The sequence below is a fragment of the Mycolicibacterium iranicum genome (assembly GCF_014190915.1).
Taxonomy (GTDB): Bacteria; Actinomycetota; Actinomycetes; order Mycobacteriales; family Mycobacteriaceae; genus Mycobacterium; species Mycobacterium iranicum_B.
In genome coordinates this window covers 1-45,042 of record NZ_JACHVU010000022.1, presented here as the reverse complement: position 1 = coordinate 45,042, position 45,042 = coordinate 1, and the positions used below count along the sequence as shown (strand labels likewise).

Below are 45,042 nucleotides of genomic sequence, written 5' to 3'. Positions count from 1 at the left end.
GCCAGCTCGTCACCGTCACACCCGGGATTGGGGCAGTTGTTGGCCCGCGGCGGGAACACAAAGGTCCCGCACTGAGAACACTTACCGCCGATCAGATGAGGATCACCAGCGTCATCGAAGGCAAACCACCCCTCGACCGCAGGTTCGGTTGACGAGTCGACTCTCATGTCTTTGCTTTCGGTCTGATGAAGACGCCTTCGGCGTGAACTGTGAGGACGCCGTCAGCGTCCCAGAGTTCGCCTACGGCAATCGTTTTCGATTCAGTTTCGCTGTCGATCCACGCCTCTGCCCGCAGCTTGCCGAGCCGGGTGGGTGCCATGTAGCGCAGGTTCAGTGTGCCGGTGAATGCCGGTCTTCCCGGTCGATGCGCCGTGGCGCCGAGCACGTGGTCGAGGATGAGCGCGCAGACGCCGCCGTGCACGTGCCCGGGTGGGCCCTCGTAGGGCGCTCCGAGTAGCAGATCTGCACTCGCCCTGCCGCTTTCGTCGTGTTCGATCTGCAGCGGGAAAGCGATCGCGTTACGTACACCCATAGCGACGTTTCCCCAGGTGAGGATCCCGCCTTCGGTGGTGGCTCGCACCCCGAACGGTTCGTCATCGAGCCGTGAACCCAGTAGTGCCGCCGCTTGGTCGATCAAACCATGTGCCCGCGTCACGTCGTCGTCACCGGCCTGGCTGCGGATCACGACGTCGATGAGCTTGCGTAGCGATTGCGTCAGTGGACCGTAGAGTTCTTCGATCCGACGGGCGTACTCGGCGCTGATGGGCTCGCTCACTGCACGGTGACCTGCGCAGCCATGTCCAGCGCGGCGAGGTGGCTGAACAGCATCGAGGCGCCGATCGGATTACCGCCGCCGGGGTAGGTCGTGCCCGACACCGCCGCCATCGTGTTGCCGGCCGCATACAGCCCCGGGATGGGCGTACCGTCGGCGTGCACCACCCGTGCGTGGGTGTCGGTCCGCAGCCCGCCCTTGGTCCCCAGATCGGACAGCCCGAACGCGGCCGCGTGGTAGGGCGGGGTATCGATGGCGACCATCGGGGACTCACCCCCGCTGAATGCCCGATCGTAGGCCTCACCGCCACGGCCGAAGTCGTCGTCGACGCCGGTGGCTGCCAGCGTGTTGTATCGCTCAACGGTGGCTTCCAACTCCTCGGCCGGCACGCCGATGGCCTCCGCCAATGCGGCCAGGGTGTCGGCGGTGTGCCACAGGCCCGCCGCGCGGTACTTCTCGGGCTCGACCATCGACACGTTGGTGGCCTTGACCGGCGGAACACCGGCGTCCCGGTTGTCGTAGACCATCCAGAACGGCAAAGTGATGGAGCCGTCCTGCATCTGGCGGATGATGTCGCGGCCGATGCGGTCATAGGGGGCCGATTCGTTGACGAACCGGCGACCCTGCTGGTTGACGAAGATGCCACCGGTGAACCACAGCGCAAACGCCGACCGGCCGTCGGGATGGGTCAATCCGGGCGACCACCACGCCTGATCCATCAGGTCGACGTCCGCGCCGGCGGCGATGCCGGCGCGATGTGCCTCGCCGGTACTGCCCGGCCCGCCCATGGTGTCGGTCGCGCTGCCCGGCACGCCGTACTGGGCGCGCATGACCGCGTTCTGTTCGAATCCGCCGCTGGCCAGCAGCACTCCGCGACGGGCCCCGACCCGCACCGGCGAACCGTCGTGCTCGATGACCGCTCCCACGACCGCGCCGCGCTCGGTGATGAGGTCCGTCAATGGTGCGTTCCGCAGGCAGGTGACGTTCGGCAGCTTGTCGAGTGCGGCGAGGAACCGGCCGACCAAGGCGCGCCCGCCGACCAACAGGTCGGGTGCTTCGGCGCCGAGGCGCTCGGTGTCCAACGGTCCGCGCACCTGCCCGGCGTAGCGGCCGAGGGCGGAGTCGGGGACCGGCAGCGGGACGGTATGCCGGTAGCCGTCGTTGCGGGCCTCCGGCACCGAGCCGTAATAGTCCGGCCACGGCAGCACCGTGAACTCGAACGCCGGATCCCGTTCCAGATATTCGATCAACTTGGCACCACCGCGGACATAGGTTTCCTGCAGTTCGCGCGGTGTGCGGTCGCCGACGACAGCGTGAAAATAGGTGAGTGCTTCGTCCAAAGTGTCGTCGGTGCCTGCGCGCTGCAGGACCGGGTTGCAGGGGTACCACACACCACCACCACCGGAGTAGGCGGTGGTGCCGCCGAACATGTCGGTCGCCTCCACCAACAGCACCGAAAGTCCCTCGCGGGCAGCGGTATACGCGCCGGTGATGCCACCGCCGGATCCGGCGACGATGACGTCGAACTCGGCATCGAACTCAGGCATGGGCTACCCCTTGGAATGCTCCGTAACCGCCGCGGTAGAAAAGCAGCGGACGTCGTTCCTCGTGCGCCCAAAGTCCGGTGACCCGGGCGACGACGATGGTGTGATCACCGGCGGCATGCTCGAACTCGATATCGGCCTCCACCGACGCCAGCGCGCCGTCCAGGGCTGGGGCTCCGTTCACGCCGGGATTCCAGGTGACACCGGCGAACTTGTCATCACCGCGGGTGGCGAACTGCACGCAGACATCGCGTTGTTCGGCAGCAAGGATGTTGACGCACAGGGAGCCGACGTCGCGGATCGAGGGCCAGCTGATCGACGCGCTGGACGGGCAGAACGAAATGTAGGGCGGATCCAGTGATACCGAGGTGACCGACTGGCAGGTGAAGCCGATGGGGCGGTCGCCGTCGTGCGCGGTGATGACGGCAATACCGGTGCAGAAGTGCCCGAGCACGCGGCGCATCTCCGGGCCCGCGGGTGTGATGACATCGCCACCGGGTTGAGCAGTCATACATCTCCCAAGCTGTTCACGCCGACCTTCACGTCGGGTGCCACGATCCATGTCGGGTGCGGATGGACGCAACGCGTCCTCCCGGTGAGCGGTAGTAGCAGGCCTTCGGGCCGGTCACATTGCTAGCCTTGGCCGGTGACGGAACACGCCGCAGGTGAGCCCGATGGGTTGAATGTGTCACCCACCGGATGGGCCCTGCTGGGCCTGTTGACCAGCGGCGATGAGCTCTCGGGCTACGACATCAAGAAGTGGATCAACTGGGCTATCCGGTTCTTCTATTCCAGTCCTGCCTACAGTCAGATCTACTCCGAACTGAAGCGTTTGGAGCGGTTGGGTCTGGTGAGTTCACGCGTCGACGCCGGAGTTCGGAGTCGTCGGATGTACAAGATCACCGACGACGGCCAGGCCGCCGTCAGCCGCTGGATCAATGACGAACCGGTCGAACCGCCCAGCCTGAAGCACAACCCGATGCTGCGAGTGATGCTCGGGCACTTGCTGAAGCCGGGGCGGCTCCGTGAGATCCTCGCTGAGCATGCGGCCTACGCGGAGCAACTCCAGCAGTCTGCGGCGACCGAGGTTCGTTGGACCAGCGAGCAACCTGCATGGGCCTATGCGCGGCTGGCGCTGAAGTGGTCCGAGCAGTATTACGCGGCGGAACGCGAACTCGCCCTCCAGATGATCAAGGATCTCGACGCCGTCGAGGAGACGTTCGGCGAGAACGGACCCGAAGGTGTCCAGTTCCCGGTGCGTGAATACTGGTACGAGGTCGAACGCCGAATCGCCGCCGAAGACGCCGAGGGCATCCGCGACGGCGGGCATTCGCAGGGCTGATCCGAAGTCGGCTCAGGAGATTCGGCCTGCGGCGTGTCGCGCCGCGATGTAGCCGTAGACCAAGCCCTGCGCGATGGTGGCACCCGCACCCGGATAGGTCTTGCCGAAGGTATTGGCCGCCGTGTTGCCGATCGCGTACAGGCCGTCGATGACAGATCCATCCTCGCGAAGCACCTGTCCGTGGACGTCGGCGCGCACCCCGCCGCACGTGCCCAGGTCGCTGAGCACGACCTTGACGGCGTAGAACGGACCGGACCCCAGCGGGCGCAGATTCGGATTGGGCACAATTGTCGGATCGCCGTAGTAGCGGTCGTAGGCGCTGGCGCCGCGCTGGAAGTCGGCATCCACGCCGGCGTCCGCGAGCCCGTTGAACCGGTCCATCGTCGTCACGAGAGTCGCGGGATCGACGCCGATCAGACGAGCAAGCGCTTCCAGATCCTCACTGCGGTGCGCGATTCCCGCGTCATACCAGCTTTGCGGGATCGGCATCCGCGGAAAGAGCTCGGCGGCCATCAGGTAGCTGTTGCGATACTTCTGGTCGAAGATCATCCACATTGCTTCGACCGGGTTGCCCGCCTGCTCGCGCGCCAGCAGCCGCTGGCCGAACGACATGTAGTCGGTGGCCTCGTTGATGAACCGTTCACCGTTCTGGTCGACGAGCAGGCACCCGGGCAGGGAGCGCTCGGCCAGCATCACCGTCGGGTCACCGCCCGGCAGCGGCGCGAACGCCGGGAACCACCATGCCTGGTCCATCAATGCCGTACCGGCGCCCAGGTCTTGCGCGAACCGGATGCCATCCCCGGTGTTGCCCTCCGCTCCGAGGCTGTGGTGTTCGCCGAGGCGCTCGGACTGAAATTTGTGTCGCCAGCTCATCTGGTGGTCGAAACCGCCGGTGGCCAGCACGACGCCGCGACTGACCGTCACGGTCACCGGGGTGCCATCGCGTTGCACCAGCGCGCCGCTCACCCGCTGACCGTCGGTGATCAGTTCTGTCACCGTCGAGTCGGTCCACACCGGGATTCCGGCTCGGAGCACGCCGGCGAACATCCCGGCAGCCAGCGCCTGCCCACCGGCGGCATAGCGCCGGCGCACCATGAGCCCGCCGATACCCTGAGCGGCGCGCAGCATGATGCGCGGCCAGGACTTACGCGGTGTCCGCGCCATCAGGTTCAACCAGCGGTAATCGGCGCCGGTGACTGGCATCGGGAACGACGACTTCATCACGCCGGGACGAAGCCGGGCGAGTTCGGGCCCCAGCACTGCCGTGTTGAACGGCCGGCACTCGCAGGTGCGGCCCACCGCGCTGCCGCCGCTCTTCTCCGGGTGGTAGTCCGAATACCCCTTGGCCCACATGAACTTCATCGGCGTCGTGCGGCGCAGCATGTCGATGGTGGCCGGGATGTGGTCCACGAACGCGTGGGTCCGTTCGGCCGGAGCGTCCTGACCGACCAGCGTCTCGAGGTAGAGGCGTGCACTGTCGGGAGTGTCCGCGGAACCGGCATCGGTGAGGACGGAGCTGCCGGGCAGCCAGAAGGCGCCCCCGGAGCGGGCCGTCGACCCGCCGACGTACTGGGTCTTCTCCACAATGAGTGTCGAGAGACCCAGCTCGTGCGCGGCCAGTGCCGCGGCCATGCCGGTACCTGAGCCGACGACCAGCAGATCGACGGTGATGTTCTGGGGATCGGTCACCGTTCGATTCTGGGGCCGCTCGGTGATCCCGGCCGCAACGGTGACCGGTCAGTGGAACACGAGGCAGTCAGGCCGAGAGTGCCGGTGTTACAACGGATTCATCCACCCAACCAACGAACAGGATGGTCGGAAATGACATCGTTGCAGCCCGACGGTGCCGGAGACGTTCGTCAGATCGAGGCGCAGGCAACTCCTACCAGGTTCGCGCGTGGGTGGCACTGCCTGGGGCTCATCCGTGAACTCGGCGACGGCACCCCGCACTCCATCAATGCTTTCGGCACCAAGCTCGTCGTGTTCCGAGGCGGGGACGGCACGCTCAACGTCCTGGACGCGTACTGCCGGCATATGGGCGGTGACCTGTCCGACGGTGAAGTGAAGGGAAACGAGATCGCGTGTCCGTTTCACGACTGGCGCTGGGGCGGAGACGGTCGTTGCAAGCAGATCCCGTACAGCCGTCGGGTGCCCAAGCTCGCGCGCACCGCGGCGTGGCCGACGCTCGAGCAGGACGGCATGCTCTTCGTGTGGAACGATCCGGAGAAGAAGGCGCCGCCGGCCGACGTCACCATCCCGCTGATCGAGGGTGTGGGCAGCGACAACTGGACTGACTGGCATTGGTACACCACGGTTGTCGACACCAACTGCCGCGAAATCATCGACAACGTCGTCGATATGGCTCACTTCTTCTACATCCACGGCGGCCTGCCGACCGGCTTCAAGAACATCTTCGAGGGACATACCGCGACGCAGTACTACGAAAGTGTCGGCAGGCCCGACCTCGGGTCCGGGGAGGGCGCCAAGATCCTCGGAACGACCTCTGTCGCTTCGTATCATGGACCGTCGTTCATGATCGATGATCTGACGTATCACTACGAGCACGGCGATCAACGGACGGTCTTGCTCAACTGCCACTATCCCATCGACCAGAATTCGTTCGTCTTGCAGTACGGCATCACGGTCGAGAAGTCGGAATCTGTGCCGGACGATGTCGCCACGCAAATGGCGGTGGCTCTTGGTGACTTCGTCAAGATGGGGTTCGAACAGGACGTGCACATCTGGCGTCGCAAAGCGCGCATCGACAATCCGCTGCTGTGCGAGGAGGACGGTCCGGTCTACCAATTGCGACGTTGGTACGAACAGTTTTATGTGGACATCGCCGATGTCACCCCGGACATGGTCAACCGCTTCGAGTTCGAGATCGACACGACGCGTCCGCGCGAGGCGTGGATGAAAGAGGTGGAGGAGAACCTGGCCGCCAACCGGATGCCCAGGTTGGTAGGTATCACCAAATGAGTGTCCGGCCGGACGACCGGCTGCGCGACGCGCCGATGACGCCGGTCGTCTGCGGATCATGCGGCGCGCAGGTGCTGGCCCGCAAGAGCAGCTGGGAACAGACCAGTGTGCAATGGGATGCGGAGTCTGTCGCGCGCTGTGCCCGACGCCGCGATGCGCCACGGGATCGTCATGCGCTCGTGTCGGCGCGGGACGCACGCTTTGCGCTGTGTCCGGACCTGCGCCAGTCCATCGAGGCGGGAGTGCGCCAGGGCGCACTACGGGTTCTCGACGGCGAATCCGTCCTGTGAGTTCGGTCTCCGAACCATTTCCGACGACCGTGGGGGAGCAGATGCCGACAGGTTTTGAGTATGACGTCATCGTGGTCGGGTTCGGGGCCGCGGGCGCCGCTGCGGCGATAGAAGCCGCCGACCGTGGCGCGCGGGTGCTGGTGCTGGACCGCGGCTACGGGGGCGGAGCGACGGCGTACTCGGGAGGGATCATCTATGCCGGTGCCGGCACCGCCGAACAACAGGCGGGTGGATATCCGGACAGCGCGCAGAACATGCAGGCTTACCTCACGCAGGAAGTGGCCGGTGCCGTCTCAGCCGAAACGCTGACCCGCTTCTGCGAACAGAGCCCGGCGATGATCGATTGGCTCAAGGCGCAGGGCGTCGAGTTCCGGGGCGGTCAGGTGCCCGAATACAAGACCTCGTACCCCACAGACAGCCACTATTTGTACTTCTCGGGCAACGAGAAGGCCTATCCGTACTCAGCGCACGCGCAACCCGCCCCGCGCGGTCACCGCGTGCTTGCTCCGGGTATGAGTTCCGGGCGAGTTCTTTTCGAACGCCTGCGGGATTCGGCGCTGGCGAAGGGCGTGGACTTCATCCCGCTCGCGCAGGTGCACAGCCTGGTCCAGGCCGACGACGGCCGGGTCACCGGAGTCCGTTACCGGGTGCTGGACCCCGCTCACCGCAGTGCGCGACAACACCGGACCGTCGCCAAAGCCACTGGGAAACTGGGCACCTGGATGCCGGGTCTGATCGAGGGCGTCGTCAACCGCGCCGAACGGTTGCGCGCGCGGCACAGCATCGACACCCACGCTCGGGCCGGGGCCGTGATTCTGGCGGCGGGCGGATTCGTCCACAACCGTCAGTGGATGTCCGCCTATGCGCCGGACTTCCTCAAGATCTCCCCGCTGGGCACCGCCGGTGACGACGGCACCGGAATCCAACTCGGGCTGGACGCGGGAGGAGTGACCGACAAGATGGGCAACGTCACCGCGTGGCGATTCCTGTCCCCGCCCAGCGCTTTCCTGGAAGGCCTCACCGTCGGCGCGAACGGGCGGCGCATCGCCAACGAAGACCTCTACGGCGCCACCCACGGTGACGTGCTGATGCGTGACTTCGGCGGTACCGGCTGGGCGATCTACGACGCCGCTACCTGGCGGAAGATCAGAACGCAGATCAAGGATCAGACCCAGATATTCCAACGACTGCAGTTGTGGTATCTGCTGACAATCGGACACAAGAAGGCGGCCACGGTCGAGGGTATCGCCGCCAAGAACGGTATCGACGCCGTCGGACTGCGTCACACCATCGACGCCTACAATCGCGGGATCGGAAGTGGAACAGGCGATCCGGGGCACAAGGACGCGGCGCTGTGCCGGCCGATGGAGCGAGGACCGTTCTACTCGATCAATATCTCCGCCGGCTCGTCGATGTTCTACCCCATTCCCGGGTTGACCCTGGGCGGGCTGGTTGTGGATGAGAACACGGGTGCGGTTGTCCATCGTGACGGCGGCACCGTGACGGGCTTGTATGCCGCCGGCCGCAATGCCGTCGGCGTGTGTTCCAACGGCTACGTCAGTGGCCTGTCGATATCGGATTGCGTGTTCAGCGGACGACGTGCCGGAGCGGACGCCGCGCTGGCAACGGGCGCCGATCCAGATTTCCGGCGGACTCCCGGGCGCGCGTAGGTACCCGCACCTGCTGACCCAGTGGCGTTCACCGGTCAGCCGGTGATCACATCCGAAGCCGCGAAATAGCTACGCAGGGAGGCGATTGCGCCGGTGTCGTCGAACACCACGGTGTCGATCGGTTGCAGAGACATCGGGGTGTCTCCGACGGTGAACGTGATGGTGAAGACGAACGCGGCTTCATCGCCGATGACCCGAAGGTGGGTCAGCTCTGTTCGGCGGTCCAGGTTTTCCAACGTGGCGAAGAACTCACGGATGGCCTTCCGGCCGGAGCGGACGTCGCTTCCGACGGGATCCTCCACCGTGGCATCGTCGGCGAACAGCGCGACGAGGTCATCCGCGCTGCCGGACTGAAGCAGCTCCACGTACCTCGTGATCGTGTCCGCCGCCGTGGTGTTCGCCTGTGTCGGCACGTGCCATCCCTTCCCGCGGTGAGCGTCTGATCACGCAAGTGTGATGATGACCTTGTCGGCTGCGCCTGCAGTGGAGACACAGCGCAATGCCTCGTCGAGATCGTCGAAGTCGAAGGTGTGGCTGATGATCAGCTGGTATGTCTCCCAGTTATCGACGATGTCCTCGGTCACTTCGAAGATCTCGGTGGGGTAACCCATCGACCCGACGACAGTCAGCTCGTTGCTCATCACGTTCATCAGGTCGAGGGTGACTGGTTCCTTGTGCACCGCGACCACACCGATTCTGGCGCCTCGTCGGGCGAGACCGAAAGCGGAGTTGATCGCTGCCGGAACACCAGCGGCATCGAGATATATGTCCGTTCCCGCCCGGTCGGGCCAGAGGGAATCACCTGCACCGTGCAGCTCGATCAGTCGCGTCGGCAGATCTTCGACGGCGGAGTTGATGACGGCGTCGGCGCCGACTTGCAACGCCTTGTCCAGCCGCTCGGGCAGAATATCGGCGACCGCGACATGCTTCACGCCGGCCGATTTCAACGAGATCACGATGCCCAGACCGATCGGGCCCGCGCCGAACACCAGCACCTGGTCGGTGGGAAGAGGTGCCACCTGATTGACCGCGTGCCGGGCCACCGCCATCGGCTCGTTGAGCGCAGCGACCTCGAAGGGGATGTGCTCGGGGATGACGCAGAGGCTGTGCCCGCGGACTGCGTTTCTGATCAACAGGAAGTCGGCGAGGGCGCCGGTTGACCCGCCGTTGCCGATGATGTCGTCAGGGATGGCCATGGGATTGATGACCACACGGTCGCCGGCGGCGATGTCGCGGACATTCTGGCCGACTTCGACGACCTCGCCGGCCGGTTCGTGCCCGATCGGCATGCTGCCTTGATGCGGCGGCAATCCGCCGATGGAGATGTAGAGGCTGTCTGACCCGCAGATGCCGCAGGCGCGGATCTTGACCAGCACGTCGTCAGGACCTGCCACCGGGGTGGGCACTTCCACGATTTCGGTCTTCTCGGGCGCAGTGATGATGGCGGCTCTCACGGTGATGCTTTCCTTCTCGTCGATGGCCTGGTCAGGAGTACTTACCGGTGGTACTCACAGCACGCTGTAACCGCCGTCGACGACAAGCGCGGATCCGGTGGTGTAGGACGCATTGGCACTGCACAGGTAGAGGATCGGGCTGGCAACCTCCTCTGGCGCGGCGAACCGGCCGAGCGGGATGTGATCGATCTGCTCCTGCTTGATGTCGGGCACGTAGTCCATCGGCGCGGTCATGCGGGTGGCGACGAGCCCGGGCACCACGGCGTTGACCCGGATACCGTCGCTTGCCCACTGTGCCGCGAGGTTTCGGGTGAGCGACAGTATCCCGGCCTTCGCGGACCCGTATCCGGGAACGACTGGGACGGCCCGTATCGCGGCCATCGAGGCGAACATCACCACGCTTGCGCCCCCGTCGGCGTTCGAGGCCGCGAGTGCACCGTGCAAACGTTCGGTCAACCGGAACGGTGCCAGCAGGTTGACCTCCACCGAGGCGGTGAACCCTTCTGCGGTGGATTCGTCGAGACCCCCGGGAAAGTTGGCGCCTGCGTTGTTGACCAGGATGTCCAGCTCGGTGAACGAATCGGCGAGTGCGTCGATGCCGGCCGGGTCCGTCAACGACAGTTGGCGATACTGCAGCCCCGACAAGTCGACGGCGTCGTAGTCGTCGGGTTCGGCTCTGGTCCCCGTGATGGTGACGTGCGCGCCGCTGTCCCGCAGCAGCGTTGCCGTCGCATGGCCGATGCCGCTCGTGCCGCCGGTGACCAGTGCTGTGGCGCCGGTGAAGTCGAAAGCCAAGCGGTTGGTCATGCCAGTTCCTCGATTCGTTTGCGCAGCCATGCGGCTTCCCAGAAGTTGGCGCTCTCGCGCAGCAGCGTCTCGTGTGCGGTGATCAACACCTGTGCGGCCTGCGCATTGTCGGGTTCGGCGTGGTACACGAAGTCGGCGAGTCGAATCGCTCGTACGGGTTCGCCCGCGTCCAGCAGCAATCGCGCGCGCTCGAGAACTGCGGGCGTTCCGGCGATGTCGAGCAGGTCAGATTCGGTACGGCGAGGTGACTCGGCATACAGTTCCGCGGTGGATTGGTGGTGGAACCAGCCGGCGTAGTTCTCCCAGATTGCGCGGATGTTCCAGCGGACCATGCCGTAGCCTTCGCCGACCTGGAGGTCGGGCGGGAGCATGACCTCGCGCATGAGGGTGTGGACGTCCTTGCCGGCATTCATGCCTTCCACGGTGCGGTCGTGGATGTAGCTCACGGCATCCCGGAGCCGCGTCAGCTCCCATTCGATGCGGTCTCCGCCGGTGATCGGGCCGAAGTGTCCGGTGAGAAGCGTTTCTGCTCCGAGCGCGCGTACCCGGTCGATGGATTCGATGACCGTCAGCGCATCGCGGTAGCGGTCGCCACGCATCGTGACGAGATTCGGAATGTGGCCGAAGAGTGCTCCGAAAACGTTGCCGCACAGACAGACACCCTCGTCGGGGAGCCACGCCACCAGGCTGTCGGTGGTTTCGCCACCGGGTGTGGCGTACAGCTCGAGGACGCGGCCACCCAATTCGATGACGAAGTTGTCGTCGAAGGTGATCGTCGGGGTCGGGACACTCTGTGGCGGAACCGTTCCGAATCGCGCCGACGTGAACTCGACCGCCGCCATCACCTTGTCGAGCCAGGCGAAGGACGAGTTCTGCGCGCGGAACGCCGCCAACAGGTCATTGTCGCGACGCCAGGTCTTCCAATTCGCCTGGGCGACGATCTCACTGTCCGGGTCGGTCAAGGAATCGAGGCCCCCGACGTGGTCGACATGTCCCTGCGTCAGGATGACGTAGCGAATCGGTGCGGGGTCGACGGCGTCGTAGTTGGCTCGGTGCACCGGACCTTCGAAGCCCATTCCGGTGTTCAGCACGATCCGTCCGGCGTCGGTCGTCAGCATGAACGAGTTGGACAGCCCCGGCGACATCCAGATGCCGGGGCTGACCTCTTGCGCGGGAGCGCCGGCGCCGACGATGTCGCCGGCCCCGGGGCGACTGAGATAGACGGGTTGGTAGGCGCTCACACCTCCTCCCGCACGTCGAAGCGGTCGAAGTAGAAGCCGAAACGCTCGCGAACCTGCGCCGGCGATCGTCGGAAATGTCCCTGGAGGTCGTAGCGCAGACTGCCGTGCTTGCCCCGCGGGTTGTCGTCGAGGTAGCTCTGAAAGCCGGCTTTCGCCTCTGCGGTCAGCGCGGTGCCGTTCATCGCATACAGCGTGCTCAGGATGTCCATCTCACTGCCGTTGAGGTGATGAAACGAGATGTCCATGCTCTGGTCGGGGGGAACCGAGTCCCGGTCGCGCACGCATGCTCGCAGTAGCTGCTCGATGCGGTCGATCCAGTAGTCGACGAGTCCATCCGGGTCGATCTCTTTGCGGCGGATGCGATCTCCATAGGCCAGCATGGTCACGGCAGACTGGATGACTGCGACCGGATCCCGATGTGTGAAGGCGACAGTCGCATCTGGGAAGGTATGCATCAACGGCCTGAGTTGCTCACAATGTTGTGGCGACTTCAGTACCCATTGCCGGGGGCCCCGCAGGAAAGTCAGCGCCTTCAGAACTGTCTTCAGGTAGGCGTAGTGGGCATGCTGGTTCAGCGTGAGATAGAAGTCCCGCCACCGCGGCACCCGCGCGTGCCATTCCACGACGTAGCTGGCGAAGTCCAGGTCGAGGAGTTCGACTTCCTCTTCGATCGCCTGAGGGAAGCGGTCATGCATGGCCTGGACGAGCGGTGTCATCGTCATCGCTGCTTCATGTTCGGCCATGCTGCGGGCGAACCGGGGGTCGATACCGTTGATGTCCGGGCCTTCGCCTGGGTGTGGGAAGGGTTCTTGACTTTCCCAATACGGCAATGCTCGTCGCCTGGTGTCGGCTGCGATCAGGTTCACCAGATGGGTTGTGCCCGAACGGGGAAGTCCGACAACGATGATGGGTCTATCAATCTCGATGTCGTGGATCTCGGGGTTCCGGCGAAGGAGGTCGGTGAGCAGCAACCGCTGTGAGAGCAGTCGCACGATGCGATTCCGCAGGATCAGGCGATTCAGGTTGGTGTTCCCACTGTCGGAATCTGCGGTGCTCGCATAGACATTCAAGCGCTCCCGGAAGCCGTCGTCTCCGAAGTCGGAAAGGCCGGTGTTGCCCGTTGCCTCGCGGATCAATAATTCGGGATCCAGATCGACCGTGACGCTGTCCAACTGAGTGAGAATGTTCTGTTGTTCCACCGTCAGCATCGGATTCACCAGATCATCGATGAGCAACGCGCCTGCCGGCATGGATCCCTCCGGGGATAGAAAGTGTCGAATATTCGTTATAGGCTCCGAATATATGAACACCAACGTAGATCTGGACACGCCCCGCGGTCAAGAGCCGTCGCCGCCGACGCGACGCGTAGTCGACGTCGTGGAACTGTTGGCCGAGCATGTCGGAACCCCGTTGTCACTGGCCGAAATATGCCGTCAACTGCGGATCAGTAGATCGACAGGGCACGCCATCATGGCCACGTTGTGCGCCTGCGATTGGGCGACGCGTGACCCACTGAATGGGACATTCTCGATCGGTACCGGCTTTCCGAGGATTCAAATGTCGTCCCTACCAGTCACTTCCAAGCTTCGTGGCCCGCTGCGTGAGTTGTGCGGGGAACTGGATATGGCCGCGTGTATCTCCGAGGTACGGGGCCGTCACATCGCCGTCATCGATTCGGCGAGTCCCGACGAGATACGTCCGCACGTTCAAGCCGGCCAGCGGCTGCCCTTTGTCGCACCGTTCGGACGCGAGTTCATAGCATGGGCGCCGCCGGCCGCTATCACGCAGTGGATGGAAGGGGCCGGACCCGTCAACGACGTGTATCGTGCGCGAATGCCGAAGGTCCTCAAGGAAATTCAGGACCGCGGATATGGCATCGAACGGCTCAGCGATCCATTGCTGAAGGTTTATGCGGCGTTACTCGCGGTGGAGGACGGCGGCGAGCCCGGCCCGGTAGCCGTGAGGCTGGCGGGTGCCGTCGGCGATCTGACGGTCGTCGACTTTCTTCCTGGCGAGTTCGCGACCATCGGACAGTTTCCCCTCGCCACGATCTCGGCACCCGTTTTCGACCACACCGGCAAGGTCATGCTCACGGTGTCGGCGCAGCCATACAGGGAGCTGCCCCCCGAGGGGGTGAGGGCCATCGGCGACCGAGTGTGCGAGTTCGCTCGACGTGTTGAATCGATCATCGGAGGTGACAGGACATCTGCGGTCGGTGAGCCGTCCGGTCGGCAGACCTGACCGCGCGGGTCGGAGCATCGACTGGCCCCGAGTTCCCTACGGACTCCGGGGCCAGTGTGTCCGATGCGACGTCAACTGAGCTGAAAGGCGCTCAGCGGAGCTTCTTCCGGGTAGATGGCCGGGCCGCCGAGGTCGTAGCCGGCGTTGAGCGCACCGATGAAGGCGGCGTCGTGCAGGGGAGCGCTCGGAATGTCGAGCTTGATGCCCTTCTTGCTCAGATCGTCGACCATCATGTCGATGGCCTTGTCGATCGTCAGGTCATCGGAATGGTCCATGTTCTTCTTGAGCTCGTCGTAGTCCTCGAACACCTCGGCAGACCAATGAACGAGGAACCGCAGCTCGTCAGTGTGGTGCCGGGCGATCACCGTGTCATCGTTGCGCAGCACCCAGTGCTCGCTCGACTCCGGGTCACCGGCGAAGACGGTGTGGAAGTCCAGACCGGCCGGGACCTGCTGATCCAGAGGACCGTTGGCCTCACCACGATGCACCAGCATCTCGTTCTGCACCACGACACCGCGGTTGTACACCGGGGGCACAATCCGACGAGGCTCCTTGAGCGGCCCGTCGGGCCAGTAGGTGAAACCGCTACCGGGGTCGTGCGAGAACCACGTGATCACCTGTGCCATCTTGATGAGGTAATCCTGGAACAGGCCGGACTTGCCCATCACGCTCGGCAACCACGTCGGCGCATTCTCGTACCGCACACCGCGGAAGCTGGGGGAGTCCAGGTGGCCCGGGTCGCGGTTGGCGCAGGGGCCGTTGATGTTGAAGAGCATCATCTGCGGTTTGGCGTACTCGGCGCCCCAGTACGACTTGGCCTGCTCCAAGAACTGGGCGTTGTAGAAGCAGTCGTGCAGCTCCGGGTAGAGCACGGTGCCGTAGTTGGCCAGGAACCCGCGGAAGGTCGGGGTGAGGAACAGGTCCAGCGTCGGGGTGAACCCCTCGGGGAACTTTCCGCTCATCGTCGCAATCAGTTCCTCGGGTGACGAGAAGTGCTGCGCGATGATCAGATTCCACGGCGCGTTCTCGCGTACCACATTCAGCAGCCGGTCCCGCTGGTCCTCGGTGTACACATTGTCGACCTCGCGGGGCGGCGATGCGGGCCGCAGAATGTCGGACAGCTCCATCCGCCGCTCGTCGGTGAGCATCACAGGCACTCCTTCTTGATAGATCCGGCGAACTACACGCCGTTGCTGTGCCCAATTGTGGGCGGCATCAGCGATGCTCGAACCCGCAGTGTCCGGCCATCGGGACGTTGGTCAGCCTTGTCTTCGCTGCGTTGCAGGGGCGGCGAGTAACGGGTTGGCGAACTTCGCGCGCAACAGTGCGCCGGTCTCGGCCATCGCCAGCCGACCGCGGGCGGTGGCCTCCGACCGCATCAGGAAACCGTGATAGATACCCGGGTACCGGGTGAGAGTGGTCTGCACACCGGCTTCGCGCAGCCGACCGGCATAGCGTTCACCCCAGTCGTAGATGGGATCGAGTTCGGCGGTGACCACGATTGCCTGCGGCAGGCCGGTCAGATCGGTCGCATAGGCCGGTACCCGCCGGATATCGTGCGGTGGCCCCGCGCCCATATCGGCGAGCTCGTGCAGATAGACGATGTCATCGTGCACCAGCATGGGTGCATCGTGGTTGTTCACCACCGACGGCGCGGCCATATCGCGGTCTACGCCCGGATACAGCAGCACCTGGGCGAACAGCCGAGGTCCGCCCCCACCGCGCGCCGCCAGCGCGACCGCGGCGGCGACACCGCCGCCGGCACTGTCGCCGCAGATGACGATCTTGTCGTGATCGAGTTCCAAAGAGTCATGCTCAGCGGCAACCCAGTTGATGACAGACAAGGCATCATCGAACTGTGCGGGCGGCGGGTTCTCCGGAGCCAGCCGGTAGTCGACGGCGACGACGGCGGCCCCGCTGGCCGCCGCCAGCGCCCGCGCCATCGGCTCGAACGAATGGTTCGAACCCATCACCAGGCCGCCGCCGTGGAGATGAACGATCACCGGCTGCGGGTCGGCAGCGGCGACCGGGCGGTAGATCCGTACCGGGATCGGGCCACCCGGCCCGGTCACCTCGGTATCGGAGATGTCGGCCATCTCCGGTATGTCCTCCGGTGGCGGGGCGGATTCGAGGGAGTCACGGACCGCTTGCAGTCCACGCTTCCGAATCGGCGTCGGCGGTCCGAAGGCCGCGACACGGGCCGCAGCGTCGGGGTCGAGCGTGGGTCGGTACGGAGTGGGCATCTGGCGCGGGCTCAGTGCTGGGCCGGATCGAAGCGACGCGTGGTGCGCAGCTTCGGGGCGGTCAGCGTGGTCAAGGTGTGGGCACGCTCGGCCATCGCCGATCCGACGTATTCGGGTTGGGTCAGCAGATAGAACGCATCCTGTGCGGACTGCTCGAAGACCACCTCGGCCGCCTCGTCGGGATCCATTGCCGCAGCTTTGATGTCGAGCATCGCTGCGCGCTGGGACTCGGCCGCCGCGACCGCGGTGCCCGCCGCGGCGGAGTCCACCCCGCCGGCGGCTTCGAAGATGTTCGACTTCACCGCGCCCGGCAGCACCGCCTGCACGCGGATGAAGTCGCTGTGCCCGGCCAACTCCACCTCCAGTCGCAGGCACTCGGTGAGCGCCAGCACCGCGTGCTTGCTCACGATGTAGGGCGCCTGCAACGGGACGGCGGCGACCCCGCCGATGGAGGACAGGTTCCACACCCAGGCGGGGGTGGCGGCGCCGATCATCTTGGGCAGGAACGCCCGCACACCGTGGAACACCCCGCTGACATTGATCTCCATCACCCGATTCCAATTGGCTACCGGGGTGTCCCACAGGTAACCGAATTGTTCGATGCCGGCGTTGTTCACCAGCAGTCGCACCGGGCCGATATCGCAATAGACCTGTTCGGCCAACTGGACCATCGCCTCGGCGTCGCGTACATCGCACACCGTGACGTGTGCCGTCCCGCCGTCGGCGACCAACTCGTCACGCAACGCCGTGGCCGCGGTCTCGTCGACGTCGACCAGCACGACGGACATGCCGAGACGGTGGGCGTGTCGTGCCAGCCCGGCGCCGATACCGGCGCCGGCCCCGGTGATGACGGCCAGGCCGCCGCCGAAGATGTCGCGTGCGTCAGCAGCCACGATCAGGCGTTCGTGGCGGCGAGCTTGGCCCGGTGCTCGGCGAACGGGATCGAATCCTCGGCATCGAGCACGACCGTCATCGAGCTGAGCACCAACGCGTCACCAACTCGGCGAACGGCGACATCCACGACGCCGGAGGACACGTCGAACGGCACGTTGTTGGTGACCTGGTTGACGTAAAGGTAGAACCGCACCAGGGTCGCCCCGCCGTCGGTGCCGGTGCGGAAGATGTTGGTGGCGTGATGCCGTAGCGGGTACGGGTTCTCGTCGCGGTGCTGGGTCAGCCAGGCGAGCACCTCGGAGCCGCCGTTGAGTTCGGCGGCCAGCAGTTCCTCGAACGGGCACTGCCCGGAATCGGACCGGCTCAGGTACTGCATATCGTCGGCGATGTAGGTGGCGAGCACATCGAACCGGCCCTGGTCGTAGTGGTACCAGAAACTGGCGATGAACTCGTGAATCTCCGGCAGCGTGATCTGGGGGGTCATGCCATGGAGTCAACCGTTGCCGGGTGAGCGCTGACACGGTCGTGCCCGGTCAGTGGAACACCGAACAGTCTCGGCTCAGTCAGCGATCAGCGGCCAGAGTCCCGCGGTGCCGGCAGCGACGGCAGCCCTGGTCACCGCCTCGTCCCAGTGGGCCACCGAACCGTACTCCGAACGCCACGCCAGTGCCGCCCTGGTGTATTCGTGCAGCCGGTGTTCGACGGTGGTGCCGATGGCGCCGTGCGCCTGATGGGCGTTGCGCACCACCACCGACGCGGCATGCCCGGCGCAGGATCGTGCCACCGCGACCAGGAATCCGAGATTGGCCGCCGTCCAGCGGCTGGTGATCGCGACGTTGAGGGCGGCGTCGGTGGCCGCTCGCGCCAACGCCGCCTCGGCGGCGATATCGGCGACCATGTGCTGGATCGCCTGGAACTTCGACAGCGACCGCCCGAACTGCACCCGCGAGCAGGTGTGCTCGATGGTGAGCTCGAGCGCGGCGTCCAGCGCAGCGCAGACCTGGATCGCGCGCACAAGAGCGGATTTCAACCGCAACTGCTCGACAAGCGCGTCATCGATGGCACGGCTGTCGGCCTGCAGCACCGCGATATCGACTGTGACGGTGTCGCGCGGCTCGCCGATCATGTTGGTCGCGGCGGTGATGGTCAGCGCCGCCGCGTCGACATCGGCGACGCGGTGCCCGTGCCCGTCACCGACGGGAAAGATTATGACAACGCGGCCGGCGGCCTGCGCCCACGGCACCCCCGTCGCGGTGCCGGCCGCGTCGAGCACGCAGACCGTGCGCAGCGTGTCGTCGACGGGCAGTCCGGCCGCCGCGAGCAGCGAGCAGGCCAACAGGTCGTGTTCGGCGAGCGGTACGCGCACCCCGTGGCGGGCGGCCGCGGCGAGCAGCTCGGCGGCCTCCGCCCAGCCGGCGCCGCTGCCGCCGTGATCCGACGATCCGGTCAGTCGAACCAGACCCAGTTCGCCGAGGGTGGACCACAATTCAGTGTCGAGACCCACCGCGCCGGGGGCACCATGGTCCTTGCGGTGCGCCGCGAACACCGCATCCATCATCTCGATCAGATCGGGGTCGACGGTGTCGGTCCCGATACTGACCTCGCTGCTGATCTCAGAGCCGGGTTCCGAGACAGTCATCGCATCCCCAATTCACGCGCGATCACACCGCGCAATACCTCGGTCGTTCCGCCACGCAGGGTGAAGCCGGGTCGCTGGTCGACCGCGACGGCCACCAGTTCACGCAGCCGCGGGTCGACGGCCGTGTCGTCGCCCACGCGCAGATCGGCGAAATCGGCGATGTCACCCTCGGTGGAGGTGCCCAGCAGTTTGACCACTGCGGCGGCTACGTCGGCGGGTTCGTGACGTTCCAGTGCCCCGGCCACCGCGGTCGACATCTGATGCAGCCCGGCCACCCGCGCCACCAGCCGGCCCAATTCCGCATCGGGCGAGATATTCTGCTGCACAATGTTTTCGGTGACAGCGCTCAGTGCGGGAAACGTGGACAACACACGTTCGGGTCCGCTGCGCTCGAAGGCCAGCTCCGAGGTGACCTGTCGCCACCCGTCGCCGATCTCACCGAACACCATGTCCTCGGCGACGAAAGCCTCATCGAGGATCACCTCGTTGAAGTGGTGCCCACCGTTCATCGAGACGATGGGGCGCACCTGCACACCGGGTCCGTCGAAGCGAACAATGAACTGACTCAAGCCGGCGTGCCGGTGGGCGGGGTCGACGGGGGCGGTGCGGGCCAGCACGATGAAGGCATGTCCGCGATGGGCCCCCGACGTCCACACCTTGGTGCCTGACAGCGACCAGCCGCCGTCGACGCGGGTGGCCTTGGTGCGCACGCTGGCCAGGTCGGATCCCGAGTCCGGTTCGCTCATCCCGATACCGAAGAAGCATTCGCCCGCAGCGATTTTCGGGAGGAACTCCCGTTTCTGGGCCTCAGTACCGTCCTTGAGGAGCGCAGGCACGATCTGGCGGTCGGCGATCCAGTGCGCGGCCACCGGGGCGCCGGCGGCCAGCAGCTCCTCGGTGACGGCGAACCGTTCGATGTGCGAACGGCCATGGCCGCCATATTCTTCGGGGGCGGTCATGCCGAGGTAGCCGCGCGCGGCCAGCGCAGTGGTGAAGGCTTCGTCCCAGCCGCACAACCAGGCGTCGACCGAGGGGATGAAGGTCCCGGCGGCCAGTTGCTCGGCCAGGAAGTCGCGGACCTCGGCCCGCAGCGCCGCGGTATCGGCGAGGTCGGTGGTTGCCGGCGGGACCAGTCGTGATCGGGCCATCAGACAGTCCGCCAGCGTGCGATGCGCTGCTGATGTTCGGTGTCGGCGTGCGCCAGCGGCTGCATGGCGGCGGCCATCGCCAACGTGGACTCCAGCGAGCCGGTGCGGGATTCCTGCAGCAGCCGCTTGGCCATCCGCAGCGAATGCGGCGGATTCTTGGCGATGCGGTCGGCGAGCTCGTTGGCGGCGGTCAGCAGATCGTTATGGGTGACAACGCGACTCACCATGCCCCAGTCCAGCGCGGTGACGGCGTCGATGCGGTCACCGGTGAAGGTCAGCTCGGCCGCCCGCTCATAACCGATGGCGCGCTGCAGGAACCAACTGCCGCCGTCGCCCGGGATCAGGCCCAGTTGCACGAAACTCTCAGCGAACGAGGCGCGTTCGGAGGCGACCCGGATATCGCACATCATCGCCAGATCGCAGCCCGCACCGATGGCGGCACCGTTGACGGCGGCGATCAGCGGGACCTCGAGCCGGCCCAGCGCACGCGGGATGCGCTGGATTCCGTCGACGTAGGCGTACCGCTGCTCGATCGGCGCGAGACCGAACATGCCCTGGCCGTCGGCCATCTCCTTGACATTGCCGCCCGCGGAGAAGATTCTGCCCTCCGCGGTGAGGATGACGGCGCGCAGTCCGGTGTCGGCGTTGGCCTGCTCGGCCGCGGCCTCGAACGCCGCGATGACGTCTTTGCCGGTGATCGCGTTGCCCTGCTCGGGGCGATTGATGGTCCAGGTCTGCACCGAACCGGTGGTGGTGATGCGGAGCGGCTCGGTGGCTATCGACATGACGGGTCTCCAGGCTTTCGAGGGGACGGGTTCACGGCAGCTGCAGCGATTTGATCTGCAGGAATTCCTCGAACCCGATCCGGCCGAGTTCGCGGCCGATGCCGGACTTCTTGTAGCCGCCGAACGGTGCGGCGGGGTTGTACTTGCCGCCGTTGATGTCCAGCTGACCGGTCTGAACCTGCCGGGCGAACGCCACCGCGGTGTCCTCATCGGTTGCCCAGACGGCACCGGACAGCCCGTACGGCGTGCCGTTGGCGATCTCCAGCGCCTCATCGGTGTCGCCGAACGGGATGACGGCCAGCACCGGGCCGAACACTTCCTCCTGGCCCAGTTCGGATTCCGGGTCGACGTCGGCGAACACCGTCGGAGCCACGTAGTAACCCACGTCGCGAATCTTCTGTGCGCCGCCGGTCAGCAGTCGGGCGCCCTCGCCGGGCGCGCGTTCGATGAAGCCGAGCACGGTCTGCTGCTGCGCTGCCGAGGCCGACGGGCCCAATCGGGTGCCCGGATCGGTCGGATCGCCCACCGTGTACTTGGCGACGGCCGATTCGACGATCTCGAGCGCCTCGGCGTAGCGCGATTGCGGCACCAGCATGCGGGTCCAGGCCATGCAGGTCTGGCCGCCGTTGAGGAACGCGTTGCCGACACCGACCTTCACCGCGGTCGTCAGGTCGGCGCCGTCGAGGATGACGTTGGCGGACTTGCCGCCCAATTCCAGGGCCACCTTCTTGATGGTCTTGCCGGCCAATTCACCCACCCGGCTGCCGACACCGGTGGAACCGGTGAACGAGACGAAGTCGACGTCTGCGTGCTCGGAGAGCCGCTCACCGATGACACGGCCGGCGCCGGACACCAGGTTCACCACGCCAGGGGGCAGGCCGGAATCGTGCAGCGACTCGACGAACTCGAACACCGACAGCGGGGCCTCGTTGCTGGGCTTGAGCACCACCGTGCAACCCGCCGCGATCGCCGGGATCACCTTAGCCACCACCTGGTACAGCGGGTAGTTCCAGGGTGTGATGGCCGCGACCACGCCGTAGGGCTCGCGGGTGACCAGCGAGTTGCCGATGCGCTCTTCGAACTCGAAAGTCGCCAGCGCGTCGGCGAATCCGCGTGCCACTGCCAGTGGCACCTGGGTCTGCACGGACTGCGCGATGCGGATCGGCGCACCCATCTCGGAGGTGATGGTCTCGGCGATGTCGGGCAGCCGCTTCTCCATGGAGGTGATCACCGCGTCGAGGCGTTCGCGTCGCTCGGCGACGCCGATGTTCGGATCGAAGGCCTTACGGGCGGCGGCGACGGCGGCATCGACATCGGCGTCGGTGCCGCTGGGCACCACGCCGAGCACCCGCTCGGTGGCCGGGTTGATCACCTCGATGGCATCGGTCCCGGTGGGGGCGACCCATTCACCGTCGATGTAGAGCTCGGTGCGGTGGTAGTCGTGGTTGCTCATCAATCGATCTCCGGGATTCGCTGTCTGGGCACGTGGCGTATCAGGGCAGGATGCTGGCGCGGACGTCCCGCTTGTCTTCGGCTGCGGCGAACGCATCGTTGATGTCGTCGAGGGAGTAGCAGGCCGCCGCCAGCCGTTCGAAGGGCAGCTCGTCCTGATAAGCCGCCAGGAAGTCCAGCGCACGGGACAGCACCGCCGGGTCGTACAGCGACACCCCGACCATCGTCTTGTTGCCGAACACGAAACGCGACGGGTCGAACTCGAAGGTCTTGCCGATGTTGATGTTGCCGATTTCGACGTACCGGCCGAACTGCCCGAGCAGTTTGAGACCCTCGTCGATGGCCGAGGGATGCCCGACCACCTCGACCACCACGTCGGCGCCCTGCCCGTCGGTGAGCGCGCGGACGATCTTGGCCCGTTCCTTCTCGGTGGTGACCTCGGTGATGTCGATGACCGCGTCGGCGCCGAACGCCGTGGCCAGTTCGAGACGCTCGGGAACGCCATCGATCACGATGACCTTCGCCGCGCCGCGGGCCTTGGCCACCGCCGCCGCGTACAACCCGAGTGCGCCGGCGCCCTGCACCACGACGTACTCACCGAGCTGCTGGTCGATCCGCTCCAGGCCGTACATCACCTGCGACAGTGCGCAGTTCGCACCGGCGGCGACGGCATCGGACACCGAGTCGGGGACGGTGTAGACCACCGCACCGGCGGGCAACACGAAGTAGTCCCCGTATCCGCCGACGAAGTAGGGTGGCTCATCGGCGCGGCCCAGCATGGCCATCTTCAGGTTCAGGCAGGCGTTGCGACGCCCGGCCAGGCAGTTGCGGCAGGTGTGGCAGCAGAAGAAGTAGGGGAACACCACCCGCGTTCCGCTCGCCAGCGGTTTGCCGTTGGAGTCGGCGTTCACACCGTCACCCAGAGCCGCGACGACACCGACCATCTCGTGACCCAGCACGGTGGGCAGCTGCCCGCCGAGGCCGCGGGTGGCGAAGGTGCCGTGCCAGGCGTGCACGTCCGAGCCGCAGATGTTGGCCCGGGTGACCCTGATCAGAATCTCGCCGGGGTTGATGTCGGGCAGTGTGACCGTCTCGATCGCGAACGGTTTGCCGGGCTCGTCGAAACGGGCGATGCGGCCCGTGAACGGGGCTGAACTCACGGGCTTGTATCCCCTCGGTCATCGTCGTCATCGGCACGCAAGGCCGGCGCGGATCGGGCGGCATCGACGTCTACGCGCACGGTAGCGAGGCAGGCACCCACTCGGATGTGCCGATCCCGCCCAGCGGGCAACAATCGGTGCGCTCCGCTGTTACCCCAACGAAAGGGGAATCGAGTTGAATGCGCGGGCCCAGACGGACGTGATCCGTTCGGGTTCATCGGCCAATTCACAGGCGGGGAAGCGTTGGAACCACTCAGTGAAGGCCAGCCGTGCCTCCAGGCGGGCCAACCCGGATCCCATGCAGAAGTGAACGCCGTGCCCGAACGAGGCGTGACGTTGTACCGGTCGCGTCACATCGAATCGCTCCGGATCCGGATACTCACGGTCGTCGTGGTTGGCCGCACCCCACACCAACATCACCCGGGCACCCGCCGGGATCAGGACACCGTGCAGGCTCACGTCGCGGGTGGCCGTCCGAGGCAATGCCTGAGTGGGCGCTTCGATCCGGAGCATCTCCTCGATGGCCGATGGCCACAGTGAAGGGTCCTTCAGCACCAGATCGCGCTGCTCGGGGTGCCGCAGCAGAAGTACGGTGCCCGAACCGATCAGGCTCGCCGTCGTGTCGTTGCCGCCCAGAACCAGCAGCAGGCAGAATCCAAGCAGCTCTTGGTCGTTAAGCCGTTCACCGTCGATCTCGGCGTCCAGCAGCGCGGTCATCAGATCTTCGCGCGGGCTGCGGCGTCGCTCCTGTAGCAATTCGGCGAACATGGCGTAGATGTTCATCGCGGCTTCGAGAGGTTCGCCGGTGTCTGCCGGGCCGATGAACGCCTCGGTCCACCTGCGCATCGGCTCGGGGTACTGGTCGTCGAGCCCGATCATGCCACCGACCACGACGCTGGGAATCACCGCGGCGTAGTCATGCTGGAATTCGCAGTTGTCATCGGCGCCGATGCCGTCGAGCAGGCGCCCGATGCACTTGCGCATATCGTCTTCCATGGCGGCCACCCGTCGCGCGGTGAAGGCCCGGGAGACGAGTTTGCGTAGCGCCGCGTGCCGGGGTGGGTCGATGTAAATGAGTTGGGGCAGCAGATCGTTCGCTTCGGCGACCTGACTGGAGAACGTCGCGTGGTCGGCAGACGCGGCCCAGACATCGGAAAATCGGGTGAGTGCGTAGAACTGGCCGTGCGGGTCCTGGTACACCGGATGGTCGTCTCGCATGTTGCGGTAGACATCCCACAGTTGGGTCTGAAACTCGGGCACGGAGGGGTCATAGAGAAGTCGGGAGCCGGTCATGTCTCCACCTTCGGATAGATGCCCGGATCGGTGAACGGCTTTGTCCCGGTGGGCATGCAGCGCAGCCTAGGTTGTGCCGATTCACGCGCCCACCAGTCCGCCCGCTGACCGGGAATGTCACACGCTGGCAGGTGTTACGCGGGTACGGGGCGGTGTGCACCTCGATAGGCGGATCCGCAGGTGGGCGCCAAAGGTGATCCATTGTGCCGTGTGCTCGTCAGTACCGTGTGATGGACAATCACACATTTGATTTCGACGACCTGGAGGACCGCTACGGGTGCCCACACCCAGGGAGCCCCCAACGAGGTCGTCATCACCCTCGGTTGTCAAACTGGTCACGTAGCACGCGTTTGAGCAACTTGCCGCTGGGATTCTTGGGCAGTGCATCCACGAAGAACACCTGTTTGGGCGTCTTGAATCCGGCCAGAAGTGTGCGGCAGTGGGTCACCACATCGTCCTCGGTGAGCTCACTGCCGTCACGGGGGACCACCGCGGCCACCACGGCCTCCACCCACGTCGGATGCGGCACACCGAACACGGCCACCTCCTCCACACCGGAGTGTCGGTAGATGGCCTCTTCGACCTCGCGGCTGGCCACATTCTCTCCGCCGGTCTTGATCATGTCCTTCTTGCGATCCACCACGTGCAGCAGGCCGTGCTCGTCGTAGTAGCCGAGGTCCCCGGAATGGAACCACCCGCCCCGGAACGAGTCAGCGGTCTTGGCCGGATCATCGAGGTAGCCGAGCATCAGATGTGGGCTGCGGTGCACGATCTCGCCGACCATACCGGGTTCGACCGGTGCATTGTCGTCGTCGAGGATGGCGGTCTCCACATTGATGACCGGCCGACCCGCGGAGCCGGCATGCGCGTCCTGCTCATCGGGCCCCAAGGCTGAGGCCAGCGGCGCCATCTCGGTCTGACCGTAGAAATTCCACAGCCGCAGATTCGGCAGCCGCTCGCGCATCTCGGCCAGGATCTCCACCGGCATGGCGGAGGCACCGTAATAGCCCTTGCGCAGGCTGGACAGGTCCACCTGGTCGAACACCGGCGACCGCAGCAGGGAGATCCACACCGTCGGCGGCGCGAAGTAGTTTGTCACCCCGTACTTTTCGATGGTGCGCAGCACCAGCTCGGGGTCGGCTGTGGGCAGGATGATGCTGGTGGCGCCGAGGTAGATGTCGGTGATCAGGAAGTTGTCGAGCTGCGCGCAGTGGTACAGCGGCAGCGAGTGGATCTCCACATCGGCGCCTTCCATCGAGCCGGCGATGATCGAGCTGATGTAGTTGCCCATCAGGCTGCGCGTCGAGTGCATGGCGCCCTTGGGGTGCGACTCGGTGCCGCTGGTGTACATCAGGCGGATCATCTGGTCGTCATCGATGTGCGGGCTCGGGGCGACCGAATCGGTCTGGAGCCACTGATCGAAGTCCGACCAGCCCGTGGGCAGTGTCTGCCCGGGCAGCACCAGCGCGGCCGTCGCCGCAGCGGTCCCGCTCGCGCGCATCGCCGCCTCGGCGGTCGGGGTCAGGTCGGCCTCGACCAGGAACCCGGTCACCTTGCTGTGTGCAAGGATGAAGGAGATCTCCTCGGCGGTGAGCATGAAGTTGATCGGGACCAGCACCACGCCGGCGCGCGCCGTGGCGAATGCCAGCACCGCGTATTGCCAGCAGTTGTGAGCCAGCACTGCAACCCGATCACCGACACCGAATCCGTTGTCTCCCAGCGCAGCCGTCGCCCTGTCGACGAGCCGCTCGAACTCGGCGAAGGTCAGGCTGACGTCACCGTCGATGATCGCGGTCTTGGTGGGCTGTCTGCGGGCCGACCGCCGCGGGATATCGCCGAGGGCGTGGCTTCGGGCCGAGGCGAGAACGGCCTGCAGATCATCCATGACCGGACTGTAGGGGCCGCCGGACCGGTGTGATCGCGCGACGTCCCGCTCAGTAGAAAACGCCGGCTCGTACGAGCCCTGACGCTCACATACTCGATCCAGGACAAGGAGGATCGATGACGATGGCTGTGACCGTGGCAGCAGACCCGAAGTCACTGGACGCCCAGGAACTGCAGGCCCATCTCGCGAAGGCCGATGCCGGCATCTTGGTGGCGGTGTTGGCGCAGTTGACCGGTGACGCGAATGTCGTGGAGCGGTATACGAGCAAGATCTCGTTCACGCCGGATCCGCCCGAGCAGACGGGCAGCACCGATCCGCAGACCCATGCCGAACTGGTCGAGGCGGTGGTGGCTGCGCTGGGAACCCCGCGCCCGGCGAATGCGGTGCCGTTCGACGATCCGGAGCTGTTCGCCGCCGTCGCGCCGCTGGCGCTGGGCGCCGAGGTGGGACCCGAGTATGTCGGTCTGCTGTTGGAGCAGGGCGGTTTTCATCCCTCCCAGCCGGTGCTGCCGCGGACCGCGACGCTGCCCACCGGTTTCAAGGTCGTGATCATCGGGGCGGGCATCGCCGGCATGGCCGCGGCGCTCGAGTGCGCCGACGCCGGTATCGACTATGAGATCTTCGACCGTAACGACGAGGTGGGCGGCACCTGGTACACCGCCGTATACCCGGGCATCGGGGTGGACACCCCATCGGCCTACTACTCGCTGTCGCGCGATATCAACGGCGACTGGTCGAGCTACTATCCGCAGGGCCCCGAGTACCAGCGCTACCTCCAGTCGGTCGCCGACAAGAACGGGCTGCGTGAGCACACCCGATTCAGTACCGAGGTGACCGCGTTGCGCTGGGTCGCCGACCGCAAGATGTGGGAGGTACACGCCATCGGCGTCGACGGCGCCGTCGACGTCTCCTACGCGAATGTCGTTGTTCCCGCAGTGGGTTACTTGAATCGACCGCGCTGGCCCGAGCTGCCCGGCAAAGAGACCTTCGCCGGGGTGAGCATCCACTCGGCCGAGTGGGATCCGGAGTTGTCGCTACGCGGCAGGAGGGTGGCGATCATCGGTGCCGGCTGCACCGCGGTGCAGATCGTGGACGCCTCGGTCGACGAGGTCGAGCACCTGACGGTCTTTCAGCGTCAGCCGCACTGGGTCGCGCCGCGCAAGCGTCTGACCGACGACGTTCCCGAACACCGCCGCTGGCTCAATGCCCATGTGCCGTTTTACGCCAACTGGAACCGGCTGAAGTCTTTCTGGGGCACTGCTGACAACAACTATCCAGTCATCGTGCGCGACCCTGAATGGGCCGCCGACCACCTGTCCATCTCGCCGGCCAATGACGTTCTGTTGCAGATGTGCCTGGAATACATCGACCGCACCTTCGGCGCCGGTTCGGAACTGGCGAAGAAGGTGACACCGGACTTCGCGCCGTACGGCAAGCGCATCATCCGCGATCCGGGCGGCTATTACGCGGCGCTGACGCGCGACCACGTCGACGTCGAGGCCAGCGAGCCCGCACGTGTGAACGAGCGCGGCATCGTCACCCAGGACGGCCGCCAGATCGACCTGGACGTCATCATCTACGCCACCGGTTACCACCTGGACTTCCTGTCCACGGTGGACATCGTCGGCCGTGACGGGGTCAAACTGGCCGACGTCTGGGGTGACAGCCCCAGCGCCTACCGCGGTGGCCTCGTGCCGGGATTCCCGAACATGTTCATCTCCTCTGCCCCCAACTACAGCCCGGGCCACGGCGCCGGCCACAACTTCGGTGTCGAGGTCATGGTGCACTACGTGATGGAGTGCCTACAGCTGATGGCCGAACGGGGTGCCCAGACCCTGGAGGTCACGCGGGAGGCGTTCGAAACCTATGTGCGCTCCATCGATGACGCGATGGCGCAGACGGTGTGGTGCCACACCCCGACCGCGCACACCTACTATCGGTCCGGCGGTGGCCGGATCGTCACGGCGTTCCCGTTCCGCCTGATCGAGGTGTGGCAAAGTCATCGCGTCCCCAACGAAGAGGATCTCGTCGTCCAGTGAGTGGAATTCTCTGCGGTAGAACGGCATTGGTGACCGGTAGCAGCCGGGGCATCGGGCGCGCCATCGCCCAGCGGCTGGCCGCGGAGGGCGCGACCGTGGCGGTGACCGCGCGGTCGCATCGACCATCGGCGTCGACCAGAGCCGGCACCACGGCCGAGCTGCCCGGAACCATCGGTGAGACCATCGCGTTGATCGAGGCCGCCGGCGGCACGGCGTTCGGCATCGCTTGTGATCTGGAGGACGCCGACCAACGGGCGCGCCTGGTTGATCAAGTGGTCGAGCGCACCGGACGGCTGGACATCCTGGTGAACAATGCCGGATACGCCGACTACTCGATCATCGAAGACATGCCGATGGCGACCTTCGAACGGACCGTGGAGCACTATGTCCGCACCCCGTTCGTGTTGACCCAGCAGGCCGTTCCGCACATGCGCACGCAGGGTGCCGGCTGGATCGTCAACATCGGCTCGGTCACCGGACTGGCGCCCGCGCGGCCCTACCGGGAGTACAACAAGAGCTCCGGCGACGTCATCTACGCCGCGATGAAGGCGGCGCTACACCGCTTCACCCAGGGTGTCGCCGCCGAGTTGCTCGACTCGAACATCGCGGTCAACGTGGTCGGACCGTCCAGCGCCGTGCGCACGCCCGGTGCGGCCAGCCTGATACCGGACACCTTCCCGACCGAACCCGTCGAGTACCTGGCCGAGACGGTGCTGGCGATGTGTCACTTACCGGCGGCTGAGCGCACCGGTCTGGTCGCGTTCAGCCTGCACTACCCGTGGTCGAAGAAGTTGACGGTGCACAGCCTCGACGGCGCTACGGAGCTACCTCCGCTGGAGCCGCCGGCCGCCGCGAACCCGAACATCCTGCCGCAGGGGCTCTGAGCCCCGCGGCTCGGGCCGTCAGCGCAGCACGTGACCATGGTCGGTGCAGAAGCTGTGGCAGACCCGTTCACGGACAAGCGCACTCGGGCATTCAGGATCGAACCACTGGTCGACCACCGCCCAGTGGATCGGGTGCATCAGGTAGGCGCCCATGATGCCGTCGGCATCGCTGAACTCCTGCTCGAAGACGTGGGTCCAGGCGTTCCCGACGGTTTGCTCGGGCCGGCTGAGCTGCCACGCGCTGATGGTGGACACGTACCCGGGCAACAGCCGAAGGTCGGCCTCGAAGCGGGCCATCGTGTCGGGATCGGTGCCGTCGGCGACCCGCAACAGCAGTGCGCGGTAGACACTGCCGGTCGGGCGGCCCACGATGCCGGTAGGTGAGCCGTGATAGTCCGCACCATTGATGCGAGTGACCGCGGGGTCGGCCAGTACGGCCTCGACGTCCGGGGCCGCCCCAGCCCAGAGGGCGCGGTCGGCAAATCGCAGGTGCAGCAGAAGATCACCGCCGTTGCGGCTGCCGGCCAGGGTAGGGGAGACCAGCGACCGGTCGGCACCGCTGCGCCGCGCTGCGTCGGTGAGCGCGTCCCGGATACGTTCGCGGTCGGCCTCTGCGACGTCGATGAGCCGGGTGACATTAAACATCGCAGAGCATTTCGACGTCATCGTATGCGGCCGCCGCACTGCGCTCCCGTTTCACGACGAGGTCGTCGACGCTGGCCCACCAGGCACCGAGAGCGGGGTCGGGCCTGCCCTTCCAGGTCATCTCCCACCACGCCTGCGCGCTGGGCAAGGTCCAGGTGGCGGTGACCGTGTTGGGCTGCGTGTCATACCAGATAGGAGGGGACACAAGCACATTGACCAGTGTCATGCCGCGTTCGCGGGCGCCCGGGGCGTACCCGGACAGATAACTGTCGATGAACCGCCGGGCGCATCCGGGCCGGGTGATCACCCGGTCGATGACGAAGACCGCACCATCTGCCATGACAGCGACAATAGGGACGAGGCAGTAGCCGGTGCGGCGCCAATCCCGGCCATCGGGAGTAACCGTTGACGGCGGTGGTCCCCGAGTCGACGGTATTCAGATGACCGATCGCAGGCCAGATCCATTCAGTCCGGTGCAACTCGGGCCCGTCCGGCTCCGCAACAGAATCATCAAGGCCGCCACCTCCGAGGGGCGATCGCCCAAGGGGCTGGTCACCGACGATCTCATCGATTTCCACCGAAGTTTCGCCGAAGGTGGTGTCGGAATGACCACCGTCGCGTACTGCTGTGTCTCACCGCAGGCGGCCAGCGCCCCCGGGCAGATCGTGATGAACAGCGACGCCCTGCCCGGCCTGCGCACGCTGACCGACGCCGTACACGCCTCCGGCGCAGGCATCTCGGCGCAACTCGGCCACGCCGGGGTGGTCGCGCCGAAGAAGTTGACCGGCGTCACGGCGTTGGCACCCAGCCGCTTCATCAACCCGACATCGTTCGCCTATTGCCGTGAGATCAGCCGTGACGGGATTGCAGGTGTCATCGACCAGTTCGGTGAGGCGGCGCGGGTGGCGGTCGACGCCGGATTCGACGCCGTGGAGCTGCATTTCGGCCACCTCTACCTGCCGAGCTCGTTCCTGAGCCCGCTGATCAACCGCCGCAGGGACGAGTACGGTGGCGATATCGACAACCGGTCCCGGCTGGTCCGGGAAATCGCGCAGCGGGTGCGTGATGTCGTCGGCAACAGCATCGCGGTGATCGCCAAGTTGGATATGGACGACGGCCTGCCGGGCAGCATCTGGATCGCCGAGGCTCTGCGCACAGTGCAACTGCTCGATGCCGACGCCACCCTGGACGCCATCGAGCTGACCCAGGGCTCCTCGGTCTACCGGCCGATGTACCTGTTCCGCGGGGACGTGCCAGTGCGCGAGTTCGCCGAGGTCATGCCGCCCATGTTGCGCCCCGGCGTGCGCATCCTGGGAAAGGGCGTGATGGGGAGCTACCCGTACGAGGACATGTACATGCTGCCCGCCGCACGGCAGTTCGTGCCGATCATGAAGAACACCAAGCTGATCCTGCTCGGCGGCATCACCAACCGTCAGCACGTCGAGACGGGCATCGCAGAGGGTTTCGACTTCGTCGCGATGGGCCGGGCGCTACTGCGCGAACCGGACCTGGTCGACAAGATGGTCGCCGACCCCGGCACGCGGAGTCGCTGTAACCACAACAACAAGTGCATGGTGACGGTGTTCGGTCGCACGCATTGCGTGCTTGACCCGCTACAGCGCTACGGGGCGGCTGAGCGGGCGGACGGCCCGGTGAGCCAAGCCACCCCCCCGGCGGAACCGGCTACTTCGTGACCCGTCGGCTGATCACGCCGGTGAGGTCGGCGCACGCCTGGGCGCGTGCCTTCTCGCAGATCCCCAGGCTCGGCATGGTCATGAAACCGTGCACACCGCCCTCGAAATAGCACTGCGCCACCGGAACCCCGGCCCGCTGTAGCGCTTCGACGTAGGCGATGCCCTCGTCACGCAGCGGATCGTGACCGGCCACCACGGCTACCGCCGGCGGCAGGCCGGACAGGTCCTCGGCGTGCAACGGCGACGCGTAGGGATTGGTCCGGTCGGCTTCATTCGGGACGTACTGGTCCCAGTACCACCGCAGCGCGGGCAGCGGGTTGTAGTAACCCCGACCGAACCGACGATACGACGGGGTGTCGAAGTCCGCGGCGATGACCGGATACAGCAGTAGCTGACCGGCCAGCCGGGGACCATTGCGGTCGCGAGCCATCAGCGCGCTGACCGCGGCGAGATTCCCGCCGGCGCTGTCACCGCCGACCATCAGCGCGTCCGCATCGCCGCCTAGTTCGGCTATACGATCCGCTGCCCAGATCGTCGCGGCGTATACATCCTCGGCCGCCGCGGGCCACTGGCCCTCCTCCGCGGCACGACGGTAGTGCACCGAAACAACCACGGCGGGAAGCCGATTGGCGAAGTCGCGACACAAGCCGTCGTGGCTGTCCAGATCGCAGAACACCCAACCGCCGCCATGGGCGTACACCAGTGTCGGCACCGCCTTGCCGGCCGCAGCCTCGGGCCGGTAGATACGCACGGTCACCGGAGCATCCGGGCCGGGGATGTCGCGGTCCTCGACCGAGGCCACCGGCTCGGGATCGGCCACCGTCACCATCCGCGACCGGATGGCGGCGCGTGCCTGGTCACCGGTCATCGTGTGCACCGGCGGGAACCCGCCATCGAGTGCCGCGATCATGGTGGCGATCTGCGGGTCGAGGGTATCGCTGTCACTCATGCAGGCTGCAGGGTCGAGTTGCGCACCGCCGCATGGCCGATCGGGCCACCGCGCAACGGACGCACCTGCTGCAGGGTGGGCGCCACCCGCATCGGGCCGCCCTCGACGGCGCGCCAGATACCCATGGCGGCCATGCGCACCGGCGCCACGAGGTGCTGGTCGAACTTCATCTGACTCATGGGTCCGCACACCGACACTGCAGCGACAGCCTCGCCGGGGTCGCCGATCGGGGCTGCGACACAGCCGAATCCCGGCACCGACTCCTCGCGATCGAAGGCGACTCCGTGTGAGCGGACCTTGGCCAGCTCGGCGCGCAGCTGGGCAGGCGTGGAGATCGAGTACTTGGTCCGTCGGGGGAGGGCGGAGGGGGCCAACGTGTCGAAATCCGGCTCGCCGGCGAAGGCCAGCATCGCTTTGCCGACGGCGGCGCAATGGGCAGGCTGGCGTCCGCCGACCCGGGTCGGGATGGCGGCGGTCATCCGGTTGCCGACCTTTTCCATGTACACCACGTCCGAGCCCTCCAGGACGGCCAGGTGGACGACCAAGCCGGTTGCCGCGTGCAATTCGTGCAGCATCGGGATCGCGGCCTTGTGCAGCCGGTCCTGATGAACGGCGAGCGAACCGAGCTCGACCAGACGCATCCCCAGCTCATAGTCCCGGCCGGAGCGGCGCAGCCAGCGCAGCTGAACCAACCGCTCCAGCATCCGGTGCGCGGAAGAGCGCGGCAGGCCGGTGCGCCGGACGATCTGGGCCAGCGTCAGCCGGCCGGGGCCGTCGAATGCGTCCAGCACGAGAGAGACCCGGTCGATGACGGCACTCGGGGTCTCGGCGGCTGCCTTGGTGGCGGGTGCGAGCGGGCTTTCGACGGTCACGGTCATCGTGGTCCTCCGGCATTCATATATCTAATAGGCATATGCCTAATGCTCATATAGAGGTACCACATCGCTGTGGCTGCTGTCACATAGATCCGCCGATTCTCAGTGGGCAACAACGACAGGAGCCGGGCGTGCTGACGCACAACCCGGCTCGACCTGGGCCAACATGAACCCTGATGGATGCGACTCGACTGTCCCTGCGGGCCGCCCCCCGTCAGGCCCGCGCCGCGCCGGCGCCGGCCCGCCGGCCGTAGAAGCTCCCGTCCCCGAGCGATACGCCGCTGGCATAGCCCCATGCGGCGAGGCCGGCGGCCGACCGCCCGGCGGCGAACAGTCCAGGGATGGCTTCGCCGCTGACGTGCAGCACCTCGGCATCCAGCGTGGTGGCCAGACCGCCCAGGGTGAACCCGCCGGTGCTCTCCCGTAGATCGATGGCGCCGACGGGGGAGCCGATCGGCGTGATCCACTGCGGCTTCTTGTGCAGCAGCGGATCCTCGCCGCGCGCCGCGCCCTCGTTGTATGCCGCGACGGTGGCTTGCAGCGACCCCGGCGGCAATCCGATCTCCGATTCGAGCTCGGCGACGGTGTCGCCGACCCAGGTCGGCGGCCGCATCATCAGCTGTGGTGACAGCGAAGCCACCGCCTCTTCCTGGGCGTCGGCGTCGATGATCAGGTACGCCGTGTTGTCCTGGTGATACAGCGTCAACTGGCCGATGCGGCCCGGGTAGGTGTCCTCGGCGACGTAGCGCTGACCCCTGGCGTTGACCAGGATGCCGCGCACCACCTGCTGCGGGTCGGCGAAGATGGCGACCTCGGTGGCGTCCATGTGGGCCAGGTCTGCCCCGAGTGCCTGAGCCATCTGGATGGCACGGCCGTCGTGCTGCTCGATCGAGGCCGCCGGTCGGCCCGCGATCCGCGGTGCATACTGTGCGACCATTGCCTCGTTGTAGGCGAAGCTTCCGGTGGCCAACACCACGCCGCGGCGGGCCCGGATGGTGACCTCACCGCCGTACCGGCGCGCGACCACTCCGGTGACCCGACCGTCGGCTGAGACGACAAGCCGTTGCGCCCGAACGTCATACACAGCGCGGGCGCCGGCCGCGGTCGCGGTTTCGACGAGCGGCTTCATCAGCATGTAACCGGCGGACGCCTCGCCCTGCTTCTTGTTCGACATCTGCGGCACGTGACCGCGGGGCGCGGGGGTGGCGATGGTGTTGAACGGGAACGAATTCTCGCCACCGGAGTACATCAACCCCTGGTCGCCCATCGGCTCCCAGCCGGGCTCGCCATAGAACTCTTCCTTGAACGTCACCCCGCAGTCGACGAGCCAGTCGAAGTGCGCGACGCTGCCCGCGCAGTAGTCGTCGATGCGCTTGTCGTCGGCGCCGGGGCCCATGGCCGCCTTGAGGAAGGCAGCCATGTTGTCGACCGAATCCTCGAATCCGCAAGCCTTCTGCAGCGGGGTGCCGCCGCCCAGATAGATGAACCCACCGGCCATGGACGCCGCACCGCCCCACGAGCCGGTGCGCTCCAGCACGAGCACATCGGCACCGGCGCGCGCGGCCTCCACCGCCGCAGACGCCCCCGCCACGCCGTAGCCGGCGATGACGACATCGGCCTCGTGGTCCCAGCGGGAGATCTCGGCTTCGGCGATCGGGACGATATCTCTCGTCATGGGCGCATCGCGGCGGGCAGATCGTCGACCCACTGGTGGCCCCAGTAGCTGTCGGCGGTGATTTCCTCAGCGGTGTAATAGTTCTCGTCGACCCGCATGCCCTCGGTGCCGAACTCGATGTCCCAGTCGCCGGGGGCCCGGACGTAGAAGGACACCATTTTGTCGTTGGTGTGCCGGCCCAACGTCGAGGACAGCTGGAAGCCGTCCTTGGCGATGCGGTCCAGCGCCTGGCCGACCGCGTCGAGCGTGTCGACCTCGACCATCAGATGGATCAGACCCGGATCGCGCAACGTCGCGGCGGGGCACAGCGCCAGGCTGTGATGGCGCTGGTTGATGCCAAGGAAGCGCACCCGGACCGGGCCGAACTCCGGCGGCACCGGCACCCGGAACGCGCCCCGCGACGTGAATCCCAGTACCTCGGTGTAGAAGTCGAACATTCCCGGTACGTCCAGCGCGGGCAGCACCACGTGGCCCAGGCCCTGCTCGCCCGTCACGAACCGGGCACCGAACGGCGTGACGACGGGGCTGTGGTCGAGCACCGCGCCGTGGAAGACCTCCAGCGAGGTACCGGCCGGATCTTCGAAGGCGATGACCTCTTCGACCCGGCGACTGTCGGCTTCGGCAAGCGACAGCTCCTTGTAGGGAGTACCGGCGGCTTGCAACTTCTGCTTGACCTCGTCGAGAGCTGCAGAGTCACGCACCTCCCAGCCGACGGTGACGATCTTGTCGGTGTCACCGGGGGAGACGATGATGCGTGCGGCCCGTTCGTCCATCCGTAGATAGAGTGCATCCGGATCGGGCCCGCTGCCAGCGGCGAAACCGAGTCCCTCGAAGGCGAATTGGCGCCACCGCGGCATGTCCGTGGCCTGCACGGTGACATAGCCGAGGCTCTTGATCAGACTCATGTGTCGACCTGTCCTAGATCATCGCCCGCAGCGGACCCTGGGGGTCCACTCCGAGCGAACTCAGCGCCGAAGCGTGATAGACGGTGCTCGGCACGTGGATCGCGTGTGCCTGTCCGACGTGGACGTCGCGCCAGTACCGTTGCAGCGGTTTGTCCATGCGGGTGGCGTTGCCGCCGCAGCGGGCGAAGATCTCGTCCACCGCCGAGACCGCTCGCCATACCGCGCGGACCTGGGTGCGGCGACCCGCCGCGCGGTCCTCGAAGGACACCTCCTTGCCGGCGTCGACCATGTCGTAGATGCGGTCGACATTGGCCAGCAGTTCTTGGCGGGCGGCGTTGATGTCCGCGGCCGCCTCGCCGATGGCGTACATGACGTAGGGGTCGTCCTTGATGGCCACACCGCTGGAGTTCACCCGCTGACGCTGGTAATCCAGTGCGGCGGCCAGCGCGCCCTCGGCGATGCCGATGGTGGCCGAGGAGATACCCAGGGGGAACATCGTCGACCACGGCATCAGGTACAGCGTCTCGGTCATGCCGGCCTCGCGCTGGGCGGTGCCGTCCATCACCTTCATCGCGTCCATGGTGCGGTAGGACGGCACATAGGCGTCCTTGACGATGACGTCCTTGGAACCGGTGCCGCGTAAGCCGACGACGTCCCAGGAATCCTCGACGATCTCGTAATCCTTGCGGGGCAGGATCATGTGCAGCATCTGCGGCGGCATCAGCGGCTTGCCCTCGTCGTCGCCGATCATCGCGCCGAGGAAGATCCAGTCGCAATGGTCGGTCCCGGAGCTGAATTGCCAACGGCCAGTGAAGATGTACCCGCCGTCCACCGGTCTGGCGACACCCTGCGGCGCGTACGGCGAGGCGACCCACGTGTCCACGTCCTCGGCCCAGATCTCGGCGCCGACCCGCGGATCGGCGTACGCCAGCTGGTATGGGTGCACACCGACCACGCCGTTGATCCACCCTGCGGCCGGGTCGAGGGCGGCGGTGGCCATCACCGTCTCGGCGAACTCGCGCGGATGAACCTCCAACCCACCGTGCTGCCTCGGTTGCAGCTGACGGATGTTGCCGAGCTGCTTCATCGTCTTGACCGTGTCATCGGTCAACTTGCCGATCTTCTCGGCTTCCTCAGCCTGTCCACGCAGTTGCTCTGCGACGTCGGCCAGGCTGTCGATCACCCGTTGTGTCATGCCTGCGATGGTGGCGCTTACCGACCGGCGGCCGCACGTTCCGTCCCGGTGAGCGGAAGCGAAACGCGCATGTTCCCGGTGGCAGTGGGTCTAGAACTCGACCTTGACACTGTCCGAGAGCGGGCAGGCCTGGCACGCCAGGAACAGCCCGGTGGCGATGTCCTCCTCTTCGAGAATCCCCGCGTTACCGAGATCGACCTGACCTTCGATCACGGTGGCCGCGCAGGAGCCGCAGTTGCCTTCCCGGCACGAGTAGGGGACCTCGATGCCTGCGGCCATCATGGTGTCGACGAGGTTGCGTCCCACCGGCCACTTGAGCTGGTGCACCTCGCCGTCGATCGAGATCTCGGCGTCGGCCGTCTGACCGTCGACCGGAGGATCCTCCACCGACACTTCGGCGAAGGGATCACCGTCCAACGACTGGAACACCTCCACATGGATGTGATCGCGGGGGGTTCCGGCCTCGGTGAGGGTTTCCTTGACCACCGACATGAACGCTGCCGGACCGCAGATGAACGACTGGTATCCCGAGTAGATCCTGGCGAAGTTGCTCAACTGGGCGAGACTGGGCAGGCCCTGAATCGATTCCAGCCAGTGCAACACGGTGAGCCGACCGGCATATCGTGCCCCGAGTTCGCGCAACTCGGCGGCGAAGATGACCGAGGCTTCATCGCGGTTGGCGTAGCACAACACGACCCGGCCGGCGCCGGCGACCAGCACGGACTTCAGGATTGACATCACGGGCGTGATACCGCTGCCTGCGGCCCACAGCAGAAAGTCACCATCCAGGTCGCCCGGGGTGAAGAGGCCCGACGGCGGAAGTGCCTCGATGGTGTCCCCGACGGACACGTTGTCGCACAACCAGTTCGATCCGTAGCCGCCGTCGGTGCGCTTGACGGTCACCTTCGGCGCGTCGTCGGTGTGCGGAGAACTGGCCAACGAATAGCACCGCGCGACAGAACCGGTCAGATCACTCGGGATGCGCAACGTCAGGAACTGACCCGGACGGTATTCGAACCGCGTCTGGTGCTCGCCGGGCACGGCGAACACAAGGGATCTGGCATCGCGGCTCTCCTCGATCACGTCGGTGACGGTGAGGGTCACTGCGCGGGGGGCGGCCGGGGCGCGGCTGCCGGTATCGACGTCGCTCATGGCCCGCAGTCTGCAGTACCTCCCGATTCGGCTGCGGGGCCGCTACCGGTAGACGGGACGAAACTCAGATCTCGATGACCATTGACCGGGAGACGATCGGAACTGGCGTTCGCTCAGGTCCTAGCGTTCACCAGGTGAGTGGGAGTGCAGACCATGTCGACATTGTTGTGGTTGGTGCCGGTTTCGGCGGTCTCTATGCCCTACACAAGTTCCGTCAGCAGGGCTGGTCGGTACGAGTCTTCGAGGCGGCGCCCGAGGTCGGCGGCACTTGGTACTTCAACAGGTACCCCGGCGCGCGATGTGATGTGGAGAGTCTGGACTACTGCTACTCATTCTCCGACGAACTGCAGCAGGAGTGGACCTGGACGGAGAAGTACGCCACTCAGAGCGAGATCCTCGAGTACATCAAGTGGGTCGCCGACACGTTGAACCTGCGGTCCGGCGTCACGTTCAACACGCGCGTGATCTCGGCGGTCTTCGATGAGGATGCGCTGCGCTGGGTCGTGACGACCGATACCGGTGAGACCGTGACGGCACGCTTCGTGGTGATGGCCACCGGTCCGCTGTCCTCGCCGTTGACGCCGAACATCAACGGGCTGGATGATTTTGGTGGCGAGGTGTACCACACGGCGCACTGGCCACATGAGGGTGTCGACTTCACGGGCAAAAAAGTCGCCGTGATCGGCACGGGCTCCTCGGGCATCCAGTCGATCCCGATCATCGCCGAGCAGGCGTCGCAGCTGTACGTCTTTCAGCGCACCCCGAACTACAGCGTGCCCGCGGGCAACCGGCCGCTCGGCGCCGACGAGATCACCCAGGCCAAGGCCACCTACGGAGAACGCCGACGGATGTCGTGGCGAAGCGGCGGCGGATCCCCGCACGTGGCACATCCGAAGAAGACCATGGAGGCCAGCCCCGAAGAGCGCCGGGATGCGTTCGAGAAACGTTGGCAGCTGGGCGGTGTGCTGTTCTCGAAAACCTTCGCCGACCAGATGATCGACATGGAAGCCAACGACGAGGCGCGCAAGTTCTACGAGGAGAAGATCCGTGCGGTGATCGACGACCCCGAAGTCGCCGAACTGCTCATCCCGAACGATCATCCGATCGGCACCAAGCGGATCTGCACCGACACCAACTACTTTCAGACCTTCAACCGGTCTAACGTCAAACTGGTCAGTGTCCGACAGACGCCGATCGAATCGATCGATGCCACCGGCATCACCACCACCGCTGACCATTTCGACGTCGACGCGATTGTGCTGGCAACAGGTTTCGACGCCATGACCGGCACTCTGGCCAAGATCGACATCATCGGCCGCAACGGCCAGAAGCTCGTCGACGATTGGGACGACGGCCCGCGCACGTACCTCGGCCTGGGCGTCGACGGCTTCCCGAACCTGTTCCTGGTCTCTGGCCCTGGTGCGCCCGCGGTGCTGGCCAACATGGTGCTGCACGCCGAAGCGCACGTCAATTGGATCGCCGACGCGATCGGCTATCTCGAAGAGCACGACCTGGATGCCATCGAGGCAACCACCGACGCGGTCGACGACTGGGTCGCCGAATGCAACAAACGCGCCGACGCGACGCTGTTCCCGAAGGCCAACTCCTGGTACATGGGTGCCAATGTGCCTGGCAAGCCCAGGGTGTTCATGCTCTTCATCGGCGGGTTCGCGACCTACCTGGATATCTGCGCCGACGTCGCGAACGCCGGCTACAAGGGGTTCGAACTGCTGAAGGGTTTCTGACTGCGGCGAACGAGGCTTGTGTCGAGGCGCGTCACATCACCGGTATCTCGTTGCTTGTCGACACGGATAGCGTTCAGCGATAGGAGTAGGTATGGCCGATCTGTCCAAGTACGGACCATGGGCGGTGATCGCCGGCGGGTCTGAGGGCGTGGGTGCGGAGTTCGCCCGCCAACTCGCAGCAGATGGGTTCAACCTCGTTCTCATCGCACGTAAGCCCGACGCGCTCGAGGCCACAGCTCAGCGTTGTCGCGAGGCCGGAGTGCACGTGGCCACGGTGGCGGTCGACTTGCTGGAAGCCGCGGCGGTGGATCAGATCGTCGAAGCTACCGGCGGTCTCGAGGTCGGCCTCTTCGTCTACAACGCTGGTGCGAGTACCTGCAACGAGCTTTTCCTGGACGCTCCGCTGGCCGACTTCCAGAAAGTGATCGACCTCAACGTGACCCGGATGCTCGACCTTGTTCAGCATTACGCCCGGCCGATGGTGGACCGTGGTCACGGCGGCATTCTGCTGGTCGGATCGCTGGCCGGATACATGGGAGCCTGGCGGCACACTGCCTACGCCGGTGCCAAAGCGTTCTCCCGGGTGTTCGCCGAGAGCCTGTGGCTGGAATTGCGGGGACACAATGTGGATGTACTCGAACTTGTCCTGGGAGTGACGCGGACCCCGGCGATGGAGCGCGTCGGCCTGAACTTCGACGTCCCGGGCATGCTGGTCAGCGAGCCCGCGCAGGTCGCCGCTGAGGGGCTGGCGCATCTGGCCGACGGTCCGATCTTCATCGCGGGTGGCAACGACGCCACGGCCGAGTTGAACAGCGCGCCCGACCGTGCCCGAGTCGTGCTGGAATCTCACGAGAAGATTCTCGAGTTGGTCACGCCGAAGGAATGAGCATTCGAATCGGACTCTCGAGTCCAATCGTGGTGCAGGTGCCGGGCGTGTCCTCGCCGTGGGAAGCCGGCGGGACACCGGAGGATCTGGCCGCCATCGCCCATACCGCCGACGTGTGCGGTCTGGAATTCCTGACATGTTCCGAACACATCGCCGTGCCCACGGGGGAGGCCGCGACACGCGGAATGGTCTACTGGGATCCACTGTCGACGCTGGGTTATCTTGCGGCACACACCCGACGGATCCGCTTGACCACCGCGGTGCTGGTACTTGGTTACCACCATCCGCTGGAGATCGCGAAACGCTACGGGACGTTGGATCTTCTCGCTGCCGGACGCGTGATCCTCGGGGTCGGAATCGGCTCGCTGAGCGAGGAATTCGATCTCATCGGGGCGAGCTGGTCGCAGCGCGCAGCCCGCGCCGATGACGCCCTCGGCGCGTTGCGCGCTGCGCTGGGTTCGGCTGAACCCGAGTACTCGGGCCGGTTCTACTCCTTCGGAGGTATGACTGTTCAGCCGCACGCGCCGCGAACACAACTACCGATGTGGATAGGTGGGCGGAGCGAGGCTTCGCTGCGCCGAGCGATCCGGCTGGCCGACGGATGGATGCCGTACGGTCTCGCTCCCGATCGGATCCGGTCGATGTTGAATGAGCACGCTCCCGCAGGAGCTTTCGAGATCGTGCTGGGGACTGGTCGACCGTTGAACCCTTCGGACGATCCGGACGGCACCCGCCGGGCTCTCGCGAATCTGACCGCCGCGGGTGCGACCGTCGTGTCGTGCCACCTCGCCGCCCGGTCCGCCGAGGACTATTGCGCGCAGATCGCCCGGTTGGCGGAAATCGCCTCGGATATGGAGACACCGGGCGATGGCTGAGGAACCCGACATCACTGTTCTGTTGCAGCGGTTGCAGCGGTTGGAAGATGAGCGTGACATCGCCGCGTTGATCGCCAGCTACGGCCCGGCGGTCGACTCTGCCGACGCGGACATCGCAGCCGAGCTATGGGTACAGGACGGAATCTACGACGTCGAGGGCTGGCGAATGGGCAGCGCGGCGGATGTACGAGCGATGGTGAGTTCAGAATCGCATCGGGAACTGGTTGCATCGGGTTGCTGCCATTTCCTCGGACCCGTGGTGGTGACCGTTACCGGCAGTGATGCGGTCGCGTTGTGCGAGTCACTGGTACTGCTTCGGCGCGAGGCACCTCTTCCCGACAGCACATTCGACCACCAGGCATGGAAGGTATCGGCGCAGGAGTACCTGGTGTGGCGTGCAACGGCCAACACCTTCGAATTGGCTCGAACCGACTGCGGCTGGCGAATCGTACGGCGCATCAGTCGAATGTTGAACGGGGACCCGGCTGCGCATCGACTCCTGCGCTCGGGATTGGCCGGCCTGCGTGCTGCAGATCCGGAGGGGCAACAAAATGGACGTTGACGGTGCCGATTCAGTCGGCGTGTCGGTGATCGCTGCTGTTCCAACACCTTGTGGGACGCGGACCGATCTGCATCCTGGCGACCGATGAACCGAAAGGCAGCGGTTCGTGGGCACGTATGTGGTGAGTGGCTCGGCGTCGGGAATGGGGCGTGCCGCTGCGGAAAGGCTCTGTACGGCAGGTCATGTCGTGATCGGTGTCGACATCAAGGACGCCGATGTGGTCGCCGACCTGTCCATCAGAACCGGCCGCCGCGAGGCCGTGGACGCCATCCTGCATCGCTGTGGCGGCGTCCTCGACGGCGCCGTGCTGGCCGCCGGTCTGGGACCGATCGCGGGACGCGACAAGATGATCGCCGAGGTCAACTACTTCGGTGTGACCGACCTGCTGATCGGCCTGCGGCAGGCGTTCGCCCGCTCCGGACGGGCCAAGATCGTGGTCGTAGCGAGCAACTCGACCACCGTCACCCCGCTGGTGCCGCGGCGCGCGGTGCGCGCGCTGCTGACCGGCGATGGGGAGCGTGCGCTACGTGCGGTACGCGTCTTCGGGAAACGGTCAGCGCCGATGATCTACGCCGCATCGAAGATCGCACTCTCGCGTTGGGTGCGACGACATGCGGTGACCCCGGCTTGGGCGGGTGCGGGAATACGGCTCAACGCGATCGCCCCGGGCGCCGTCATGACCCCGCTACTTGCCGAGCAATTGGCCAATCCGGATGAAGCCAAGGCGATCGGTGCGTTCCCGGTGCCGATCGGTGATTTCGGCACCGCTGCCCACCTGGCGGACTGGATGCTGTTCATGCTCTCCGATGCCGCTGATTTCTTGTGCGGCAGCATCATTTTCGTCGACGGTGGCTCCGACGCCTACTTCCGGGCCGACTCGTGGCCGGCGCGGTTGCCGGCAATGATGTTGCCGCACTACGCCGCACGATTCCTCGGCTATCGGCGCTTCATGCGCGATCGTCGCTGAGAAACGCCAGGACCGTCCGCTCGAACGCCGCCTTCGCCTCGATCATCACCCAGTGGCCGCAGTTGGGGAACACGTGCAGTTCGGCGTTGGGAATGGTCCGCATCGGCACCAGCGACATGTCGAGCGGGCTGACGCGGTCGTCGCGACCCCAGGTCAGCAGCGTGGGCGCGGTGATCTTGTGCATCGTCGCCCACGGCAGCGGGAAGTCGGCGTTGCGCATCATCTGCATCATCGCCGCGAACGCCGCCTTGCCGTACATGCGTCGGGCCGCGGCGAGCGTCTCCGGATCGGTAGCGAGCGCCCACCGTTCCTCGATGAGCTCCTCGGTCACCAGCGACTCGCTATAGACCATCGAGCGCAACCAGTCGACGAGCCGCTGCCGGGTGGGGTCTTCGGTGAATTCCTGCAGCAGTCGAATGCCCTCGCTGGGGCCGGGGCTGTAGATATTGGTGCCGATGCCGCCGATGGTCACCAGCTTGCCGATTCGGCTGGGATGGTTGGTGGCGAAGTTGATTCCGACGCCACCGCCCATCGAGTTGCCGATCACGTCGACCCTGTCCAGGCCCAGGGCATCCACGAACTGCACGGCGGCTCCCTGCGCGTCCAGCATCGGGTGGCCGCCGAAATCGTCGCTGATCCCGAATCCGGGGAACTCCAAGACCAGGCACCGGAAATGCTTGGCGAACACTGCCAGGTTGCCGCGGTAGTTGCGCCAACCGGTGACTCCCGGGCCGGATCCGTGCAGCAACAGCAGCGGGGGACCGTCGCCGGCTTCGTGGTAACGCAAGATTCCTTTCGGGGTGCTGATCTCACGCTGGCTCTCGCGGTAGTCGACTGTCATGGTCTGATTCCACACGATCGGCAACGGAAGGACACCCCGGATGCCGTAGAGCGGGATGCTCCACACAACCTGTGAGCCAGAGAACTTCCGTTGAGTGGACTTATCACTTCTCTGGCTTTTCAGGCATCGCACAATGGTGCCGCGCGCCAAGCGGAGCGTTGACGACCGATCGGGCTCAGAGAAGCTGCCGGGCAGGGTTTCTCGAAGAACCGACCGACACCGGCGACATCGTTCTTCCGGGTTCGTGTACTCGTGCGATAGATGCACCGCCGGGGAGCCGTTTTGTTGCTGAGTTCGGCGGGTTAGGTTCAGTA

Annotated in this window: 43 protein-coding genes and 1 pseudogene; 14 read left to right on the top strand and 30 right to left on the bottom strand. The window is 65.8% G+C overall.

The features are described from left to right. The 4 genes from FHR72_RS26035 to FHR72_RS26020 form a co-directional block, all read right to left on the bottom strand. On the bottom strand, window positions 1–167 hold a 167-nt coding region (locus FHR72_RS26035), incomplete at its 3' end, for a zinc ribbon domain-containing protein (RefSeq protein ID WP_221194451.1). Next, window positions 164–775: a PaaI family thioesterase gene (locus tag FHR72_RS26030; protein WP_183474405.1), complete on the bottom strand. Its 612-nt coding sequence runs from the start codon at window positions 773–775 to the stop codon at window positions 164–166. The genes FHR72_RS26030 and FHR72_RS26035, both read right to left, overlap by 4 nt. Beyond that, complete coding sequence (locus tag FHR72_RS26025; protein ID WP_183474402.1) at window positions 772–2,319, bottom strand: FAD-binding protein; 1,548 nt, start codon at window positions 2,317–2,319, stop codon at window positions 772–774. The genes FHR72_RS26030 and FHR72_RS26025 overlap by 4 nt, the downstream gene beginning before the upstream one ends. Then, complete coding sequence (locus FHR72_RS26020) at window positions 2,312–2,827, bottom strand: flavin reductase family protein (protein ID WP_183474399.1); 516 nt, start codon at window positions 2,825–2,827, stop codon at window positions 2,312–2,314. The genes FHR72_RS26025 and FHR72_RS26020 overlap by 8 nt, the downstream gene beginning before the upstream one ends. 174 nt (window positions 2,828–3,001) lie before the next feature. Here FHR72_RS26020 and FHR72_RS26015 point away from each other — a divergent pair, with 174 nt between their 5' ends. Beyond that, on the top strand, window positions 3,002–3,658 hold the full coding sequence (locus FHR72_RS26015) for a PadR family transcriptional regulator (RefSeq protein ID WP_183474426.1): 657 nt from the start codon (window positions 3,002–3,004) through the stop codon (window positions 3,656–3,658). Between the two features lie 12 nt (window positions 3,659–3,670). Here the strand turns inward: FHR72_RS26015 and FHR72_RS26010 are convergent, their stop codons facing one another. Further along, window positions 3,671–5,347, bottom strand: a complete 1,677-nt coding sequence (locus FHR72_RS26010) for a 3-ketosteroid-delta-1-dehydrogenase (protein WP_183474396.1) — start codon at window positions 5,345–5,347, stop codon at window positions 3,671–3,673. A gap of 132 nt (window positions 5,348–5,479) precedes the next feature. Between FHR72_RS26010 and FHR72_RS26005 the strand changes: the two genes are divergently transcribed. Genes FHR72_RS26005 through FHR72_RS25995 form a run of 3 tightly spaced genes read left to right on the top strand, consistent with a single transcriptional unit; the run spans window position 5,480 to window position 8,597 of the window. Then, entirely contained in the window at window positions 5,480–6,637 is a 1,158-nt protein-coding gene (locus tag FHR72_RS26005) for a 3-ketosteroid-9-alpha-monooxygenase, oxygenase component (protein WP_183474423.1), read from the top strand. After that, window positions 6,634–6,927: a hypothetical protein gene (locus tag FHR72_RS26000; protein WP_183474381.1), complete on the top strand. Its 294-nt coding sequence runs from the start codon at window positions 6,634–6,636 to the stop codon at window positions 6,925–6,927. The genes FHR72_RS26005 and FHR72_RS26000 overlap by 4 nt, the downstream gene beginning before the upstream one ends. Further along, window positions 6,846–8,597 (top strand): FAD-binding protein, encoded by a 1,752-nt coding sequence (locus tag FHR72_RS25995; protein ID WP_311736261.1) that lies wholly within the window; start codon window positions 6,846–6,848, stop codon window positions 8,595–8,597. The genes FHR72_RS26000 and FHR72_RS25995 overlap by 82 nt, the downstream gene beginning before the upstream one ends. A 35-nt stretch (window positions 8,598–8,632) precedes the next feature. On the opposite strand, the gene FHR72_RS25990 is transcribed toward FHR72_RS25995, so the two are convergent. The 5 genes from FHR72_RS25990 to FHR72_RS25970 are packed head-to-tail and all read right to left on the bottom strand — an operon-like array spanning window position 8,633 to window position 13,349. Beyond that, window positions 8,633–9,010 carry a nuclear transport factor 2 family protein gene (locus FHR72_RS25990; RefSeq protein ID WP_183474375.1) on the bottom strand — a complete coding sequence of 126 codons (378 nt, stop codon included), beginning with the start codon at window positions 9,008–9,010 and terminating at the stop codon, window positions 8,633–8,635. Window positions 9,011–9,040: 30 nt separating this feature from the next. Beyond that, window positions 9,041–10,051: a zinc-dependent alcohol dehydrogenase gene (locus FHR72_RS25985; protein ID WP_183474372.1), complete on the bottom strand. Its 1,011-nt coding sequence runs from the start codon at window positions 10,049–10,051 to the stop codon at window positions 9,041–9,043. A gap of 54 nt (window positions 10,052–10,105) precedes the next feature. Beyond that, the gene (locus tag FHR72_RS25980) at window positions 10,106–10,858 is read right to left on the bottom strand and encodes an SDR family NAD(P)-dependent oxidoreductase (protein WP_183474369.1); all 753 of its coding nucleotides are present in this window, start codon (window positions 10,856–10,858) and stop codon (window positions 10,106–10,108) included. Then, a complete protein-coding gene (locus tag FHR72_RS25975; RefSeq protein WP_183474366.1) occupies window positions 10,855–12,099 on the bottom strand; it encodes an alkyl sulfatase dimerization domain-containing protein in 1,245 nt (414 codons plus the stop codon). Before FHR72_RS25975 ends, FHR72_RS25980 begins: the two co-directional genes overlap by 4 nt. Next, on the bottom strand, window positions 12,096–13,349 hold the full coding sequence (locus FHR72_RS25970) for a sulfotransferase family protein (RefSeq protein WP_183474363.1): 1,254 nt from the start codon (window positions 13,347–13,349) through the stop codon (window positions 12,096–12,098). Before FHR72_RS25970 ends, FHR72_RS25975 begins: the two co-directional genes overlap by 4 nt. A gap of 52 nt (window positions 13,350–13,401) precedes the next feature. Here FHR72_RS25970 and FHR72_RS25965 point away from each other — a divergent pair, with 52 nt between their 5' ends. Further along, window positions 13,402–14,340 (top strand): IclR family transcriptional regulator, encoded by a 939-nt coding sequence (locus FHR72_RS25965; protein ID WP_183474361.1) that lies wholly within the window; start codon window positions 13,402–13,404, stop codon window positions 14,338–14,340. Window positions 14,341–14,411: 71 nt separating this feature from the next. Here FHR72_RS25965 and FHR72_RS25960 read toward each other — a convergent pair whose 3' ends face one another. From FHR72_RS25960 to FHR72_RS25910, 11 genes are all read right to left on the bottom strand, one after another. Further along, on the bottom strand, window positions 14,412–15,488 hold the full coding sequence (locus FHR72_RS25960; protein WP_183474419.1) for a hypothetical protein: 1,077 nt from the start codon (window positions 15,486–15,488) through the stop codon (window positions 14,412–14,414). 111 nt (window positions 15,489–15,599) lie between these two features. Further along, on the bottom strand, window positions 15,600–16,583 hold the full coding sequence (locus tag FHR72_RS25955) for an alpha/beta fold hydrolase (protein ID WP_183474358.1): 984 nt from the start codon (window positions 16,581–16,583) through the stop codon (window positions 15,600–15,602). A gap of 11 nt (window positions 16,584–16,594) precedes the next feature. Then, entirely contained in the window at window positions 16,595–17,476 is an 882-nt protein-coding gene (locus FHR72_RS25950; protein WP_311736260.1) for an SDR family oxidoreductase, read from the bottom strand. A 2-nt stretch (window positions 17,477–17,478) separates the two neighbouring features. After that, window positions 17,479–17,961 (bottom strand): nuclear transport factor 2 family protein, encoded by a 483-nt coding sequence (locus FHR72_RS25945; protein ID WP_183474355.1) that lies wholly within the window; start codon window positions 17,959–17,961, stop codon window positions 17,479–17,481. Between the two features lie 75 nt (window positions 17,962–18,036). Further along, window positions 18,037–19,116, bottom strand: coding sequence for an acyl-CoA dehydrogenase family protein (locus FHR72_RS25940; RefSeq protein WP_260156270.1), 1,080 nt, complete (start codon window positions 19,114–19,116; stop codon window positions 18,037–18,039). Further along, entirely contained in the window at window positions 19,113–20,264 is a 1,152-nt protein-coding gene (locus FHR72_RS25935; RefSeq protein ID WP_183474352.1) for an acyl-CoA dehydrogenase family protein, read from the bottom strand. The genes FHR72_RS25940 and FHR72_RS25935 overlap by 4 nt, the downstream gene beginning before the upstream one ends. After that, on the bottom strand, window positions 20,264–21,049 hold the full coding sequence (locus FHR72_RS25930) for a crotonase/enoyl-CoA hydratase family protein (protein WP_183474349.1): 786 nt from the start codon (window positions 21,047–21,049) through the stop codon (window positions 20,264–20,266). Before FHR72_RS25930 ends, FHR72_RS25935 begins: the two co-directional genes overlap by 1 nt. A 31-nt stretch (window positions 21,050–21,080) precedes the next feature. Beyond that, the gene (locus tag FHR72_RS25925; RefSeq protein ID WP_183474346.1) at window positions 21,081–22,502 is read right to left on the bottom strand and encodes an aldehyde dehydrogenase family protein; all 1,422 of its coding nucleotides are present in this window, start codon (window positions 22,500–22,502) and stop codon (window positions 21,081–21,083) included. A 40-nt stretch (window positions 22,503–22,542) separates the two neighbouring features. Next, window positions 22,543–23,661 (bottom strand): zinc-binding dehydrogenase, encoded by a 1,119-nt coding sequence (locus FHR72_RS25920; RefSeq protein ID WP_183474343.1) that lies wholly within the window; start codon window positions 23,659–23,661, stop codon window positions 22,543–22,545. A gap of 150 nt (window positions 23,662–23,811) precedes the next feature. After that, complete coding sequence (locus FHR72_RS25915; RefSeq protein WP_183474340.1) at window positions 23,812–24,954, bottom strand: cytochrome P450; 1,143 nt, start codon at window positions 24,952–24,954, stop codon at window positions 23,812–23,814. Between the two features lie 313 nt (window positions 24,955–25,267). Then, window positions 25,268–26,839 carry an acyl-CoA synthetase gene (locus FHR72_RS25910; RefSeq protein ID WP_183474337.1) on the bottom strand — a complete coding sequence of 524 codons (1,572 nt, stop codon included), beginning with the start codon at window positions 26,837–26,839 and terminating at the stop codon, window positions 25,268–25,270. A gap of 122 nt (window positions 26,840–26,961) precedes the next feature. On the opposite strand from FHR72_RS25910, the gene FHR72_RS25905 reads away from it, so the two are divergent. Both FHR72_RS25905 and FHR72_RS25900 read left to right on the top strand, forming a co-directional pair. Then, window positions 26,962–28,878: a flavin-containing monooxygenase gene (locus tag FHR72_RS25905; protein ID WP_183474410.1), complete on the top strand. Its 1,917-nt coding sequence runs from the start codon at window positions 26,962–26,964 to the stop codon at window positions 28,876–28,878. After that, a complete protein-coding gene (locus FHR72_RS25900) occupies window positions 28,875–29,762 on the top strand; it encodes an SDR family NAD(P)-dependent oxidoreductase (protein WP_183474334.1) in 888 nt (295 codons plus the stop codon). The genes FHR72_RS25905 and FHR72_RS25900 overlap by 4 nt, the downstream gene beginning before the upstream one ends. Window positions 29,763–29,780: 18 nt before the next feature. Here FHR72_RS25900 and FHR72_RS25895 read toward each other — a convergent pair whose 3' ends face one another. Together FHR72_RS25895 and FHR72_RS25890 are read right to left on the bottom strand one after the other, a co-directional pair. Further along, complete coding sequence (locus FHR72_RS25895) at window positions 29,781–30,407, bottom strand: Dabb family protein (protein WP_183474332.1); 627 nt, start codon at window positions 30,405–30,407, stop codon at window positions 29,781–29,783. Beyond that, window positions 30,400–30,747: a hypothetical protein gene (locus tag FHR72_RS25890; RefSeq protein ID WP_183474329.1), complete on the bottom strand. Its 348-nt coding sequence runs from the start codon at window positions 30,745–30,747 to the stop codon at window positions 30,400–30,402. The genes FHR72_RS25895 and FHR72_RS25890 overlap by 8 nt, the downstream gene beginning before the upstream one ends. A gap of 100 nt (window positions 30,748–30,847) precedes the next feature. Here FHR72_RS25890 and FHR72_RS25885 point away from each other — a divergent pair, with 100 nt between their 5' ends. Further along, window positions 30,848–32,101 carry an NADH:flavin oxidoreductase gene (locus FHR72_RS25885; protein WP_183474326.1) on the top strand — a complete coding sequence of 418 codons (1,254 nt, stop codon included), beginning with the start codon at window positions 30,848–30,850 and terminating at the stop codon, window positions 32,099–32,101. Here the strand turns inward: FHR72_RS25885 and FHR72_RS25880 are convergent. From FHR72_RS25880 to FHR72_RS25855, 6 genes are all read right to left on the bottom strand, one after another. Continuing rightward, window positions 32,091–33,050, bottom strand: a complete 960-nt coding sequence (locus FHR72_RS25880) for a LipP1 family hormone-sensitive lipase (RefSeq protein ID WP_183474323.1) — start codon at window positions 33,048–33,050, stop codon at window positions 32,091–32,093. The genes FHR72_RS25885 and FHR72_RS25880 overlap by 11 nt on opposite strands. Beyond that, window positions 33,047–33,928 (bottom strand): IclR family transcriptional regulator, encoded by an 882-nt coding sequence (locus FHR72_RS25875; protein WP_183474320.1) that lies wholly within the window; start codon window positions 33,926–33,928, stop codon window positions 33,047–33,049. Before FHR72_RS25875 ends, FHR72_RS25880 begins: the two co-directional genes overlap by 4 nt. 211 nt (window positions 33,929–34,139) lie before the next feature. After that, complete coding sequence (locus FHR72_RS25870) at window positions 34,140–35,600, bottom strand: FAD-dependent oxidoreductase (RefSeq protein ID WP_183474317.1); 1,461 nt, start codon at window positions 35,598–35,600, stop codon at window positions 34,140–34,142. Then, window positions 35,597–36,505 carry a biphenyl-2,3-diol 1,2-dioxygenase gene (gene bphC, locus FHR72_RS25865; RefSeq protein WP_183474315.1) on the bottom strand — a complete coding sequence of 303 codons (909 nt, stop codon included), beginning with the start codon at window positions 36,503–36,505 and terminating at the stop codon, window positions 35,597–35,599. The genes FHR72_RS25870 and bphC overlap by 4 nt, the downstream gene beginning before the upstream one ends. Before the next feature lie 13 nt (window positions 36,506–36,518). Then, window positions 36,519–37,700 carry an acyl-CoA dehydrogenase family protein gene (locus FHR72_RS25860; RefSeq protein WP_183474312.1) on the bottom strand — a complete coding sequence of 394 codons (1,182 nt, stop codon included), beginning with the start codon at window positions 37,698–37,700 and terminating at the stop codon, window positions 36,519–36,521. 90 nt (window positions 37,701–37,790) lie between these two features. Continuing rightward, complete coding sequence (locus FHR72_RS25855; RefSeq protein ID WP_183474309.1) at window positions 37,791–38,852, bottom strand: ferredoxin--NADP reductase; 1,062 nt, start codon at window positions 38,850–38,852, stop codon at window positions 37,791–37,793. 134 nt (window positions 38,853–38,986) lie between these two features. Between FHR72_RS25855 and FHR72_RS25850 the strand changes: the two genes are divergently transcribed. The 5 genes from FHR72_RS25850 to FHR72_RS25830 all read left to right on the top strand — a co-directional run bounded on the left by FHR72_RS25850 (window position 38,987) and on the right by FHR72_RS25830 (window position 43,887). After that, window positions 38,987–40,597, top strand: a complete 1,611-nt coding sequence (locus FHR72_RS25850; RefSeq protein ID WP_311736259.1) for a flavin-containing monooxygenase — start codon at window positions 38,987–38,989, stop codon at window positions 40,595–40,597. A gap of 91 nt (window positions 40,598–40,688) precedes the next feature. Continuing rightward, entirely contained in the window at window positions 40,689–41,483 is a 795-nt protein-coding gene (locus FHR72_RS25845; protein ID WP_183474304.1) for an SDR family NAD(P)-dependent oxidoreductase, read from the top strand. A 2-nt stretch (window positions 41,484–41,485) separates the two neighbouring features. Continuing rightward, window positions 41,486–42,358 (top strand): TIGR03619 family F420-dependent LLM class oxidoreductase, encoded by an 873-nt coding sequence (locus FHR72_RS25840; protein WP_183474407.1) that lies wholly within the window; start codon window positions 41,486–41,488, stop codon window positions 42,356–42,358. Next, the gene (locus FHR72_RS25835; protein WP_183474301.1) at window positions 42,351–42,920 is read left to right on the top strand and encodes a nuclear transport factor 2 family protein; all 570 of its coding nucleotides are present in this window, start codon (window positions 42,351–42,353) and stop codon (window positions 42,918–42,920) included. Before FHR72_RS25840 ends, FHR72_RS25835 begins: the two co-directional genes overlap by 8 nt. A 106-nt stretch (window positions 42,921–43,026) precedes the next feature. Continuing rightward, entirely contained in the window at window positions 43,027–43,887 is an 861-nt protein-coding gene (locus FHR72_RS25830) for an SDR family oxidoreductase (RefSeq protein WP_183474298.1), read from the top strand. Here the strand turns inward: FHR72_RS25830 and FHR72_RS25825 are convergent. After that, window positions 43,868–44,728 carry an alpha/beta fold hydrolase gene (locus tag FHR72_RS25825; protein WP_183474296.1) on the bottom strand — a complete coding sequence of 287 codons (861 nt, stop codon included), beginning with the start codon at window positions 44,726–44,728 and terminating at the stop codon, window positions 43,868–43,870. The genes FHR72_RS25830 and FHR72_RS25825 overlap by 20 nt on opposite strands. Before the next feature lie 221 nt (window positions 44,729–44,949). Here FHR72_RS25825 and FHR72_RS25820 point away from each other — a divergent pair. Then, a pseudogene (locus FHR72_RS25820) lies at window positions 44,950–45,042 on the top strand (2-keto-4-pentenoate hydratase); the annotation flags it as partial.

What these genes read in the sequence shown, in the direction of transcription:
- FHR72_RS25870 (WP_183474317.1), bottom strand. Translation starts at nt 35,600, where the DNA reads ATGACGAGAGATATCGTCCCGATCGCCGAAGCCGAGATCTCCCGCTGG.
- FHR72_RS25835 (WP_183474301.1), top strand. Translation starts at nt 42,351, where the DNA reads ATGGCTGAGGAACCCGACATCACTGTTCTGTTGCAGCGGTTGCAGCGG.
- FHR72_RS25935 (WP_183474352.1), bottom strand. Translation starts at nt 20,264, where the DNA reads ATGGCCCGATCACGACTGGTCCCGCCGGCAACCACCGACCTCGCCGAT.
- FHR72_RS25910 (WP_183474337.1), bottom strand. Translation starts at nt 26,839, where the DNA reads ATGGATGATCTGCAGGCCGTTCTCGCCTCGGCCCGAAGCCACGCCCTC.
- FHR72_RS25955 (WP_183474358.1), bottom strand. Translation starts at nt 16,583, where the DNA reads ATGCCCACTCCGTACCGACCCACGCTCGACCCCGACGCTGCGGCCCGT.
- FHR72_RS25905 (WP_183474410.1), top strand. Translation starts at nt 26,962, where the DNA reads ATGGCTGTGACCGTGGCAGCAGACCCGAAGTCACTGGACGCCCAGGAA.
- FHR72_RS26025 (WP_183474402.1), bottom strand. Translation starts at nt 2,319, where the DNA reads ATGCCTGAGTTCGATGCCGAGTTCGACGTCATCGTCGCCGGATCCGGC.
- FHR72_RS25895 (WP_183474332.1), bottom strand. Translation starts at nt 30,407, where the DNA reads ATGTTTAATGTCACCCGGCTCATCGACGTCGCAGAGGCCGACCGCGAA.
- bphC (WP_183474315.1), bottom strand. Translation starts at nt 36,505, where the DNA reads ATGAGTCTGATCAAGAGCCTCGGCTATGTCACCGTGCAGGCCACGGAC.
- FHR72_RS25945 (WP_183474355.1), bottom strand. Translation starts at nt 17,961, where the DNA reads ATGACCCCCCAGATCACGCTGCCGGAGATTCACGAGTTCATCGCCAGT.
- FHR72_RS25915 (WP_183474340.1), bottom strand. Translation starts at nt 24,954, where the DNA reads ATGACCGGCTCCCGACTTCTCTATGACCCCTCCGTGCCCGAGTTTCAG.
- FHR72_RS26000 (WP_183474381.1), top strand. Translation starts at nt 6,634, where the DNA reads ATGAGTGTCCGGCCGGACGACCGGCTGCGCGACGCGCCGATGACGCCG.
- FHR72_RS26020 (WP_183474399.1), bottom strand. Translation starts at nt 2,827, where the DNA reads ATGACTGCTCAACCCGGTGGCGATGTCATCACACCCGCGGGCCCGGAG.
- FHR72_RS25980 (WP_183474369.1), bottom strand. Translation starts at nt 10,858, where the DNA reads ATGACCAACCGCTTGGCTTTCGACTTCACCGGCGCCACAGCACTGGTC.
- FHR72_RS25855 (WP_183474309.1), bottom strand. Translation starts at nt 38,852, where the DNA reads ATGAGCGACGTCGATACCGGCAGCCGCGCCCCGGCCGCCCCCCGCGCA.
- FHR72_RS25885 (WP_183474326.1), top strand. Translation starts at nt 30,848, where the DNA reads ATGACCGATCGCAGGCCAGATCCATTCAGTCCGGTGCAACTCGGGCCC.
- FHR72_RS25880 (WP_183474323.1), bottom strand. Translation starts at nt 33,050, where the DNA reads ATGAGTGACAGCGATACCCTCGACCCGCAGATCGCCACCATGATCGCG.
- FHR72_RS25960 (WP_183474419.1), bottom strand. Translation starts at nt 15,488, where the DNA reads ATGCTCACCGACGAGCGGCGGATGGAGCTGTCCGACATTCTGCGGCCC.
- FHR72_RS25925 (WP_183474346.1), bottom strand. Translation starts at nt 22,502, where the DNA reads ATGAGCAACCACGACTACCACCGCACCGAGCTCTACATCGACGGTGAA.
- FHR72_RS25970 (WP_183474363.1), bottom strand. Translation starts at nt 13,349, where the DNA reads ATGCCGGCAGGCGCGTTGCTCATCGATGATCTGGTGAATCCGATGCTG.
- FHR72_RS25965 (WP_183474361.1), top strand. Translation starts at nt 13,402, where the DNA reads ATGAACACCAACGTAGATCTGGACACGCCCCGCGGTCAAGAGCCGTCG.
- FHR72_RS25940 (WP_260156270.1), bottom strand. Translation starts at nt 19,116, where the DNA reads ATGACTGTCTCGGAACCCGGCTCTGAGATCAGCAGCGAGGTCAGTATC.
- FHR72_RS25845 (WP_183474304.1), top strand. Translation starts at nt 40,689, where the DNA reads ATGGCCGATCTGTCCAAGTACGGACCATGGGCGGTGATCGCCGGCGGG.
- FHR72_RS25825 (WP_183474296.1), bottom strand. Translation starts at nt 44,728, where the DNA reads ATGACAGTCGACTACCGCGAGAGCCAGCGTGAGATCAGCACCCCGAAA.
- FHR72_RS25930 (WP_183474349.1), bottom strand. Translation starts at nt 21,049, where the DNA reads ATGTCGATAGCCACCGAGCCGCTCCGCATCACCACCACCGGTTCGGTG.
- FHR72_RS25875 (WP_183474320.1), bottom strand. Translation starts at nt 33,928, where the DNA reads ATGACCGTGACCGTCGAAAGCCCGCTCGCACCCGCCACCAAGGCAGCC.
- FHR72_RS25890 (WP_183474329.1), bottom strand. Translation starts at nt 30,747, where the DNA reads ATGGCAGATGGTGCGGTCTTCGTCATCGACCGGGTGATCACCCGGCCC.
- FHR72_RS25860 (WP_183474312.1), bottom strand. Translation starts at nt 37,700, where the DNA reads ATGACACAACGGGTGATCGACAGCCTGGCCGACGTCGCAGAGCAACTG.
- FHR72_RS26005 (WP_183474423.1), top strand. Translation starts at nt 5,480, where the DNA reads ATGACATCGTTGCAGCCCGACGGTGCCGGAGACGTTCGTCAGATCGAG.